Source organism: Cytobacillus sp., from assembly GCF_032154635.1.
In the GTDB taxonomy this organism is placed as follows: domain Bacteria; phylum Bacillota; class Bacilli; order Bacillales; family Cytobacillaceae; genus Cytobacillus.
This window is the reverse complement of sequence record NZ_JALDXW010000009.1, coordinates 57672-115342: the sequence shown is the minus strand read 5'-3', so window position 1 is coordinate 115342 and position 57671 is coordinate 57672. Positions and strand designations below refer to the sequence as shown.

Sequence of the window (57671 nt, the reverse complement as noted above, 5' to 3'; positions counted from 1 at the left end):
ACCGAAGGAAGAGAAAAAGGTGCATGGACACATATTATTTACGGAAAAAATGGTTGCCTTGCTGCCGAACAGGCATAAACTTGCAGATAAGAAATCGTTAAATTTAAGCCAGCTGCGCGACGATTCCTTCGTCCTATTTCCTAACGGATATATTTTGCGTGAAATTATTATGAATGCCTGCCAGCAGCAAGGATACCAGCCGAATGTTTCATTTGAAGGAGAAGATATCGATGCCATTAAAGGGTTGGTTTCAGCGGGACTAGGCGTGACGGTTATTCCTGAAATTACATTAATTGATAGCTTGCCACGACAAACAGTTAAAATTCCCATTATTGATCCTCAAGTCACCCGAACAGTCGGCGTTATTATCCCGACTGACAGGGAAATGCTGCCAACGGCTAAGCTTTTCCACGCATTTATCATAGAATTTTTCCATATGCTAGGCAGCTTCCAAAACTAACCGAGTGCCTGGCACCGTTCGTGGACAAAATGAGGGTGAATGTCTTTTCCAAATGGACATTAAAAAACACGATGAGTGCTCAAATAAAGCATCATCGTGTTTTGTTTAATGTGTTATTCTAATCCTTCAATTACTAATTCTTTTGCAGGCAAGAAAGATTCACCTGTATCCAAGTATTTAACCTTTACCGGATCACCCTCCTGCAAGTAAATGGCCATTGGGCTATTTTCAGAGGAAATCACAAAGCTTTGGCGAGTATTTAATAGGAAGGAAATTGTCGTAAAATCACCATTTTTTTCTTTATACACTCTTACGACTGTTCCGCTTATTTGTTTTTCCTCCGCCTTAGAGCTGCCATCAACCGTTCCTCCGCCTCTTTGCAATGCCGTTTTATACAGCTTTAATGCTTCATTTGGAGTCGAGGCATAAACAGAAATTTCCGGATTGGCAGCAGAAACGATAAAGTAATTTTGCAGAAATCCATTCGCATCCAATACGGGTGTTAGCCAGCTAGCTTCTCCATAGAAATTATAGAGAACAGGCATTTCACCGCTCCATTTCTTTTCAATAAACTTTTTCTCGATAATCTGCAGTGCCCCTTGTGAATCCATGTAGGACTCTTCAAGATTTCCTGTATAGTAGGTGGCTTCCCCTGTTCTTGAGTTTGTTAATGAATACCCAAGCATCGAGTCTACCCCTTCTTTCGGGCTAGTAAAATCTGTGAAGTAGAACATTTCTCCGTTTTCATCAAAAATAGGACTAACATTTGCTTCTGTTCCTTCATCAGAAGGAAGCTTTACATCCTTTTTACCAAACTTACTATTCCAGAATCCGTGAATATAATTACCGAAGTAGCTATTTTGCAAGCTGACCACTTCTGGTGAAACGGCCCCGTCAATGAAGGATGGTATATCCTTTAATGGATAGTCTTTTGTATTCCCCGTTTTCGGATCGACAGCAACGATTCCTTTCACATCAAATCCATTTCGGGCAGAAACAAAATTGCCGTATGAACGAATATAATGAGGTTTCCCTTCATCATCAATCTCTAATTGGACATCCCCATAAAAAATATATTGCGGATACTGCATCCGAATATGGCGTTCAATATTTTTACTAAAATAGGAGGAAGGTGTATAAACCATCTCTGCTTTTATGAATTTAGGATTTGCAGAGGAATCTGTAGCACTAATTGTAAAATAGCCTGGTGTTTCATCTCCGTTCAGCCATTTAAAAAAGCCGGAAAATTCAACAGGTGCTATATAGACATACTCTCCATTTACTTTTTGAATCTGCAGATTTCCTAACTCATAATAGCTTGTGTTTGGAACTTGCCCAAAGGCCTTCTTCATTTTATTCCGCGCAAATTGTGGAGGAACACTTGCTGGTGTTTCATTTTCGTCAAATGTTTCAATTTCTGTTTTTATATCCATTTTAGCAATTTCATATTTTTTATCCGCATTGAATAGAAAAGCAGAAAGGAAAAAAATTGCAACGGCAAGGCTTGCTAAAAATAAGATGGCTTTAATCATTCTTTCTTTCCCAGTTGAAAGTACTGTGCCAGCGGCTGTAATAATAACAGCTAATATCCATAGCGAAGATAAATTGCGGTCTAGATTTGTAACATAGTAGAAAATAAATACGCTAAGGATCAACAGGAGAATGAATGCGATAAGAAATTTTGATTTTGGCTGTTTTTTTTCTTCACCTTTATTTTTGGAAAAAGGGATTAACACTAGCGCTGAGGCTAATCCGATAATAAGTGAGAATAATAATATGTGTCCCATTTGATCACCCTTTCGAGAATTTCACTTCTTTCCATACGGATAGGATACTAGTAAAGTTTCATCGCTAAATTGAAAGTGATATGACTTTAGATGTAAAAAGCAAATAAAAATTGACAGTTGTCCTATATTTTATTAAATTTTATTTATATTCTAATTATTTAGAATATAATTGAAACAAAGGGGATGAAATAATGGGGAAAACGGGTCAAAAAGGCAATTCGAAAAAGGGGGAGAATTTTGAAAAGATTGTTCAATCAAGCCAATTTCGCGAACTGATGGCTGCTAAGAAAAAATTTTTAGTGCCATCAATTATTGTATTTCTAGGACTGTATTTATTATTTCCAATTTTAATTTCCTATACAAATGCATTGGACAACGCTGCAATTGGGGACATTTCATGGGCCTGGGTATACGCTTTGTTGTTGTTCGTTATGACCTGGATAATGGCAACCATATATATGAAAAAATCAGCTTTGTTTGATCGAATGGCGGAAAAGGTCTGGAAGGAAGATGAGTCAGAAAGGAGAGAAGCTAAGTGAATATGACTGTAGTCGTTTTATTTCTACTAATAGTCGCCATGACACTGGCCATTACTTACTATGCTGCGAAAAGAACAAATACAGCAAATGAATTTTATACGGCTGGGGGAGGATTAACGGGTTGGCAAAATGGTCTGGCGATAGCAGGAGACTATTTATCTGCAGCCTCTTTCCTTGGAATTGCTGGTGCGATTGCTTTAAGTGGATTTGATGGGTTCTTATTTAGTATTGGCTATCTCGTTGCATATTTAGTCGTTTTATTTATTGTAGCCGAACCACTTCGAAATCTTGGGAAATATACATTGGCAGATATGATTAACTCTCGTTTTGATGCAAAAAAGGTAAGAGGGACAGCTGCTTTGAACACGATTACGATTGTTATTTTTTACATGATCGCCCAATTAGTTGGTGCAGGTGCCTTAATCAAACTATTGTTCGGGATTGATTATTGGTTGGCAGTGTTAATTGTTGGAATCATGATGACGATCTATGTTTTGTTCGGAGGGATGACAGCAACAAGCTGGGTGCAAATTATTAAGGCCGTTCTGTTAATGCTCGGTACAATTATTATTTCTTTTTTAGTACTTTCTCGCTTCAACTTCAATATTTTCGAAATGTTTACCACCATGAAAACAGCGACACCTTTAGGCGAAGCCTACTTAAATCCAGGTGTAAAATACAAGGTGCCACTAGATACACTTTCCCTCATGATCGCGCTTGTGTTTGGTACAGCGGGACTCCCACATATATTAATGAGATTTTTCACTGTAAGAGATGCAAAAACGGCAAGAAGTTCAGTTATTTGGGCGACTTGGATCGTTGGAATATTTTATGTGATGACAATATTCCTTGGCTTCGGAGCGGCAGCATTTGTTGGTGCAGATATCATTCAAGCAAGTAATGCAGCTGGGAATATGGCTGCTCCATTACTTGCGAAAGTGTTGGGCGGAGATATCTTAATGTCATTTGTGTCCGCAGTAGCCTTTGCAACGATTTTAGCTGTAGTTGCAGGTCTAGTTTTATCAGGTGCTTCTGCATTTGCCCATGATATTTATGGACAAATCATTAAAAAAGGAAAAGCAACTGAGAAGGAGCAGATGCTTGCAGCTAAATATGCTTCATTAGGTGTTTCCGTATTCTCTATTTTATTAGCGCTTTTTGCTCAAAATTTAAATGTAGCTTTTCTCGTCTCTCTAGCATTCTGTGTCGCAGCTAGTGCAAATCTGCCTGTTATTGTTTTCACAATTTATTGGAAGCGTTTTAATACTACTGGGGCAATGACAGGAATGATTGCTGGACTTGTCTCTTCTCTTATACTTGTAGCGATTAGTCCAAGTGTCATCTCACCAGTTGAGGGGGCGGCATTGTTTACTGGCAATCCAATTTTCCCATTAACGAATCCGGCCTTGCTGTCTGTTCCAATCGGCTTTATCGGGTCAATTATTGGTACGCTTGTTTCCAGTAAGCAAGATGCCAAACGGTATGCAGAGGTTAAGGTTAAAGCAAATACTGGTTACCGTGCACCATTGTCTTAAAAAAAAGAGGGGAAAGTACATTATTTTTTGTGCTTCTCCCTTTTTTAATTTCAAAAAATGTATCCTTCCAAGAAGGAAAAAGGGCAGAAGGAAGAGAAATGAGACTACTAGACTCGTTAAAGTTTTTTAATGAAAGGATGATTTATATGAAGTCTAGACCAGAGGCAAATGAATATGCCCCTTATTATTCTGGATATATTGATTTAGTGCCGGATGGAGACATTGTACATATATTAATAGAGCAAGTGGAGGAAACGATTCAGCTTCTGCAAGGCATCTCTGAAGAACAGAGCCTTTTTCGATATGCTTCTGGAAAATGGAGTGTAAAGGAAGTCATTGGCCATGTAGCAGATACAGAGCGGATTATGGCATATCGTCTACTTTGCATTGCTCGTGGGGAAACGATATCGCTGCCTGGTTTTGATGAAAATCCCTATGTACTGAATGCGTCCTTTGATCGCTTGCCTATTCAAGCGCATATTGAAAATTTAAGGGCTGTGCGGCAATCAACGGTTCAATTGTTAAAGGGGCTGGAATCTAAAGGATGGACTAGAATTGGCAGTGCAAACGATGTAGATGTTTCAGTCCGTGCACTTGCATATATTATAGCAGGACATGAGTTACATCATTGTCAATTGTTAAAAGAACGCTATTTAATATAATAGCCATGAACCGAAAAACTGCCAACTTGTTTTGGCAGTTTTTTATTTTTCTGGAAAAAGTGTCACAAAAATGCGAACTGAACGACTAATCGGTATGAATGTTAAAAAGTAGGTGAGTGGGATTTGGATAATGAGAGAAGGCATCTTGTGATGGAATGGTATGAATCCTATTATGATGATGTTTATCGTTTTATCTTATATATGCTTGGAGACAAACAGATTTGTGAGGATTTCGTACATGATACATTTGTTCGGGCATATACAGCGGTAGAGCGATTTGATCACCGCTCCGGTGTAAAAACATGGCTAATTAGTATTGCTAAGCATTTAGTTTTAGATGAAATCCGTAAACGAAAGCGGAGAAAGCTATTTCCAATTGAAAAGGATATCCCATCAACCTTAAATGTGGAGCGGCTGTTTGAGAATAAAGAAGCTGTACTTGAGCTGATGAGTGATATTCAAAAATTAAAGCTGAACTACCGAATGGTACTCATTTTAAAAATGGTTGAAGATTGCTCTACAAAGGAAATTGCGGATATTCTAGATTGGTCTGAACCAAAAGTGCGCAAAACATTCTCAAGAGCACTGCATTCACTTAGAAAAATAAGTCAGAAGGAAGAAGGAGATGGACAGTTTGAGCAAACATTATGATGATCAATGGAAGCAGCTTCAACAACTTCAACCTTCAAGTCATGAAAAAGATCAAATAAAGCGAAGAATTTTGAAAACAATTCAAGAGGAACCTGTAAAAAAATCACCCAATATACTATTTCCATTGAAAGGAATCGTTACTGCTTGTCTTCTTGTTCTTATTTGTGGAAGCTTCCTCTGGCTTATTCTTCAACATAGTGGAGAACCTCAAACAGCAGACAAACCGTCTATTGATTATGAGAGATTTAGTTGGGCGCTCGAGGATGTCTATAGTAAAAAAGCGGACGAAGGCTTGGAACTTTTTCAAGAGAAGCAATCAGTACCCGTTGGAACAGTTAAGGAAGTAACTGAAGAAGAAATGATAACAATTACTTCACAATTGCCGATGTTTGTTGAGAAGGAGCTTGAACATTTTCCCTATCCAACAACGATGTATATTGAGCATGTGAAAATGGTGGATACGGCACTGAGATACCATTTCTTTATTCCAAACAAGGAGAAGTGGATTCATTTCACTTTTGATTATCCGAAACTTGAATATGCGGAAATTTTCCAGGCGATGTCAACATTGGCATTTGATGATACGAAGCCATATCATCATGGTGAGCAGCTCTATGTCAATCATGGTTATGGAAGAATGTTATTTCCAGTTGGATTGAAGCCATACTCGATTACCCTATATAAGGAAATTTATTATTGGGATGAAGGCTCTGACAAGGCGTATTCGAAATATATAGAAACGATTCTTTCGTCTGGGGGGTGGAAGAGAAAAGCCTTTGGTGGAAGAAGTCATACATTTGTTTCAATAGATGGGAATGAGGTAGTTAGCATCACATGGAATGGAAAAGATTTAACTTTTGAGTTTGGTTATCCGAATAGGGATGAATAATATGGTGAAAAATCAGACCTTTTTTTGAGGTCTGATTTTTTGTGGAAAGAATCTTTTTGGAGGTGTTTGAATGATTATAGCAAATAAATCCAACAAATTAATATATTTTTTTAAATCATTCTAATATTTTATTGTGTTCTAATAAGTTAGAATGTAAAATGTAACTAGATCGACAAGATAAATTTAAGAGGTGATCATCATGGATCTTGAAAATATAATGGACATTAATTTAGAGCAGCAGAAACTTATTTCTAGCCCGATAAGGGTGAAAATTATTTATTTATTAGATACTAAGGCGATGACAGCCAAACAGGTGGCAGATGAAATGGGGAAGACAGCTGGAAGTGTTCATTATCATATCCAGCAGCTATTTAATGGGGGGATATTAGAAATTGAGGAAACGAAGGAAAACAAAGGAATTATTGAAAAGTATTATCGTTCGAAAGCGACACAGTTTAGATTAAGAGATGAAAATACACCCAATCAAGAAAAGAAACGATCACGGCGCTGCAGTCTGTCATTAACAGATGATGAATTGAAGGAATTTGAAACAGAATTTGATAATCTTTTATTGAAATATGTAAAGAGAACAGTTAAAGAAGATACCACTCGTACGTCTTATCATGTTTCCCTGCAGTTTGATAAGCTTCATAAAGAGGAGGAAGAATAGATGCCGATTGCAGTAAAGAGGAACATGATTTTGTTTCTGATTGGAAAAATGACTGCTGTTCTTGGCGCATCTATATATGGCTTTGCGATAGGGTTATATATTTTAGCTGAAACAGGCTCAAGTCTTAATTTTGCTGTTACTTTAATCTTAAGTATCTTGCCTAGAATTTTGCTTTCACCGATTGCGGGTACTCTTAGTGATCGGTGGGATAGGAAGAAAATGATTATTACATCAGACTTTGCTTGCGCGATTTGGTTAATTATTGTTTTATTATTATTTACCTACGTTTATCCAGAAATTTGGCTTCTATACACAGCAACAGCAGTTTTAAGCATCTTCAATACTTTTTATTCTTCAGCGGTCACATCATCCATCTATAACATGGTCGGCCCGGATTTTCTGCAAAAAGCGATGTCACTGAATCAGGCGGCTGCTTCACTTTCAACCATATTAGGCCCTGTTCTTGGCGGCATGTTTTTCGGCCTTTTTCAAATAACAACCTTCATGATCATCAACATCATCGCATTTACGATTTCAGGATTTGCCAGCATTTTTATCCAGTATGATTTATTCGCTGAAAAAAAGGTAAAAGAAAAAGAGAGCACCATATTTACAGATTTAAAATCAGGTTTTTCCTTCGTTAAAAATCAGGTCTTTATTAAGAATTTAATTTTTTTAAGTGTCTTTCTCAATTTTTGGTTTGCTGTATTTCCTGTTGCACTGCCATATTTAGTCCTAACCATCAGGAAAATGGAACCAGCACAATTAGGAATTATTGAAGGAACCTTCTCCGTCGGTATGATGCTAATGGCAATCGTGCTATCAGCAAAAACTGAAATAAAAAGAAAAGATCTAAGTATCTTCGGCGGCTTAATAGCTATGTCTACTGTCCTCATTTTGCTAGGACTGCCGAATTTTCCAGGGATGATGAGTGTTTCAAATGCTGTTTTCTTTCCTTATTTAATTTTTATGGTCCTATTGCTTTCATCGTTCATAATGATTATAAATATGCCAATCATGGTCCTTTTGCAGAAGAGTACCCCAGATGAGTATCGAGGGAGAGTGATGTCCTTATTGGAAACAGGAGCAAGTGCAATGGCACCGCTAGGTTATATTATATTTGGTTTCCTCCTCGAAAAAATGCCAGTTTGGATATTGATGTCCATTTGTGGATTGAACATCATTTTATTAATCCTCTATCATATTAAAAGGAGAGTACTAGTTGAAGCCTTACGGGAGGCAGACAGACCAAAAGCAATTACGGCAGAAATATAAGAAAAATCGACAGGCATTTAGCACCTGTCGATTTTACTCTGCATGTTCTGACTGATCAGTAAAAACAGCTTGCAGCAAGTATAAGATCATCCAAATGGTAATAACAAGGAATCCCCAGCCTAATGCTTTTTGTTGGGTCTCTAAATAGTTATTGCAAATTTGAATTGGTGAATCGATATATAGCCATGCCATTAAAGCAAACATAGATAAATAATTTAAGAAGATAAAGCCTTTACCTAACGTTTGCATCTTTTTCCAGCTGTCTCTCAAAAATAATCCTACTAATGGAAGGCTAATAAACTTAAATAGTTCGATATAGTAAATGGTTACTGCTTCATCCAAAGCACGCGGCAGCATCCAATACATTGTAATAAAGACAATTAGGATCATACCAGGGACGCCATCTGTATTCCATGCTGTGAAAAAAGAATTAAATTTCTTTATTAGCCAATCACCCACGAGCCAGCCTGCAAGAATAAGAAGTGGGAGTTGGACAAGCATATGGAGCAGCATGATCGACTCTGTAAAGACTTTAACATGAGGAATGACTAATATCCAGTACAAGATAATACCTAATCCTGCTTGTTTCATAAGTTACTCCCCCGTATCATTCTTAAGTGTCGTTATTACAGTATTTGCTGCTTCATCAATTTTTGTAAAATCCATTACTTCAGCCAAATAGCCTTTTCTGTCGACTAAATAAAAGGCCTGAAGCAGTTTATAGGTCCGGGCACTTTCAGCTGTAAATGCCCGAAACCCATCTGTACCAGCATAAAATATTACAAAGCCTAATAGAACAGTCAAAAAAATTGCTATTGATTTACGCCAATTTTTGCTCATTTATATCGCTTCCTGTAGTCCTTCTAACCTTTACGTAGCGAATAAAATGGATAATAAAGATGGTAACTGCCAGAACAGCCAAAACACCCCCAATTGCGCCAAATACTGCAGGAGCCATCCATTCAGGAAAATGGGTTGCCCATCTTCTCGGTGTGCTGATTGCGCCAGATAGTAAGAAGCCAACACTTACACTGATAATTCCGAGCGTATAGCTGATAAAGCCAATCTTATCCAAACCATTTGTTTGTAAGCCGCTATCAACTTTTGACAGGTAATAAATGAATCCAAAGATCATGACGACAGCACCAAGTCCCATATACATGTGGAAGTGGCCAGGTACCCACTTCGTATTATGCATCACATGATTGACTACAATTGTTGCATCGACGATGGCGGGAACGACACCTACAACCCATCCAAACATGGACATAAAGATTAAGCCAGATGCCATGTCCCATTGTATGCCTGATTTATAAATGATCATTAATGCGCCATAAGCTGTAATAACAAGAACTGGCAAGCCGTTTGCATAGGATAATACTTGTCCCATGATGAGCATCCATTTTGGCATCACCGAATCCATTAGCATATGGTGAGTATAGATCACTAAAGTAAATGCTGTTGACATCGTCCATGCAATTAGGAATGGACGATTCGATTTCCATGGACGATTTGTGTAGCGCGGCAGAATTTCATAAACCGCGATTACACCCATATAAATAATCGAGTTAGCAAAAATATGACCGAAAGCATAGGTTAAATTTTTTGCTAATAGCGGATCAAATGTAAAAGCTGGGTTCACAACATTAATAATATTCATAATCAAAACCGTTGCTCCAGCAGTTAATGCTGTGACATTAACTATTGTTACCATCGTACTTGCAACAACTGTTGGTGATGGTGCGTCTTTTTCTGCTCTTTTACCAGAAATCACATCCCATCCTAATCCTTTTCCTAAACTTCCATGTTTTTTAATAATCGCTCTGCCTGTATCAATATAGAGAAGTAAGAAACCAACACCAAGAATGAGCATCCCTGCAAGATATAAAAGAGCGCCAGTAACACCCCAGGCTCCTCCAGACAATGCTGGAAGCGGATACAGGAATGTCCAGGCACTTGCGTATTTAAATGAAAATACCCCAATGATAACCATAACTACGCCAATTAGAGATAAAATAAGATTTAATTTGAAAACTTTTTTAGATAACTCAACATAGTTTGATAGGAAATACCACATAACTGCTGAAGCTGCTAATGCTGCCCCGCCAACCATACCAGTTCCATGAATGGTTAAGAATTGATAAAATGCTGCAGGAGGAAGATCCAGCACACCGCCTTGAGCCAAAAGCATTAAAATCCCAAAAATCATCATCGCAGCAATCACTATTCCACCTATGATTAAATAAGTTGCTATCAGATTATTTTTTGCTTTCCATTCACCTTTATTTATAGCTGTAACCATTGTTCAACACCTCCATCTTTTTATTCAGTCACTATGATTTTGCTGATCATTAAATGGTGGGCTAATCCGCAATATTCAAGACAAAGAACTTCATACGTACCAGGTTTATCAAAAGTAATATAAACTTTGTTTGTGTATTCTGGCATCGCTTGTGTTTGAGCGAGTAAGTTCAACTCTGAATCATAAATACCAAACCCATGAGTGACATCTGTGCTTGTGACATGAAATTCGATCGGTTCGCCCACTTTAAATTCCGTTTCATTCATTTTCCAGCCAAATTGAATTGCTTCGACATCAACAAGTGTCGGATCATTACCTGCACTATATGCAGGCTGATTATAAGGCAATTCACGAAGGGTATAAATTGTGATGACTAGCATAACTACAACTAATGTTGCCCCATAAAAAGTTCGTGCCTTATACCACTTCTTTTTAATAGGCTCATAATCACGTTTTTCTTTTGATTTGAAGGCAACAAAACCAAAAACGGCAGCGATCATGAGCATAAAAATTAAACTAACCATCCATGCAACGGTTTGAACCATATCTAAAACCTCCCCCAATATACCAACTTTATTAAATATAAAAAGTACCATATCCCCATTTATGGCCATCTAAGAATACAAAATTTAGACACAATTAAGCGTGACCCTAGTCACAGAATAGCCATAATTTAATTTATTTTATTTTGTATCGTTTTAACCTTAAAAACAGTGGGGGTAAGTTTTTAATCCTATTTTTTTAAAAGGAAGCTGATATGGTATAATTATCATTATGAATATTCTGTAACTTAAGGGAGAGGAGGAAATCTTTGCGCAGTTTTAATAAAATATATTTTCCTTTACTCACTTATTGTGTGCTTCTATTTGTTCATTTGTTTTTTACAATGAAAACTGAATATAATCTGACAGGCTATAGTTATTATGTGGACAATTATTCAAATATCGTGATTTTTGAAGTGGGAGTATGGGAGAAGGAAAGCTATCCTATTGAGGTTGCAGAGGACAATGCAGTTCACGTTTTGCAGGCAGTATTGCCGATTAGCCAAGCAAATAATTTATGGAAGGTGAATCTTTTTCTAATTTCACTATTTGTTGCAGGATTTTTTGTTTTGTTTAATAAACTTTTGATGTCGAAAAAATTATTAAAATGGTATGCTGCGATTTATTTTCTCTGTCTTATTGTCTTTATCGTTTGGGATTGTATCTCATACAAAGAAATAATGAATGATATTGCCCAGTATACAACTAAGTTACTAGGGGATAAATGTAAAATGCAGATCACTTTATTGACCTGCATTTTTTTATTATAAATTATTTATCTTTACTTGGTATCGCACAATTTCCGTCTACACAGCTTGCATCCTCTGCCCTTGCACCTGATAGGTCTTGGAATTTAGGTGCTGCAGCTGATTCTTCTTCCCAGACTTTTCGCAGTGCATTAGCAAAGGTTTCAGGTGGCTGTGCGCCTGAAATCGCATACTTCTGATTGATAATAAAATATGGAACTCCACTAATGCCATATTGCTGGGCAATCGCTTCATCAATGCGAACATCATTAGCAAAAGCATTTGTATCTTGAAGTGTGTTTAAAGCAGCTTGACGATCTAAACCAGCATCTTCTGCAATATCTGCCAATGTATGATGATCGCTAATTTCCTTTGATTCTGTGAAATAAGCATGAAGAAGCTTTTCTGAAAGAATAGCCTCTTTGCCGTTTGCTTTTGCAAACTTTGCTAAGCGGTGTGCATCAAAGGTATTTGTTGGCTTCATATCATTAAAGTTAAATGTTAAGCCAACACTTGCTGCATGCTGCCCAATTCCTTCATTCGTCTTCTTCGCTTGTTCCACACTCATCCCATACTTCGCAGCAAGTGCCTCGTGAATATTTTTGCCGCTGTACTTAGGAGAATTAGGATCAAGCTCAAAGCTTTTGAATTCAACTTCAACTTGATCTTTATAAGGAAATTGAGCGAGTGCGTTTTCTAATCTGCGCTTCCCAATATAACAAAACGGGCAAACATAATCTGACCAAACCTCTATTTTCATATGACCCCTTCTTTCATCATCTGTTCACTTAATAGTAGCATACCCAAAGTTAAATCAAATGAAAAATGCTTACAGTGAAAAATACATTTTAAGAAGAAGTAAAAAAAGTAAACAACATGAACGGTTTGGCTCAATATACTAATTGTACCAGTAGGTAATTTACTGAATTTGCAGGACATCTTTAGCTGCTAATCCTATCCAATCAAATCATAATGTGGTGATATCAGGTGAAAACTGATCAAAATCATACGTATTTGTTTCAAAACTTACAAGAGAGGTATTTGACATTTGAACATGTCTTTGATCGAATACTTAAGTTCATGAACAGAAATCCCCGGGGAAATTACCGGTTAATGGTTGGAACAGATTCTCAAGTTCATTGTAATCGCACAGTTTTTATTACAGGGATTGTTATTCAAAATGAAGGGAAGGGAGCGTGGGCCTGTATACGGAAAAATATCATTCCACGGAAAATGCTTCATTTACATGAACGTATTTCTTATGAAACTTCATTAACAGAAGAGGTTGTCTCATTGTTTACGACAGAGCGAAAAAACGAGATGATAAATATTGTGCTCCCATATATTTATCAAGGTGCAACATTTACGATGGAAGGACATTTAGATATCGGCGCAGGAAAAAGAAATAAGACAAGGGAGTTTGTAAATGAGATGGTGACAAGAATAGAGTCAATCGGAGTAGAACCGAAAATTAAACCGGATGCGTTTGTAGCATCCAGTTACGCAAACCGATATACAAAATAAGGTGAGTAAGCAGCAAAAAGCACAATGAAAAGTTTTTCATTGTGCTAGCAGGCTTTATTTTTTTGCTTGAATCAGGTACGTTTCTTGAATTTTGTCTGCGACAGCTGCTGTTAAATCGGTTGTCGTTTCGGGGAGTGATGACTGTAAAATAGCATTTGCCATTTTCGCCATCATTCCTTCTGCCTTGATATCAAGATGCCCAGTCATGAGACTTTTCTGTTGATTAATCGCTTCAACAGTGAAAAAACCACGTCCTGAAAACTTTTCATTTAATCCAGTCAAGTCAAAGGTTACCTTTGAAGGCTCTTGCCAACTAGTTATATCAACTTTTAATTCAATTTTCTTTTTCATAATTCCGATATCGCTCTTAAAGCTCCAAGTGGATTCTTTTTCACTTAAAATATGATGATCAATGTAACCTGGTACAAGTGGTGCCCAATGATCAATGTCACTAACGAATTCCCAAACATACTGTACCGGTACATTTACTACTACTTGATGGCTAAAACTTGTCATTCATTCCCGCTCCTTTTGAACATTTTCTTGAGATGCTTTCCATGAAAATCTATTCTTAATTCTGCGGGAGTATTCCATTTTCAAGTGGAGGGAAATTCCGATTATTAGTTGCGAACAATAATATATATCAAGTAGCCTATATATGCGGCAGCGAGTATGATTCCTTCAAACTTTCCAATTTTAAAATTAGTTCGCGAAAAGACTAATAGTAAAAGGGTTAAAACAATCATTAAAGTTATATCAATGGATATTTTAGGATCGGCACCAAGCGGTGAGATAGTTGCTGCGGCACCAAGAACGAATAAGATATTGAAAATATTACTTCCAACAATATTGCCAAGAGCGATTTCGCTTTCCTTCTTGATTGCCGCTGTGATAGCAGTGACTAGCTCAGGAAGGGAGGTTCCAACTGCAACAATGGTTAAACCGACTAGTGTTTTGCTCATTCCAAATGATAATGCGATTTCTGTGGCACTATCTACAACTAAATCTCCGCCAAAAATAATTGCCCCGAGTCCTAGGATAGTAAAGAGGATCTGCTTTCCCCATACGGCAGCAGTTGGTTGAGCCGTTTTCTCCTCCTTCGCATTGCTGCGGCCTTTTCTTGCCACTTCAAATAAATAGTATAAAAAAACAAAAAACAATAGTAATAATATTAATCCATCACTCCGTGTAACAACATGATGGCTGGCAGACTCTAATACTTTGTCACTAATAAAAATCATAAGGGCAACACTTGCTAGCAATGTAAATGGTATTTCTTTGCGAATGGTTTCATTTTCGACTTGCAGTGGATGGATGATGGCAGTTAAACCAACAACAAGTGTGATATTAAAGATATTGCTACCAACGACATTTCCTATTGCAACATCAGCGTTTCCACCCAATGCTGCAAGGATACTAACAGTTGCCTCAGGTGAACTTGTACCAAAGGCTACGATCGTTAAACCGATTAATAATCGAGAAATATGAAGATAGGAGGCAATCTTAGATGCTCCATCAACAAAAAAATTAGCGCCAATTATTAATAAGACGAATCCAATCATTAAAAGAATAATGGACATTAGTGATACAGCACCTCACAAAAAGTTTATTTTATCTTTTATTCTCCACTGTTTTTTTGCAAATCTTCATACCATTTAATCGTTTGTTCTGAATCCTTATCATTAATAAATATTTTCCTGTTATTCATTTCGATGTAAATACATGGAGAAGAGCCTTTCTGAATAAATAGCAAACTTTTTCCATAATCCTTTACTTTAAAATGTCCTATAGATCGTGTAGGCAGCCCAATACCATTTGTTCTTGTCAAAACCTCGGGCATATCATCTAATAATTCAATTCGTTTAATCTCTTTGAGATCCCATTCATCCCCATACATACCTGTAATTTCAAAGCGATTATTTTTAAGAATTAGTTCATAACCTTGATAGCTTGAAATAGTTAGAGCAGATATTGATCCTATAATGACAACAAAAAGAATAATACTTATTGTAAAACTTCGTTTTCGTTTACTTGGAATTTCAAATTTAGATAAATATACGAGTCCCCCTAGTAAATAAAAGAGCATAAATCCGTATTGAAGTTCAACTGCATATTTAAATGATGTGAAAAGAAGCGGCAGTAAAATAAGCATTCCGATACCTGCTGACATTAGCAGTATCCCTGTTTTTTGCGGAGATCCGTTGGCAATTAGCTGCTCCTTCTCATGTTCGGCCCGAGAGGCAAATCCAGAGATGAGCCAATAGGCTTTTTTATAACGAATCGCCCAACCTAAAAGAATGAAAAGAACGGAAATAATGATTTGCATACTAATAAGTCCTAACATATAAAAAAACGCCCTTTAACGAATAGTCTATACATTTAATTATATTTGATAAGCAATCATCTTAGTAAGAGTGAATGGGTGAAATGGTAGATAAAAAAATACAGGCAAAAGGAATATCGCAATAGATTCTATTCGAACTGGTTAACCCATAAAATCCCATAAAATTATGCAATTGGGCATACACCCCATAAATAAAAAAGTTCTTTCTACCTATTCAGAAAATACTGAAAATTAATTAATATTTAGGTTGTACTAATAATTATTCTAAAGGGGTGTTGCAATTGTTAAAGGTCCTTTCTAGTTCTGCATTAGCGTTAGCTTTAACAGGCAGTACGATTTTTGCTGGTGTTTATTCGGCAGATTCTTCTGTTAAAGAAAAGGGTAGTACATATGATATTAGTTTAGCTCACCATGTTGGAGTATCACCAGAACTGGCTGAGCAAGCTAAACGGCTAGGAGTTGATCTTTCAAAAGTAGACCCTGCCGAAAAAGTAGCCAGCCATGGAAAAAAGTTTAAACAGGCTGGCGATAACCATGTTGCGTATAAAAAAGCACAAGGTGACGTCCCTGTTCTCGTTATTTTAGCTAAGTATAAGGAAGGGGATGAGCCAATAGGCGATATGGAGGGGCAAGTTCCTGCCCATTATTACGAAGATTTAATTTTCGGTACGGAGTATAATCCGTATGAGTTAGATGAATTTAAGCAATATGCTGAGTATAACGGGGTTAAGGCTCCGACAGATCGTACCATGCAGAATGCATACAAAGAATCGAGCAATGGCCAGATCAATCTCGTACGAAAGGAAAATACAGAATTCGTTTGGGTAGAACTTCCTCATGGTGCTTCCTACTACTTGGATCAAGAGGGGAAATATGCGGAAAATGGCAAGTATGTAAATGGAAACGTAAATGGTGATGCTCACACAGGTGAATTTATTCGAGATTTGTTAAAAGCTGCTGATGATCAAGTAGATTTTTCTAAGTATGCAGAGAATGGGGAAGTTCCAAATGTTTTCGTTGTACATGAAGGAACAGGGGCAGAATTCAGCCGTGACCCAGCTCAATTCTGGTCACATAAATGGAATATATTGAGTGCTTTATACTATGGAAAATACTATGAGACTGGTAAAACAGCACCAGAATATTTAGGTATGAGTGAAGAAGAGTGGATTAACAAAACGATTGCTGAAGAGATGACTTATGATGGAGTAGTAGTGAATAACTACAATATCCAGCCTGGGATTGGAGGGAACGTAGCTGGTTATGATGCTGCCACAGATTCCTATAATGAAGCCTTAAAAACAGGGCCATTCCCAGCACAGACAGGTGTCTATGCTCATGAATTCGGACATGCCCTAGGACTGCCTGATTTTTACGATACAGCTTACAGTTCAGAAGGTGTTGGGAACTATTCAATGATGGCAGGCGGTTCATGGATGCGTTATCCGGATCATGCGGCTTATTCTGGAAATTCACCCACACATTTCGATCCATTCTCAAAGATTTTCTTAGGATGGGTAGAGCCAATAGAAGTTACACAGGAAGATGGAGTACAGACCATTACGCTTCCGCCTATTAATCAAGCAAATAGCCAAAATGGCATTGTGAAAATGGAAGTGCCTGGATCAAATGGAACAGAATATTTCTTATTCGAAAATATTCAGCAAGACGGATTTAATAAAGGGCTGATTCGTCAAGGAAAGGACGCACACGGATTAGTTGCTTGGCATGTCGATGAAAATATAATCAACCTTTATCAAACAGCAGGCTTCCGTCCAAACAATGTGGAAAATTGGCAAAACAAGCGCTTTCAATATAATCAAACAGAAACGGCAGCAGATGGAACAGTCGTTACTCATTATGGATTATCCGTTCTTCAGGCGGACGGCAAGTACGACCTTGAGAAAAATGTGAATCGTGGAGATGCAGGAGATTTCTTCAAAACTGGCAGTAAGTTGACACCTGTTTCTGGAAAAGTTCATACTGGTTCTTATTACTTCTGGAAAGGCCAAAACTCAACACCTGCTGACTCTGGCATCCATGTAACAGACATTGTTGAAAATAAGGACGGATCAATTACAGCAAAATTCTATTATCAATCTAATCAAGGGAATGGAAAAGGAAATAAATAAATCATCTGAGCAAAAGGCCTGATCTCCAAAAGGGATCAGGCTTTATTGTGGAGGAGGAATGACTGCAGGAATACCTTGACCAGAGCCATTATAATATTGAGGAACTTTTCCAGGATGAAATAAATCACCAATGCGCACTTGATTAGAAACTTCAATCGGACTTTCGATAAGGGGAATAATGACATTCATATGGACCTTTACATTGATATAGACTTCCAGAAATGTATTGTTTATACCTGATTCAGCGATTTTTGCCTCTACGTCAGATGTTACATCTCCAATAATTTCTAATCGTACCGGGATCTTGGGGCCTAGGTTGGAAAGCAGGGTCATTTTTGTGGCCATGCCAAGAGGGATATAATAAACGATCCCAGTTTCTTTTTTTGTCTTGTTAACATCAATTTCAATATCGTTTTTAAAGTTTTCTAACTGTTCAAGATCTCCGGCCTCTACTAAGTTTAAATACTTTTGAACTCTTTTCTGAGATTCGGAGATGGCTTTATTATAAATTTGTGGGTTAAAGCTATAGCTCGGTTCCCCTGCATTTTCATGTTTAACAATTAATTCATTAATATCAATGCTTTCGGAAATATCCTTGTCAATGGCATCATTAATTGCCTGTGCAGCAAATTGACGGGCCCTAGATTCTGCAATGCCAATTAAGGTTGGTTCAATATTCTTATTAATAATAATTAAACTTCCAAATGTCATTAAGAGAAAAATGATAAATGAAATAAATAAAACATATTTAAATGGCAAGGGGCCTTTAAATCTGCGTCTCTTTCGTGTTTTTACTTTTCTAAGCAAAGAATAACCTCCCATTTCAAGTGATGTAATCACTCATTTCTTTTTAGCCATTATATTGAATATGAATGTATTTATGTCCATCGGGTCATTTGTACAAATATATGTCCATAACGTAAAAATAAACATAAGCTTTTTGTCTCTTTTTGCAAAATGGGCAATATAAAAAAGAAAATTTAGTGATTTGCATTCCTTTCCTATATTTGGTATTATCTAGAGAATTATTTTTGTTCGGTATGAAAGGAAAGAATAAGTTTGATACTTTTCGCCTGAATATGACTTTGAGCAAGAATAGTAAAAACAAAATGTGTTTCAATACACAAGGAGGAAACAGTAATGGCATCAGGTAAAGTAAAATGGTTTAACGCAGAAAAAGGATTTGGATTCATCGAAACTTCAGAAGGTCAAGATGTCTTTGTTCATTTTTCAGCGATTCAAGGGGAAGGCTTTAAATCACTTGATGAAGGGCAAGAGGTTACTTTTGATATCGAAGAAGGTGCCCGTGGTCCACAAGCGGCTAATGTCGTAAAACAATAAGAGAAACAAAAAAACCAGATTCCAAAAAAAATTAGGAATCTGGTTTTTTGTCAATTATATTGTTCCTATTGAGCTTTTAGGTGTTTCCATTAAGTCTTTTTCAGTTAGCAATTCCTTTAAATAGCCATTTAAAAATAATCCATATGGATCCAGTTCATTTCTAATAGTCAAAAAATCTGCAAACATAGGATAAAGACTATACAGGTCAATATGGCTGCGATTATGCATTTTTCCCCAATGCGGCCTGCCATCGTATTTTTTCATTATTTGCTCCATATCATGAAAATATTCTTCATATGGCATGCCCTTATACATATGGAAAGCAATATAGGCAGAATCTCTTTTATAGGATGGACTTAGCCATAAATCATCAGCTTTAACCATGCGGCATTCAATTGGAAAATGTACCTTGTGTTTATTCTCTTCGATGCATTTACGAATTTCTTGGATAGCTGGCAGCAGCTGTGATAGCGGGATACAATATTCAATTTCTCTGAATTTAACGATTCGTGGTGTTGCAAACAGTTGATAACTATGTGCTGAGATAGAGGTGCGCCCAACACTTTTTGAAGAAAGTCTGCTGATAAAACGACATGTGTTCGGAAACAATCGGCAAACCTCTGAAAGAATGAAGAATAAATAATTTTCCAGCAGAAGATTTTTAAAATGGTGAAGACGCAGTCTTTTCGGTTTTTGATCAGAAACATTCATTGTTTTTATCTGAACTGTATCGGAATAGGGGAAAAGATAAAATTCAAAGTGACGATTTGATTCTATTAATTGGGTAAGATTCTTCTTGAGGATTGAAAACTCTATTTGATCACTTTTATATTCGTAAATAGGGCATTTGATTATTTTTAAGGTGACTTTTACAATGATTCCTAACGTTCCTAACGATACAAGGCATGCATGAAAATATTGAGCATTTTCTGTCTTGGATATAGGAAGGATCTCGCCAGCTGCAGTAATTAGCCATACCTTCACTACTTGAGTAGAGATATTGCCAAATTGAAGCCCAGTTCCATGTGTTCCAGTAGAAATCGCGCCAGCAATGCTTTGGACATTAATGTCACCCAGATTTTCTTGGGAATACCCTTCTCTTCCAAGTTCTTCGCCTACATAATAAAGTCGTGTACCTCCAAAGATAGTAACAGTGTCATTTTCCTTATCGATCGATTCAATCCCTGATAAAGAATCAAGTGAAATAAGCCATTCGTCTGATTCAACAAGTCTTGTAAACGAATGACCAGCTCCGATAACCCGAATCGACTTTCCTTCTATTGCAGCTTCTTTGACAATGGTACGAACCTCATCAATAGAGGAGGGATAATAAATTTTTTCAGGATGGCTCTCAAATGTATGTGCCCAATTTTTCCATGTACGGCCTTGCTCTGTTTTCATAGAAAGCATGCTCCTTCCCCACGATAAGTATCAAAGCGGCAAACAATTTGCTGATTGGATATACAAATAATTTCCTTAAAACGCTCACATATCTCTCCTGCTTTTGCAGCCCGAAAGACGATTGCATCCCCTATTTTCAAAGTTGTGTCTTCAAAATATACTGGGGTTTGCACCTCTCCGGCACCTTCTAATGGTATGAGTTTTCCACCAATGGGATAGACCGGCTTTGGCACTTTGTCTTTTCCGGTTGCTCCTGATGCAATATATCCACCGCCAAGACATGTATATATATTGGGGGCTGGTTTTCTTACAATAGGCAAGGCAAAGAAGAGGGAAGGCTTATAGCTAAAGCTTTGATAGTAATCAAATAATAGCGGGGAATAAAAGCCGGATCCGACCGTTACTTCAGTTATGCAGTCCTCCAATGTAGTTGTATGCAGACTGCCTGTTCCGCCGCCATTAACAATTGACAGGCGGATGCCTTCATTCATTAGTTTTTTGATCGCCTTCGTTCTCCGTGCAGCAACTTCAGGGATTGATTTCTTTTTCAAATAAGAAATGAATGTGTTCTTTAGATACTGCGAAGGCATGAAGTCACCAACACCTGCTATTTGTGCCTCATATCCCATCATGCCTATAAGCTCAAGCTTGGTAGATTGTTTAATTTTTTTGGCAAGCTGTAAGACCGCTTCTTCATGATTTAGCGGGGATCGTCTGACGCCGAAGTGCAAATTGGCAAAAGTAGTACTCATGTCCACATCAATACACAGGTAGAATGTTCCTTCTGTCTTCAAAGCGATTCTTTGTAAATGATCGATGTGCTCATGAGAATCTACCATTAAAATAATTTTCTTTTCTGTTTGATTAATTTTAGCAATTTTAATAAGAGCATCCATGTCCCAGCAAGGGTAGCCGAGCAAAATATCATCAAATCCTTTTTCTGAAAGAAAAATGGATTCTTGCGGGGTAAAGGCCATCAATCCTTTGAATACTTGGTTTGACTGGAGTATTCTTCTTAGAAGAGAAACAGAGCGTATGGACTTAGTGGCAATTCGAATGGTTTTTCCATTTGCTTTTCCAGCAATATTCTTGCAGTTTTCATCAAATGCATCTAAGTCTAAAAGTAAGGCAGGCAGAGAAATTTCTTTAAGCAGCTCTTTTGAAAGCAAGGCAATCCCTCACATTTCGTCCTTAATTATGTAGCTTATTTTCATTATAATTGATAAGGTAATAAAAGTGTTGGATAATTATTAAAAAATTCAGTTTATTTGACAGGAGTATAGAAGGAAATCGTTCATTCATATGGTAAAATAATTTTGGGACATATTTAAAGATTTAAATTCGGTTGAGGAGTGATTGGATGAAAGCAATAATACATGAAGGAAAAGCAGGATTTAGCGGACTATCCTATGGAGAAATAGCTGAAAGGGAGCCCGGAGCGGGAGAAGTAAGCGTTCGGCTGAAAACAGCAGGTCTCAACCATCGCGACCTTTTTGTACTGAATCGCCATTTGCCATCTGATCCGCCTCTTATTATTGGGTCTGATGGTGCGGGAATTATTGATGCTGTAGGTGAAGGGGTACATACTGTTCAAGCTGGGGATGAAATAATCATTAATCCCGGACTTGGGTGGAATGAAAAAAGCGACGCACCACCAGCAGGCTTTGAGATCGTTGGGCTTCCGGATCATGGAACATTTGCTGAGAAGATTATCTTACCTGCAGCAAATACTGTTCCAAAGCCAGCGTATTTAACATGGGAGGAAGCAGGAGTTCTTTCTCTAGCAGCGCTTACAGCCTACCGTGCATTATTTACTCGAGGAAAAGTAACTTCCGGCATGAAGGTGTTTATTCCGGGAATTGGCAGTGGAGTCGCCACTTTTCTATTACAATTTGCAAAAGCTGCTGGTGCAGAAGTATATGTAAGCTCACGTTCAAAGAAAAAATGTGATCGCGCATTAGAACTCGGTGCATATAAAGCGATTGACAGCAATGAGGATTGGAGGAAGGCGTTACAAGGAGTTAAAATGGATTTGATCATCGAATCTGTCGGCGCTGCCACATTCAATAAGTCACTAGAACAACTTCGCAGCGGGGGAACAATCGTTATATTTGGTGCTTCAGCAGGAGACGATGTCACATTTAATCTGCGCACATTTTTTTATGCGCAGCAAAATCTTCTAGGATCCACCCTAGGAAGTGCTGAAGAATATAAAGAAATGCTCCAGTTTATGGAAATTCATCAGTTGAAGCCAGTTATTGATAAAGTTTTTGAATTAAGCGAATATGAACAGGCTTTTCAAAGATTAGAGGATGCTGAGCAAATGGGAAAAATAGGCTTTTTTATTCGCCCTGAAACGCTTTAAGTTCAATTCAATAAGAATTAGAATATAATAGAAGAGACAATATATAGTAAAAGGCAGGAAATCAAAATGATTGTAAAAACAGAAGAAGATTTAAATGGCTTAAAGGAGATTGGCAAAATTGTTGCGCTTATTAGGGATGAATTAATTGCCATGACAAAGCCAGGCATAACAACGAAGGAATTAGATGAATATGCTGGGGAGCTTTTTGAAAAGCATGGTGCATTATCTGGTCCGAAGGGAGAATATGATTTCCCAGGATATACATGTATAAGCGTGAATGAAGAGGTTGCCCATGGAATACCAGGAAAACGTGTCATTCAAGAAGGCGATCTCGTGAATATAGATGTTTCTGGATCAAAGAATGGGTATTTTGCCGATACAGGCTTATCCATTGTCGTTGGAGACGATCAACGTTTAGAGAAGCTTTGCGAAACAGCACAACTGGCGTTTGAAGAAGGGCTGAAAAAAATAAAGGCTGGTGCGAAGCTGAGCATGATTGGGAAAGTAGTCAACAGAACAGCCAATCAGCATGGCTATACGGTCATTAAAAACTTAACAGGCCACGGAATTGGGCGTTCCTTGCATGAAAAGCCTGATCATATTTTAAATTATTTTGAGCCATGGGATTCTCAATTATTAAAGGATGGAATGGTGCTAGCGTTTGAACCGTTCGTTTCAACTGGAGCGGAAGAAGTGATTGAGCTTGATGATGGCTGGACCTTTGTCACAAGAGACAAGAGCTATGTTGCACAATGTGAACATACATTAATTGTTACAAAAGGCGAACCGATTATTCTCACACGTTAATAATTAATATTTACGAAAGACTGCTTAGAGGCAGTCTTTTTTTTCGGCAACAGTAATGTAGAAGATGGATTTATTTTCAAACATTTCTAACAATATATTGTTGCAGTTCTTTAGTAATGGTAATATCAACCTATAAGTTGTTTGACTTTTCAAAAAAAGGAGCTGTTACTCGATGAGATTTTTCCATTCATTACGGTTTAAATTAAGTTTAATCATGATTGTTTTACTGCTGGTTCCTTTAACGATCATTGGAGTGATTTCTTATAAACAAACGGAACTATTTGAGTATGCGGTTATTCAAAAAAGTGATATGGAAAAAATCAGTCCAAAATATAAAGAGCTTTTTTACGAATACGAAAGTTTTTTGGATAAACTAGTAGCTTTGGATGAGATGCAGTTTCGAACGTTCACTTTCCCTAATGAAAAATCAAATGAATTTTCCAATATGCCATTAAGTAATGATCCAATTAAGACTGCATTTTATCAGGAATATTTGTTAGAACATGCTCGTGAAAAGGAGTATACTTTAAATTTATATTTTGCAACAGAGGATAAAGGAGAATTCTATCTATCAAATATTCCGCCAAAAGAAGTGAATCTGAATGAATTTGATCCTAGGCAACGTGAATGGTATACCTCCGCAAAGGAAGCGAAGGGGGAGATAGTATGGGCTGCACCATACATAGATACAGGTACAGGGAAGTCAACCATTACACTTTCAAAAGCCTTTACTGATAAAAACGGCAATTTTATTGGTGTTATAGGTTTAGATTTTGATATGTATGAGCTCTCCTTATTACTTCGTAAGAGCATTTTGAATACAATACTCATAGTAGCCGGACTTTCTATAATAATCGGATTCGTTATTGTCTACATTTTTATGAAGAGATTTAATAGAAGTATTTTTACTATTCAACGTGGTTTATTAAAGGCATCAGAAGGAGATATAACCATCGAAAATATTTCAGTAAAAAGTAAAGATGAAATTAGCCAGCTGGCTGATAGTTTTAACACGATGATAGGAAATTTCAAAGCATTAATTTCTAAAGTTATTGAATCATCACAGCTAGTAGCTGCCTCTACAGAACAGTTACATGCAAATGCAGATGAGACATCGAAAGCAACGGAGCTGATATCAAGTTCAATGGAGGAAGTCTCCGTCGGAACTAAGGATCAAGTCGTAATGGTCACTCAATCAAAAGAATATGTATCTCAGATCTCTAAAGATATCGAGGAAATATCTATAAGGGCAGAAGGTGTATCTGATTCTTCTAGGAAAACATCTAAACAGGCGGAAGATGGACTAGCCATTGTAAAAAAGGCTGTTGAACAAATGGAAAGGATCAATCAAAATACGGATGAAATTGCTGCCATCATCCATGAGCTTAATGGGAAATCTGAACAAATTGAAAATATCCTTACAATAATTAGTGGAATTGCAGACCAAACAAATTTATTGGCACTGAATGCTGCTATAGAGGCAGCAAGAGCAGGTGAACATGGAAAGGGATTTGCTGTTGTAGCAGATGAAGTACGGAAATTGGCTGAACAATCAAGTAATTCTGCGAAGCAAATTTCAATTTTGATTCATGATATTCAAGAAAGCACAAGGTTTGCTGTTGAATCAATCAATAAAGGGGAGTTAGCTGTAAAGGATGGAACAAACTATGTAAATGAAGGAGGCCATTCATTTAATGAAATTTCAGAGTCGGTCATCGGAACAACTAAAAAAATGGAAGAGGTTTTATTTTCAATTAACAAAATAAAGAAAAGCGCATTCCATTTAATCTCCTCGATGGATCGTGTGAATGACTCTACAAAACAGGCATCTGCTTACTCACAAGAAGTTCAAAGTGCAACAGAGGAACAAAGTGCATCTATTAAAGAGGTTTCCAATGCTACAAAGGTATTAGCGGAAATGGCACAAGCATTACTAGAATCAGCCAGTAAATTTAAAATATAAAAAAACAGGAAAGGGGCTAGAGCTCCTTTTCTGTTTTTTTTGTGGGATCGTTCATTATTTTTCAATACTTTTTAAAAATTTTACACAGACAGGTTCAGGAACAGAAATATCTGACTGCAGCAATGTGAGTTTTCCAGTTATTTGATCACGTGAAAACAAAGCAAGATTATTGGAATTTTGATTAGAGGCAACTATAAATTTTTCAGTTGGGTCCAATGCGAAATCTCTTGGCCAATTCCCTTCAGTTGAAGTATGCTCAACGAACTTCAGCTCACCTGAATCCGGCACTACTCCAAATACAGCAATGCTATTATGCCCACGATTTCCAGCATAAACATATCGCCCATCCGATGAGATATGAATAGCGCTGCCTTGATTATTTTCGTGAAAATCGTTCGGGATGGTAGAGATAGTTTGTAATGGCGTTAGGTTCGCTGCTTTAGAATCATACCTAAATGTGATTACTTCTGAGCTAAATTCAGTCATAACGTAGATGTAATTTCCGTTCGGATGGAATACTAGATGTCTTGGACCACTGCCAGATTTAACAGAAAAACGATTTTTCTCCTTTAATAATCCTTCGTTTATATCATAAATCATCATTTGATCTAGTCCGAGGTCAACAGCGATAATATATTTCCCATCTGGCGTAGGGGCAGCATAATGCGTATGAGGAATTTTATCTGCCTCTGAACTTTGGTGTTTGATAACTGAGCTGGCAGGACTTATTGATCGATCTTTTCTGTCAATTAAAAAGGATTCAACTGTGCCTTTATGGTAGTTTGCACTATAGATGGTAGATATTTTAGGGTCCAAGCTTACATGACAAGGGGGTGCCCCTATGGAAACTCGTTTATTAATACCCTCTAGATGATCTTCAAGGATTTTAAATGATGCGACGCCACCAGCTTCTCCTTCTTTTATAACAGAATACAAATGTTGATTATCGCTGCTAATAGCTAAATAAGTTGGATTGTCTATTTTAGCAGCAAGTTTAATATCCGTAATTTTTCCTGTTTCCGTATTCAATGAAAATGCATAAATGCCCTCACTTTCGCTCTTTGTGTACGTACCGATATACCCTATCTGCTTTTTGCTTTCCATCACATACTCTCCTTAAAAAATGTCGATTCTTTCTTTAATGTATCATAGATAGACATGTTAATAAAAAAATTGCACGTAATAAAAAGGATATTTCACTTTATGGAGAGAAAGTACCAACATAGATTTTGGGGAGGATGAAGAGATGCAAGCACCGATGGAAATTTTAACGACGTGGCGGAAATTTAGTGAGTTTCCAATGGAGACATTAACGAAAGCATGGTTTTATCAAAAATCAAGCAAGAGAAAACAACGATCTGTTTCTTTGATGAAAGAACATAGAGAACAATATGGAATTTCGGGTAATTGCTTTGATCTTGCTATTTGGCTCCTTGAGGAGTTTAATAAGGATGGAATTGTAGCCTATCCAATCGGCAGCCATCTACATACAGAAAAAGCTCATACTGCTGTAATTGCATTAGATGAACGGGGAAGGAGGTATTTATGTGATCTAGGGGATCAATGGCTAGAGCCAATTTTAATCGATCTAGCTGACGATGCCTTTTCCGCAGAAAAAATGAATGGTTTTTTTCCTGCAGCACAAATACAAATTAAGGATGCAGCGGGTGGAATAGAGGTTATTTATCATCATCCAAATGGAAAAATATCTCGCCAATTCTATCCTACTGGTCCACTAGATATGAATTTATTTATGGACGCAGCTGAATATTCCCAAAACCAGATTCGTCCGAAGCCGCTACTAGAAGTAAGAACACTGTATAAAAGTGAAACAGCCCACTGGGAATTCTATAATTGGGAAAGTTTTTTAAGTACGAGTGAAGGATTATATAAAGAAGAGAGATTGTTTACATTAAAAGAATGGGTGGAAAAAATACATTTAAAAACAGGATATGAAAGAAAGTTCTTGGCTGAAGCTTTGGAACTCTATCAAATGAGCGATAGGAAAGGGAGATACATCTAGGGTAACTGTGTTTTAAGACAGCTAATGTATGAAATCAAGAAGAAGCACGTTTTTGCGGGAACTAAGGACCGTTGATACTTGAAATCGAGGAAAAACGTGTGTCCTGGTAACCAAATGGGTTAGATGATCTTTTATTTCCAAATTCCTTACTAGTAAAGGATGATTAGTAAATAGCATAGTTTCTCCTTTCAGCTAATTAATAAATAGTTTGGTTATTATATTCGCTAGCTTCGTATGCAACTCCTTTTAGGAGAATATCGGAGGGGTTTAATGAAATTATTAGAGGGGTTTCAAAAAAGGATTCCATTCCTTCAAACATCAACAATGATGGAACAAATCAATAAAGGTTTCTCGAATGATAATAAATATGTAGTTAAAATGGCAGATGGTAAAAAGTACTTGCTTCGGACAGCAGCAATTAACGAGTATGACAGGAAAAAGTCAGAGTTTGATCTACTAGCGGATTTGCAAAATTATTGTATCCGGTCACCGGATCCGATTGAAGTAGGAAGAATAGAAGAATTAGGTCTTTCCTATTACCTGCTCACGTATATTGAGGGGGAAGATGCCCGTGATGTACTGCCATTGTTTAGCACACAGGAACAATATGAAATTGGCCTAGCCGCTGGAAAGGACCTGGCAAAAATACATACTGTTCGAGCTCCAGCTTCGATTGAACCTTGGCACAGCAGAATAATCAAAAAACATCAGAAGTATGTAGAAGCCTATCAGACATGCGGAGTGAAAATTCAAGGTGATGATAAAGTGGTCCAATTTATCGATAAAAATGAACAATCCTTAACAAAACGTCCCAATCGGTTTCAGCATGACGATTTCCATGTAGGCAATATTATTGTGGAAAACAGGAATTATGCTGGAATCATCGACTTCAACCGTTATGATTGGGGAGACCCGTACCATGATTTTCAGAAAGTTGGCTTGTTCAGTAGGGAAGTTAGTATTCCTTTTTCAATTGGACAGATAAATGGCTATTTCAATGAAGAAATCCCCGAAAATTTTTGGACACTTTATTCCATTTACCTAGGCATGAGTATCTTTTCCGCTATTGTTTGGACAATAAAGGTTTCCCCTGAGACTTTAAATGAAATGATAGAGCGGTGTTATCAAATTTTAGAAGATCATAAAAACTTTGAAATAATAAAGCCGATATGGTTTAAGTAAAAGCATCACAGGTTCCCGCTGCTTAATTTAGCAGCGGGAACCTCCCACATTCCTGCTGATTTTCCTCATCTATTTTGTAGCCCTTTACTAAATTAAATATTTCTCCATATTTATGGAACCTTTTCTCATTAAAAAAAGTCTAATGCGCACAGGGAGGGGAGTAGTGATGCTTCATGAGAATGATGTGTTTTTGGCCCAAAGTGGAGATCAAGAAGCTTTTATCAGATTAATCAATAGTTGTGAATCTTCCCTTTATCGAGTGGCAAAGGGATTTTTAAAGAAAGATTCCGATTGTGCAGATGCGATTCAAGAGACAATTTTGAAAAGCTATAAATCAATAAGCAGGCTGAAAAATCCAGCTTATTTTAAAAGTTGGCTAATCCGGATCCTTATCAATGAATGCAATGATTTGCTGCGGGCTAATCAGAAAAGCTTTCCATTAGAAACGATTGAAAATATAGCTGATTCATCCGTGAATAATTTTGAGGAGTTGAGGGATGCACTAATCCAGCTTAACGAAAAATACCGAACTGTTGTGGGGCTATTTTACTTCGAAGGCTGCTCAATTAAAGAAATTGCTGAGATTTTAACTATTCGAGAGGGGACTGTTAAGTCAAGATTGAATCGTGCGCGTTCGATGCTCGCTTCTTTTATAAATCAAATGAAAGAGGAAAGGGGCTCTCAACATGGATAAAGAGATTAAGAAGATTATTCAAAATGAGGAATTAGTTGTTCCAGATATAGTCAAACAAAGAATGAATCAAACACTTTATAATCTCCCTAATAAGAAAAAGAGTAACCTTCTCTCTTTCCCATTTAAGTATTTAATTAGTGGAGCAGCCTGCATATTTATAACCATTGGAGCTATTTTCTACATGTTGACGAATGGAGGCGTTACCCCTTCTAATCAGCCAGAAGAAAACAAGGATAAAATCATTCATGATTATTTGTATTCAGGAGAAAGTGACCATTGGGAAGCATCGCTAGAGTTTTTTGGTAGAGGTGCTTTTTTCAAAGGAGAAAATGGGCGTACTGGCTATGAAAGTGAAACCGAAGAGTTTTTTCGATTGGAATATAAAGGGGATTTTAAAGAAATAGAAGGCAAACCGATTTCATACGAATATAAAACATCAGCAGGAGGTGGGGGAGGAACTTTAGCTGAAATGTACGACAAAACAGTTACAAACCGTTCAGGAGCAGGCAATGGGGCAATGATGAGAGAGGATGAAATAGTTGAAGTGACTGTAGAGTGGGCAGGAAGAACAGAAAGTTTTTCTTTGCAATCAAATAGCAGCAAGGATACAAACTGGGAGGTCACACCGACATTTCCAACTCCCGAAATACAGACAATGAGTGGAAAGCGTTCCTATCTGCTCAGAGGAGTTAAAGGAAAAGCAGTTTACGTAGATACAGGTGACATTAAAGCAGGAGAGCCTTATAAAACAAGATGGCTTTTTTATGGGGAAGAATTAGAGGGAAATACCGACCAAATGATTAAGCTGGTAGCAGTTCAAAAGGATACAGGTCAAAAGGAAATTCTTCATCATTCTGTTAACGGGGAGATTGGGGATCAGCGGTCGATAGATATTATGGATGCAATCCATGCACAAACCTCATTGCATGTAGTGATGAATATCCCTGCCCCAGGTATGTGGAGAATTGATGCCTATATTGAAAATAAATATATAACGAGTATTGTTGTTGAGGTTAAAAAGTAATTATTAACAAAACTGCCCCTAGGATGAACAGTGTCATCAAAAGGGCAGTTTTTAACCTTATTAGATGGTGCTTGCCAGAAGTCATAAACAAACAAATTATGCTGAGCCCCTCAGTAATTTTGGGTGCCGGTACATGGCTGCTAAAAGAATCACACCGCTTAGAATAAGGAGTAAGCTTGTCGAAATGAACACAGCTGTATAGCCGAAGTACCCAGATAGGAGTCCCCCCATTACCGGTCCAATAATATTACCTAAGAAACGTAAGCTTGTATTGTAGCCTAGCACCTCTCCTTGCATAGCAATTGGCGCCTCTTGTCGAATATAGGCGATACGAACTGGAATAATTCCGCCAATCGTTACACCAAGAGCAAATCGGACAAATACGAGCTGCCATAAGTTTGTTACAAATCCACCTGGGAAATAGAAGATACCGGCCATGAATAATAAAATGATGAGGATTTTTACATAACCGTACCGGTCTGCAATTTTCCCCCATTGTCTTGCCATCATTAAATTTCCAAGTCCCGCAGCAGAAAAAGCAATTCCTGCGAAAAAAGCAAGATTTTCAGGTCCATGCAATTCACTAACGTATAATGATAAAATCGGCTGAATGCTAAAATGGGCCATCTGGATAAGTGATGAAATAAGCAAGACAGTTAGGAGAACAGGGTGACGGATAATATGAAGGATGACTTCTTTACTTGTGTAATTAGTTTTCGATCCTTCCTTATATGCTAATTTTTTTTCAATTGTGAAAAAGACAAGAATTGCAGAGATAAATATGGAAATGGAAGTCCATTTAAAAGTGTCTGCATAGCCAAATGTATCGGCAAGAATTCCGCCAAGTAATGGCCCCATCAAAGAGCCGGTTATACTCCCGGTTTGAAGGGTACCCATGACTCTTCCGGCAATCTCCTTTGGAGTTTGCGTAGAGATAAAGGCTTGGGACATACCAACAAAGCCAGTAAATATCCCCATAACCAGCCTGAGCATAAATAGCTGCCAGACTGAAGTAACATATCCCATAAAAAAAATAGACATTCCCATACCTATTCCAGAAATAATAAGAATCTTCTTTCGACCGAATAAATCGCCGATTCTCCCCCATATCGGTGAAAAGATAAATGCGGTTACGAATGTAATCGCAAAGGTCCAGCCTGACCAATGCTGGACATACCCTGATGAAAAATTTCCGAACGTCTCGATATAGAGTGAGATAAATGGCAATACCATCGTCATGCTGCCGGCAATAAAGAAATTGGCGAACCACATGATGACTAAGTTACGACTTGAGTTATGTTTCATCAGTATTTCACACTTCTTTCCTGTCGACTATTTCGTTTCTCTAAATAGTATAACGGAAAATCAGTGAAAATTGAAGGCATTAGAAACAAATGGTTTGAAAATGGACAATCAATATAATTTTCAAAAAAGTAATATTGTATTAATACAGATGTTAAATTATAATTTTATGATATAACAATGATTTAATGAAAGCGGTTTAAAAATAAAGATTGTTTTCTTTAAATGCTTGTTTTATAATTCTTAATAGGTAAAAGATTCAGAATATATAAAAAGAGGGGGATTTTTTTTGGAGGACTTTGTAAATGGTTTAAATAGTATTCTATGGAGTACACCAGTTATTTACATCTGTCTTGCAGTTGGATTATTATTTTCCATTTTAACTCGTTTCCTGCAGGTAAGACATATTAAAGACATGTTCAAGCTAATGTTTAAAGGCAAAAGTTCCGAAGCGGGTGTTTCATCTTTTCAGGCATTATCTATTTCTCTTTCTGGCCGTGTAGGAACAGGGAACATTGCTGGTACAGCAACAGCAATCGCAATGGGTGGACCAGGAGCAGTATTCTGGATGTGGGCGATTGCATTTATTGGAGCAGGTACATCATTTGTTGAGTCCACGCTAGCACAAATCTATAAAGTGAAAAAAGAAGGTATATACCGTGGAGGACCTGCATTCTACATAGAAAAAGGTATAGGCATTAAATGGTTTGCTATCCTTTTTGCTATTTCTGCGTTATTGGCAATGGCGTTGCTTATGCCAGGAATTCAATCAAACTCTATTGCACTTGCTATGGATAATGCATTCGGAATAGATACAAGAATAACAGGATTTGTGGTTATCTTCTTATTAGCATTAATCATTTTTGGTGGAGTAAAAAGAATTGCTACAGTTGCTCAGTACGCAGTACCTTTTATGGCAGTTGGATATATGTTAGTTGCGCTTATTATTATTGGATTTAATATTGCAGAATTACCAAGTGTAATTGGATTAATCGTTAGTAGTGCTTTCGGTGCGGATGCCGCGTTTGGAGGAATCATTGGTAGTGCTATTGCTTGGGGAGTTAAACGTGGAATCTACTCTAATGAAGCAGGTCAAGGAACAGGTCCACATGCTGCAGCAGCTGCGGAAGTATCCCACCCGGCAAAACAAGGGTTAGTTCAAGCGGCAGCAGTCTATATTGATACACTATTAGTATGTTCTGCTACTGCCTTTATGATTTTATTTACAGGTATGTTTAATACGGTTGGTGCTGATGGAAAAACGATGATTAAAGAAGGATTGCCTGGAGTTGAAGCAGGACCTGGATTTACACAGGCAGCAGTAGAAACTGTGTTGCCAGGATTTGGAGCTGGATTTGTTGCAATTTCATTATTCTTCTTTGCATTCACAACGATCATGGCCTACTATTATATGGCTGAAACGAATGTTGCTTACTTATTTAAAAATGCTAAATGGCCGACATTTATTTTGAAGTTTGTCTTGCTTGGTTCAACGTTCTACGGCGCAGTTAAAACGGCGACTCTTGCATGGGCACTAGGAGACGTTGGATTAGGGCTAATGGTTTGGCTGAATATTATAGCGATCTTAATTCTTGCCAAACCTGCATTAATTGCATTAAAGGATTATGAGGCTCAAAAGAAGCAAGGACTTGATCCTGTATTTAATTCAACAAAGCTTGGTATTAAGAATGCAGATTATTGGGCAGACGGATACCAAGAGGAAAAAGAAAAAGTTTCCTAAAAGGGAAAAGGTACTCGGCTTGGCTGAGTACCTTTTTTTAATGAGAAAATAATAATACGAATAAATGTTCCGCAATAACTTTACTATCAACTGAAAAAAAATATGTGTTATTTTCATCATCATACACTAAGATGAAGGGCTCTTCCTCCTCAGGGTAAAAAATAATCAATTCATCCACTAATGCATTCATCCATTGATTTTTCACTTGAATAGCTGGATCCAATGGAATTTTCACTAGTAGGCCCTTATCTGGAAGAGGGTTAAATTTCTTATATATATCATTAACTCCTTGAAGTATTATTTCTGAATCTTTTCGGATCATGGCGTTCATCGTAATGGTTTTTATCACTTTTTCCTGATCGATATCATAAAGCTGAATGGCTTCATTCATTTGAGCAGGAGTGTGTGAAGTGTAAATAAAAAAAGCGATTAAAACAGCAAAAGCAATCTTTTTTATCAAAACACCACCTCATCCATAATATGACCAAAATGAATCTTATTATGAAATGGAATTGAAGGAATAAGCTACTAGACATCTATTCATTCATAAGATAGTATCAATAACGAAACTCGTTTTTGAGGATACTAGTAACTAATACATAGATGCATGATTCAATCATTTAGATGAAATAAAGGAGATACTTATGACACATTCATTAATTAGCGAACTGCAGCCATTTATTCAAGCGGTTTGGGAAAAGTCAGAGTTTACACAGCCAACAACTATACAGACAAAGGCCATTCCTGCCGCAATAGAAGGCAATGACCTGATTGCAGAATCACCAACTGGTACAGGAAAGACACTTGCTTATCTGCTTCCTTTACTAGAAAAGCTTGAGGTGGAAAAAAGGGCCGTTCAGGCTGTTATTATTGCGCCTTCACAAGAGCTTGTGATGCAAATTTTGCAGGAAATTCAGAAATGGGGGGAGGGCAGTGGGATCAGAGCTGCTTCTTTTATTGGCGGAGCAAACGTAAAAAGACAGCTAGAGAAATTAAAAAAACATCCGCATATTGCATTAGGTACCCCAGGCCGAATGCTTGAACTAATCAAACAAAAGAAGCTTAAAATGCATGAGGTAAGAACGGTTATCCTTGATGAAGGGGATCAGCTGCTAGTACCAGAGCATGTAGATACAATTAGAAGCATTATTAAATCTACATTAAGTGAGCGTCAAGTTGTTCTTTTCTCAGCCACACTTCCAAAGGAAACAGAAAAGCTGGCTAAGGGATTAATGAGCGATCCAAAAGTGATTCGTGTTGAAAAGGATGAGACAATTGATGCCGCTGCAGTTGACCACATCTACTTTGTGGCAGAGCAGAGAGACAAAATTAAGATGCTTGAGAAGATTTCAAGACTTCCTGATTTAAAAGCGCTTGTTTTTGTTAAAGATATTGGAAATTTAACAGTCATGTCTGAAAAGCTTACTTTTAATAAAATTCCTTCTAGTTCTTTACACAGTGACTTAAATAAAATTGAACGCCAACATTCTTTAAAGGACTTTCGATCGGGAAAAACGAATATGCTGCTTGCAACGGATGTTGCTGCTCGAGGGTTAGATATCCAAGGGGTGACACATGTTGTCCATATGGATTTCCCAAGAGATCTAAAGCAATATGTTCACCGTTCTGGAAGAACTGGCAGATTTGGGGCAAAAGGGACGGTCATTTCTCTTGTTACTGAAAGGGAAGAAAGAGACTTGAAGAAATTTACGAATGAGATCGGCATTCAAGCAGCAAAAAAGGTTATGCGGGGCGGAAAGATTGTTGATCCAGGTCAAAAATAATTTCTAATGAATAAGGAGCCATTTAGCCGCTCATACTACCTTTGATCATGTGAAAAAGGAGAGGTACAATGGGCAGACAAAAACAAGGCAATGCCAATGCTGAACGCAATAAAAATGTGAAAAAAGGCAATCGAACAAGCGCTGAATTAGTGGAGTTTACAACCGGCAGCGATGATAAACAAAAAAATCGACGACAAGAATAGTATTATGAAATAAGAAAAATCCTCTGTTATACAAAAGAGGATTTTTCTATTTATTTTTCCGTATCAGAAGTTTATAACTTTTGAATAAGAGAATAGACTTCCAGTTTGTACGGCGATGACCAAGGCGCATCCGCTTTTCCTATTCTAAATCAATCTTTTTTAATGGTTTTTTTGCAGGGCCATTAAATACTTTGCCGTCATATGAAAAACGTGATCCGTGGCAAGGACAGTCCCATGTTCTCTCGCCAGCATTCCATTCGGTTTCACAGCCCATATGGGTGCATGTTGTATCAATCAAATAAAGCTTGCCTTCTTTATCCTTATATGCACCGGCCCGTTTTCCATTTATCATGACAACCGAGCCTTCATCGTTTTTCAAGTCGCTAGGTTCTTTAGATACTGTTTCAAGTTTGCCTTTTATTAAATGCTTGGCAACATCGGTATTTATAGAAATAACTTTCTTTAAACTAGGGTCTGTTTGAAATCTCGCTGGGTCAAATAACTCCGTATACGGGTTGTCAGCCCCGATAATCAGATCTCTTAATAGCAAAGCAGCTGTAGTTCCATTCGTCATTCCCCATTTTCTATAGCCAGTAGCGACATAGATGCCAGACTTTTGTTTTGTGATTTGACCAATATATGGAAGCTTATCAAGGGTGATTAAATCCTGTGTTGACCAACGGTATGGAAAATCAGTAATACCAAGCGTTTCTTTGGCAAAGGTCTCTAGTGTTTCGTAGTGTTTCATCATGTCGATTCCTTGCCCTGTTTTATGGCTTTCCCCGCCGACAAGAATTAACTTACCATCTTTGTATGGTGTATATCTTAAGGAGCGGGTTGGGTTATCTGCACTAATATACATGCCGCCGGGAAATTCCTCTTGGACCTTAACACCAAGAACATACGAACGTTCTTGATACATACGAGCAAAATAAAACCCCATCATATCAACAAAAGGAAAATGAGAAGCAGCAATAATGTTCTTACATTTTATTCGGTGTCCATCTCGAGTAATGACTACAGGTTGGTCGCCTTCCCCAATATCTGTTGCTGTTGTGCCCTCGTAAATAATCCCTCCTGCTTTTACGAAATCCTGTACTAAACGCTCTAAATATTTAAGCGGATGAAACTGGGCTTGATCCCTCATGCTTAATGTAGCTTTTGTTTTAATATTAAAAGGAATTCCGTCTACTAATGCTCCGTTAATGCCAATCGTTTCATATGCCTCTAATTCTGTTTCTATTTTTTGTACATACTCATCAGATGTAGCATATATAAAGGCATCCTCCTGGCTAAAATCACAATCAATTTCTTTTTCTTTCACCGTATTTCGAATAAATTCTAAAGATTCATTTGCAGAGTTATAGTATAAAGCTGCCTTTTCTAGCCCGAAATGCTTGATTAATTCATCATATATCAAGCCATGCTGTGCAGTAATTTTTGCTGTTGTATGACCTGTTGTTCCGCTAAGAATACTTCCAGCTTCTAAAATAGCAACCTTGAATCCCTCATTAATTAGTAAATATCCGGCAGTGATTCCTGTAATCCCCCCACCAACAATGACAATATCAACAGATGTGTGTTCGGTTAGTTTTTCAAATGATGGCAGGTTTATTTCTCTCCAGTAAGACTCTGGATATTGAGGCATTTCGTGAGTAGATGTCATTTTTTTCCTCCTTTAATAAAAGCATTTTATCCTTAATTTTCCCTATCCAAAACGTTTGTATACAAATACAAAGGAAAGGAGGAAATCTTGTTGAACGTTTCCTTATCACTTTGTATTTCTTGATGAGGAGCTTTTTTGGTACTTGGTACTAGACGTGGTTCGTAATCAATCTCGTCTGAGGAATAAATTTGTATAATCATTTGTCCACCTAAGACTTTTGAGCGGATGAGTATAGGTAAACTATATTCATTAACAAAACTAAAGTCAGGACCGTACCAGCTGACAGTTGCATCTCTTCCTGGCGGTACGTAAGGGACCTTTTTTGAATGTGAGTAACGTTCTACCATTTTCAATCCCGCTCGATCAGCGGCATTGAAAAGAGTAGAGGATACTTGGCATATCCCTCCCCCAATGTCTTCTGATAATTCCCCTCTTACAATTACGGGTGCACGCATATATCCTCGTTCCTTCGTTCTTTTTCCAACTACTTGATTGAAGGAAAACTTTTCACCTGGGAAGATTACATAATTATTAATGGCATCAGATGCAAGGATAATATTATGGCTGCGCGCTGTATTATTACGATTGAAATAAGTCACGTATTGGCCAATTTGCTTTACATTGATACGCAATAATAGGTCGCGGTCTATTTTCGGGTAAATGGGAAGCATGGGAACCTCAATTCTTAAAGCGTTTGTTTTATAAAAATAGGAATAGAACAAGTCATTAAATGCTTTACGATATAATTTTCTGCCCGGTTCTCCCTCAATTACTTTTCCAACATTATTTATATAAGCATTTTTGGGCGGTTTGTAGGTTTGTTCATCCAACTCCTCGATAAACGCATTGTATTTTTTAAGATCAATTAATGGGATACCTGGAAAAGACAAAGTGTAGTCACTCCGGTTTATGCTTGTAATCATTTCGCCTTGATTCTCAATCATTAAACGTTCAGGAGGATTGATAGGCTGAATCATTAGCAATAACCCAAAAAACCAAGCTGAATTCATCTGTTCTTACACCTCCAAAGTTAGTATGGATTGGGTCTGTTGTTTTCATGTGGTTGATTGGTATATTAATCAATTCCTTCTATAAAAAAGTTAGTCTTATATGTGATACGTCTCAGGTCCTAGATGAAAATAAAGCTCTGGCTCGTTATAAGGAGATAGGAATCAAGGTAAGATGAAATCAAGAAAGGAGGAATCGAAAATGAAAAAACTCGGATTACTAATTGCAGGAGGAATAGCAGCAATCGTGCTGTTGTCGAATCTAGGCCCAATGATTGGGCTAGCGATTAGCGTAGCAATCCTATACGTTGTGTTCAAACAGTTTATAAAAGAAAAGTCAACTTTAGGTAAGATTGGCTGGGGAATCATCGGATTTATTGCACTGATGGCTTCCGCTTCAAATATCCCAGCAATCTTAGGGATCGCAGCTGCATACGTACTTTACCTTGTATATAAAAAATGGAATACCTCTAAATCAGTCATAGTTGAAGAAAGGGATCCATTTGTCAACTTTGAAAAGCAATGGGCAGAAATGAACAAATACTAATATAATCAGTAAGGAGAGAAAAAGAATGGCAAACTTATTCACACGCATTAAAAATACGGTATTAGCAGATTTAAATGAAGTATTAGATCAAAAGGAGAAAAAGAATCCAATAGCGTTATTAAACCAATACTTACGTGAATGTGAAGCAGAGACTGAAAAGGTGAGAAAGCTGTTAGAGCGCCAATATCAGCTTAAAGAGGAATTTACTCGCGAATACAATCATGCACATGAGGTAGCAAGCAAACGCAAACGTCAAGCTGAAATTGCGACGAAGGCCGGAGAAACGGAACTTTATGTTTTTGCAGCCAATGAGCAAGCGCAATACGAGGAGCGAGCGTCTCGTTTAAAAGCGACTTTAGACCAAACGGTGCAGCAGCTTGCTGAGCTGGAAAGAAAATATGAAGAAATGAAACATAAATTGAAGGATATGCATATTCGCCGCATGGAATTAATGGGCAGAGAAAATGTAACCCGTGCGAACAATCGAATGAACAAGGTGCTTGATAATCATTCATATTCGAATGAATCGGTCTCCCGATTCCAGGAAATTGAGTCTTATCTTGACCGCCTTGAGCATCAAGTAAACAGTTCCTATTATCGAAATACAATTGATGCCCGAATCGCTCAATTAGAAAAAGAAATGAAAAAAGAAGAAACTCATTCTATTTCATAAGGAAAACATGTTATTCTAAAAAGGCGTAGGAAAGCTGCGCCTTTTTGGCATCAAGTAAGGTTTCGTAGAAGGGAGGAAGTCCGATGTTAAACAAAGTAAAAAGTGAGTATGTTAGTTGGATTGTTTTACTAGGGATTATCGTTCTACTTTTGGAATTTTTCTTTTTTAACCGGGGCTTGATTTTCTCCCTTCTCGTGTCGATCGGTATGATTTACGTCGGGAGAAAGAGGATGCCAAAAACATCTGGAAAGCTCCTGTTTTGGTTCGGACTTATCTTTTTAATTATTAATATTTTTAACATGATGACTTTAAAGTTTTTTCTGTTGGCGATTCTATTGCATTTCTTCATACAATTTGTGCAATCGAAACGGAATCCCGCCCATTTGAAACCTATAATCAAGGAGCCTAGTCCGTCAATTGAAAAAGAACCAGTGATTAAAAAGGAATCCCTATTCTCCAATCAATTATTTGGACAGCAAAAAACACCTGAACACGGATATGAGTGGAGCGATATAAATATTCAAGCTGGAATTGGAGATACGATCATCGACTTTAGCTATACGGTATTGCCAAAAGGTGAAACAGTCATTTTTATTCGGAACTTTGTTGGTAATATCCATGTTCTCGTTCCATATGATGTGGAAGTGAGTGTCAACCATTCTGTTATTGCAGGTGCAACAGAAATTTTTGATTTTCAAGAAACAAAAATATTTAATCAATCTGTTCATATTCAGACACCAGGATTTAATCAGGCTGAACAGCGAATCAAAATCTTTACCTCATTGCTTGTTGGTGATTTAGAGGTGAAGCGGGTATGAGTACAGTTCAGCGTCAAATGATTTGGGGAGCGGGACTTTCTATCTTGATTTGTGTGTCGTTCACCATCTTCTTTTTTATTCGATTTCCGCTCGCTGACTGGCGTTCATTATGGGAAACGGACGTCATGGATATTCCGTTTATCATATTTGTTCCAAGTTTAAGCATAGTCATTGGTATTCTCTTTGGATTAACATCAGGTATTCGCTGGAAAAAACAAATTCAATCTATCGACAGCTGGCTTCATCAGATTGAAGAAGGAAGGCAGCTTGAATTAGGTGAAATAAATACAGGTTCTGAAATTCAAACAATTGCAACAAGGGTAGAGAAAATTCATAAACAAATTGCTGAGCAGGCAAAGCTTTCGCAGAAGCTAGCAACGGAAAAGGCGGAGGACATCGAGAACCGAATGCAGGAGATCATTTCTCAGGAAAGAAACCGCTTAGCTCGAGAACTGCATGATTCCGTTAGCCAACAGCTCTTTGCCGCATCCATGATGATGTCCGCGATCAATGAAGCAAAGTCTAGGACAGACGACAGAGAAACAAAGCAGTTGAAAATGGTAGAGGAAATGATTCATCAATCCCAGCTGGAAATGCGAGCACTCTTACTTCATTTAAGACCAGTAGCATTAAAGGGAAAGACGATACAGGAAGGAATTGAAGAGTTATTAATTGAATTATCACAGAAAGTGACGATGGAGATAAAATGGAAGATAGAGGATTTCCCTTTAGATAAAGGGATTGAGGACCATCTCTTTCGAATTCTACAGGAATCAGTATCCAATACACTTCGACATGCTAAATCAACAACACTTGAGGTACTCCTCATTAAGAGAGACGAGTTTGTAATTTTGAGAGTGGTCGATGATGGCATTGGCTTTGATGTAGAGGAAGCAAAAGCAGGCTCATATGGAATGCAAAATATGTATGAGCGAGCTGTTGAGGTTGGCGGTACGCTGAAAATTATTAGTTTGAAAAATAATGGCACACGTCTTGAGGTAAAGGTGCCTATCATCTAGGAATGAATGTCTAAACACGATAATATACAAGAGGAGAGGGTGAGGCTAATTGATTAAAGTATTGTTTGTGGATGATCATGAAATGGTGAGAATTGGCGTTTCTTCTTATTTGTCTGCTCAACCGGATATAGAAGTCATAGGGGAAGCGGATAATGGGAAGACGGCTATTGAAATGGCTCTTGAATTACGTCCCGACATTATCCTTATGGATCTAGTAATGAAGGAAATGGATGGAATCGAGGCAACAAGAAATATTATTGAGCAGTGGCCAGAAGCAAAGATCATTATTGTCACAAGCTTTTTAGATGATGAAAAGGTCTATCCTGCCCTTGAAGCAGGAGCGACCAGCTACATGCTAAAAACATCGAAAGCTAGTGAAATAGCCGATGCGGTCCGTTCCACTTATCATGGCCAATCTGTACTTGAGCCAGAGGTAACAGGAAAAATGATGGTGAAAATGAGACAGAAAACACAGCAGCTCCCGCATGAAGAGCTGACAAGCCGGGAGATGGAAATCCTTTTGTTAATGACTGAAGGAAAGACTAATCAAGAGATAGCGGATGAGCTATTTATTGCGTTAAAAACAGTTAAAACACATGTTAGTAACATTCTTAGTAAACTACAAGTACAGGATCGCACCCAGGCAGTAATTTATGCATTTAAACATTCACTGGCTGAATAGGAAAAGTAAATAATTGAAGGGTGAAAGGGCTAAAATAAATTGTAGCTCTTTTTTATTTTGGACAAACTTAAAAAGTGCATTTTAATTCATGTTCAAACATAGCTAGAAGAGTGTCCACGGACGGTGCCTGGCACCGTCCGTGGACACTTTGGTGGGTCTTGTTCGTGTGGGATAGACAGTTATAATTAGGTGAAGAAATAGTTTGGATAAAAATACCATCACTTTTGCTAGGAACACGTCTTTGTAATTAGTTATTTTATAGTAGGAGAGCTGCTGATTTAACCAATTTTAATCTACCTGCTGAAAATATGAATAGATCGATAAAAATTATTAATTGCACTGATAATTGGAAATTTGTTGATTTTGAATGGCAGAAATATTAAAATATACGTAACTAATTTGAAATGGAGGTGGAGAAGGGATGAGTCAAGCTGTTTTTGCACGTGAAGAAATGAAACATTTATATCTTTGCCGTGCAATTTTTCATGATGCTGCTTTTAACGGGATACGTGTGCCCTTTTTTAGCAATAGCATAATGAAAACAAAACAGTGAGAACATCTCTTTACCCACTTATGTTGTACATGAGGGAGAATAAACTTCCTTTATGACAATCTTACTATAAGGAATGGGAGAAGGAGGGCTTCTTTATGCTCTCCTTTTCTATTCCTCTGGGCCATAGGATGATGCATTCCTATGGTCTTTTTTTGTTTCAATTAAATGAATAAACGGAGGAATAAATAATGATAGCATGCAGCGGACAAAAGCTTGGAAAAATGTACGGTGGAAATTCTGTATTTGAGGATCTTTCCTTTGAAATACATGAAAAGGATATAATTGGTTTAGTAGGCAGGAACGGCACCGGGAAAACAACGCTATTCAAGCTATTAGCAGGTATTGAAACGCCTGATTCAGGTCAGGTTCATTGGCGAAAAGGGTGTGAAATTGGGTTTTTACAACAAATACCCAGCTATCCTCAAGGGATGAAAGTGATAGACGTATTAAAAATGTCATTCTTACTTTTGGTGGAAATGGAAGAAGAAATGAAAAAGGTAGAGAAAGAGATGGCTAAGGAAAACAAACCTGAAAAATTGCGTAAGTTAGTCAATAAATATGGTGAGCTTCAAGAGCAGTTTACTCTCCAAAATGGATATGAAATGGATGCTTTTATCGACCGAATCAGCAATGGGCTAAATATCGCCGAGTTATTAAATAAGGATTTTAACATGTTAAGCGGCGGGGAGAAAACTAAAATTTGTCTTGGTCAAATGCTGCTTAAAAGTCCAAATCTTCTTTTGTTAGATGAGCCGACCAACCATCTTGATATAAAAGCTGTCGAATGGTTAGCTGGGTTTTTGAAAGAATATGATGGAACAGTAGTGATTATCTCACATGATCGGTATTTTTTAGACGAGACAGCTAATAAAATTCTTGATCTTGAGGATGGTGAATTAACGATTTACCATACCAATTATTCAGGATTTGTAAAGGAAAAAGAGGAAAGGCTTTTAAGAGAGTTCCAGCAGTATGAAGAACAGCAGAAAAAAATAAAAAAGATGAAAGAAACGATTAAACGGTTAAAAGAGTGGGCCAATCAGGCAAATCCGCCAAATGCAGGCCTTCATCGAAGAGCACGCAGCATGGAGAAGGCGCTTGAACGGATGGAGAAACTAAACCGCCCAATCATCAATCGTAAAAAGATGAATATGGATTTAGATTCGACCGATCGAAGCGGGAAAGATGTTGTCTATATGAAGGGAGTGTCCAAGTCCTTTGGCAGCCATCAGCTTTTTGAGGATGTGAATATGCATGTCCAGTTTCAAGATAGAACGGTCATTGTTGGCGATAATGGGACAGGTAAATCAACCTTGATAAAAATGATTCTTGATGAGATTAAAGCGGATAAAGGAGAGGTAAGGCGAGGAAGCAATGTGAAGGTGGGCTATCTTTCTCAGCATGTTTTTGCTGAAGCAAGGGATCAATCTGTCATCGAGACGTTCCGTGATGAGGTACCAGTGACTGAAGGGGAAGCTCGCCATATTCTTGCACGTTTCTTATTTTACGGATATGCAGTTTTTAGGAAAGTTTCGCAATTAAGCGGCGGGGAAAGAATGAGGCTGCGCTTAGCACAGCTTATGTATCAAGATATTAACTTTCTTATTTTGGATGAGCCAACGAATCATTTAGATATCGAATCAAGAGAAGTCTTAGAAGAAGCACTTGAGGATTATCAAGGAACAATATTGGCAGTTTCTCATGACCGGTACTTTATTAATAGGATTTTTCGGAAAATTTATTGGATCGATGATAAAAAAGTTCACTTTTTTGCAGGGGATTATAACTGGGCTAAGAATAAGCTAAATGAACAAAGGAAAGTTATTGTTCCAGAAAGTCCTATAAAAAAGGTGTTTGAAGAACCAGAAATAAAAGAAAGAAGCAATGAAAAGAAAGTGATTGAATTGGAGAGTTTAATAGAAGAACTAGAAGCAGACCTGTTGTTAGTAGAGGCAGAAATGGAATCTGAAGAGACTTTAGAAAATCTGCAAAATTTATTTAAGAAAAAAGAGGATTTGGAGAATAGAAGAGAAGCACTGTATCAACAATTGGAGGAATGGCTGTAAATATATTTTTTTGAAAAATCCCACATTGTTTATGTTAAAATTTTTGATAAGTGTATTTTAAAGAGAAGCAGGTGGGGGCAAGTGGAAAAGAATAAGATATTGTCTATATTAGAAAAAGAATTAGTTGTCGCATTAGGCTGTACGGAGCCAGTAGCAATTGCTCTTGCTGCAGCAACTGCGAAAGGGCAGATTAAGGGAACGATAGAAAAAATCTGTGTGAAGGCCAGCGGAAACATTATTAAGAATGCTAAATCTGTCGGAATTCCAGGAATGACAGGAAAGGGCTTAGATTTTGCGGCTGCACTTGGGGCAGTTGCTGGTGACGCCTCAAAAAAACTTGAAGTGTTAGATGGGCTTACAAAAGAAGATGAACTGCGTGCCATCAAGCTAATTGAAGCGGGAAAGGTCACTGCAGGACAAGCGGAAACGCCTAAAAGGCTTTATATTGAGGTTATTGTTGAAACAGAGGAGCAGATTTGTAAGGTGGTTATTTCTGATAACCATAGCAATATTACTTTAATTGAAGTAGATGGAAAAGCGGTCTTCCTTGGCGGTTGTGAAAATATTGGCATCCAAACGGATGAAGAAGAACTTGAAGAGCTTACAATAGATGAAATATATGATTGGGTTCTTCATACAGATATAGATGATTTAACACTTGTAAAAAAGAGTATTGAATTAAATCAGGCTATTGGGAAGGAAGGACTATCCGGTAATTATGGTTTAAATGTTGGAAAAACCATTCAGGATAATGTGAAAAAGGAGATCTTGTCAGATGATTTGGCGACAGCAGCCATGTCACTTGCTGCAGCAGGGTCTGATGCAAGAATGGCAGGTTCTACCCTTCCAGTCATGGCAAATACGGGAAGCGGGAATCAAGGAATTGCCGTAACATTGCCTGTTGTTGCAGCTGCTTTAAAGCTGCAAGTATCAGAGGAAAAAATGATTCGCGCAGTTGCACTTAGCCATTTAATCACGATACACATTAAATCAAAATTTGGACGTTTATCTGCTTTATGCGGCGTAACAGCTGCTGGAATGGGAGCAAGTGCAGCGATTGTTTATTTGCTTGATGGGGGAATTCAGCAAGTGAAGGCAGCTGTTCAAAATACAATCGGAAATGTCTCGGGAATGATTTGTGATGGGGCAAAGGCAGGCTGTGCGATGAAGGTTTCAACCTGTTCGAATGTAGCAGTCCAATCAGCATTGCTAGCATTGAACCATCAAGAAATCAGCTCCACAGATGGATTCATTCATGATGATGTCGAGAAAAGCATTGAAAGCTTTTGTAAGCTCGGAAATGAAGGAACAAGACAAACAGATGAGATGATTTTGAAATTGATGTTAGAGAAATAAATACAGGTTGGTGGCCGGCATACTTGTCGGCTATTTTCAATGATTGGGAGAATGCTCCGCTCTACTAATTTTTCCATTCTTAGTAGTTATCATTAAATGAGCCCAAGGATTGCTGGACTCACTTAATGATTCTAACCGCATGTTGACCAGGAAGAAAAAAATATAGCTGCCCATTTTATTCATTCTTAAATATTTAGACAATTTTTCCGGTAGCGTCAACCCATACGCCAGCGCCATTATTATTTAATGATTTAAGCCATAGCGGTTTACCTAAAGTAGAATCATAAATCATCATACCGATTGTCCCATAAAAAGGGCGCTCATTTGAAGTAAAGACTCCTCCTGTTATATCAAGCATGCTTGCTCTGCCTAAATTAATAAAATATGGGAGCTCAGACGCTGTATTCACGGAACGTTGAATGATGCTATTATAACTTAAAACATTATTCCCATTTAAAATATTTTTCGCATCCCCTTTGCCGAATGAATTACCTATATACATAAATGAAGAAATTTGAAGGTTGTCATAAGCATAAAAGTTAGGAGCTTGGATCTCGACTACTGAAACAGTTGAAGTATCTACCTTATCCCCAGCAATTATTTTATAGTCCCCATAGTTATTTGTAATAGATAAAGAAAAAATATATCGGAAAACAGGTGAAGCAATGGCTTTAGCAAAAACAAACCCTAAATTGCAACCTTCAAAATAGTTATTATCAATACGAACGGCTTGAGCATGTGAATTCCCCTGAGCACTAATTGCTCCATCAATGACAATCCCATATTTTTTGCATGCCTGAATAGCGGAATTTTGGACAGTTATTGAATTCCCCCAAAGTTCAAGTCCATTTTCTCCAAATCTAGAAATATTGCAATTTTGAATGTTGATTGCATTAATTTGATTTGAATAATTTGATTGTATAAGATGAATGGCCCCCTTCTTTCCAAACTCTAATTCACAATTAATGATGTTTATATTATTCACATTTCCAAGACTATCCGCATAGAAAAACCAATCGCCATGTCCTCTCATCCATACATTTTCAAAAGTCCAGACTGCAGAATTATCACCGAAAACAATTCCTTTTCCACTTGTTGCATCCGTTCCGTACGGTTTTGTACCGTTTCCAAATATCCCGATATCTCTCATTGTTCCTCGCTCAATATTGGGATTTATTTTAATAGCAGGATTTGTTGGGCTGTTATTTACTAAGAGTGTTGAATATTTTCCGCCACCGATTATGTTTAGCGGCTTAGTAATGACAATTCCTTTATGCTCGTATCGCCCAATTGGAAAGAAAAGAATGCCTCCCCAATTCGAATCATCTATTGCTTTCTGAATGGCTATCGTCCAATCACTTCCAGATACCAAATCACTGTAATTAATAATATTGATGATCCCTGGAATTGATTGGTCGTTATAAGCAAATAACGAAGGTGTGGAATTTCCTGATGGGGTGGAAGGAAGTTGAATCGTTTGCTTGCTGCTAGACTTACCACTAAATAAATTTCTAAAGTTAAACAATTGAATATCGCTCCTTTCTAGCTGAAATAATTATATTTAAGACCTTTCTATATTAAATGCAAAGATTTCTAAATAGCTTGGACATATATAGATACTTGAATGATTTAATAAGTGAAGTGGGTGCGAATAATCACCTGTTTTTTGAGATAAATCTTTTAAAAGTAAAACAAAAAAAATATTTAAACAACTTGTCTCATATCTTATATAGAATGAGTACCGGAAAGCGAAGCCGGTCACACGAGTCAGATGTATAAGGGGAGAAAGGATGAATACATTTTTTAAAGGAACATTGTTGCTGGCGGTTGCTGCTTTTGCTGGAGAATGCATTGAATTTTTAGTAAATATGGTTTTAGCTAGAGAATTAGGAGAAAACGGGCTGGGCATGTATATGTCCATTCTGCCGACAATTTTTCTAATCGTTCTTCTGGCAAGCTTTGAACTGCCCATTTCCATTTCTAAATTTATTGCCGAAAAAGATAAAAAGTATCACCGAAGTATGCTGAATCATGTAATTAAATTGACGGTGATATTCACAGCGGTTCTCATGCCGCTTGCGATGCTAGTCATGCCATTTTTAACTGTTTTCGACCAGTACCATCCGTATCTTAGATGGGTCGTCATTGCGTTTATTCCGATCGTTTCTTTCTCTTCGATTACGAGAGGATTTTTCATGGGGAAGAACCAGATGGGGAAAATCGCTACGTATAATTTCTTAAGGAAGCTCGTTCAGCTTTTGTTTCTTGTATTTCTTTACCAATTTTTCCAATTTGACACGAAGACTTCCGTGTTTATTGCCTTTTGTACGCTAATTGGCAGTGAAGTGGTTGTATTTTTATACTTGCTTCATATGTTTATTATTCAGTTCCAGCAAGTTAAAAAGGAGCCGTATGAAGAGATGAGCGGAAAAACGGTACGACGCAGTTTAATGGCTGTATCGATTCCGACGACTGCAATGAGAGTTTTTCATGCGCTGACACATGCGATTGAACCATTCTTAATAAAGGCTGCTCTTTTACAAGCAGGAGTTAGCGGAGTGGTCGCTACTGAACATTTTGGCATGCTTGCAGGGATCGCAATGACAGTTGGCTTCTTCCCGGCATTCATCGCGCATTCATTTTTAATTATGTTAATACCGACTGTCTCAAAAGCTTATGCAGATAAAGATAATCAAAAATTACAAAGCCTTCTCCAGCAAGTGTTTAAAGTAACGATTTTTTATGGAGTTCCAGCAGTGACTCTCTTTTATATCTTTGCCGAGCCGATCACGAGGATATTTTTCCATTCACCTGATGCAGCCATATATTTACAAATGCTTTGGCCATTTTTCCTCTTACACTATTTCATCATACCGATGCAAGCCTTTTTAATTGGGATTGGTCTGATGAAGGAAGCTCTTTATCACTTTGTCTGGTCGACTGTTGTTTCATTTTCCGTCATTTATCTCCTCGGATCGATGCATGCCTTTCAAATGGATGGGGTAATCATAGGAATGAATGCAGGGGCAGCTGTCTTGTATCTGATGCATTACTTGACCATTTGCAAAAAAATTGGTGTAACGATTTTGCTTGCTCCTTTAAAAAGATTCCATTAATAGAATAGAAGATTTTTTTAAAAAAAGTGTAGGGATCTTGTCAGTAAAAATCGTCTATTAATGTGAGCGATGAAACTTTTAAGGAGAAATACAAAATGAAAATCTGTAATCATAAACAATCAATGGAGCAATACTTTGAAACTTGTATTTTAGAACATGGCAAATCTTTGTTTAATTATATTTATTCACTAGTACGGCATAAGGAGCTAGCTGAGGATTTGTATCAGGAAGTATTAATTTCGGCATATTTAGCATTGCCTTCTTTTGAAGAAAGAGCGAAGGTGAAAAATTGGTTATTTAAGATAGCGGTGAATAAATGCCGGGATTACTGGCGGAAGGAGAAATCAGCCAACCGTTTTTGGGAGGAAAAGGTTTACTTGTATGCAGAAGATAAAAACGTGATTGAACAGCCAGAGGAATTAATTCTCCATAAATGCAGTCAGGAGGAGATGGTTGATACGCTCCAAGAACTTCCGAAAATGTACCGGGATCCTCTGCTATTATTCTATTATCACAACCAAACATTAATGGAGATTAGCGATTTGACAAGTTTGCCCATATCTACAGTGAAAACTCGAATGAGACGTGCGAAGGATCGATTGCGTCCGAAGGTAAAGGAACTAGTGGCGAATGGGTAAGTGCTGGAGCAGCCGAAGGGCTGCTCCGTTAGATTTCTATATGGATTGGTTGATCCCGTATTTTTTGGCTCTATACTCGCTGTCTTTTCTTCTGTTTTTCCGGATGTCTGCACGTTCTTTTGCAGAATCATACAAGCTTTTTTCTTCTTCTGTTTCTGGAATGACAGAAGGAACGGGTGTAGGCTTTCCGTTTTCATCGATCGCCACCATTGTCAGGAATGACATCGCACAAATATTTCTATCTCCAGACAATAAATCCTCAGCAATGACTTTCACGAATATCTCCATGGATGATCTGCCTGTATAGGTTACAAATGCCTCTAAACAAACGGAGTTTCCTTGATAAATGGGGTGCAGGAAATCAACCGAGTCGGTAGAAGCAGTTACTACATTTTTTCTTGCATGACGCATAGCAGAAATTCCAGCGACATCGTCAATATAAGCCATCAGCTTTCCGCCAAATAATGTACCGTAAGCATTTGTATCTGGCGGCAAAACAATGCTTGTTTTTACCACAAAGGATTCTTTGCATTTTTTAGATTCGTTCATCGTACTCCTCCTTGAATTGAAAAATGTATTTTATTTCTCGTCAATATAACATATCAGAGATTTAGAAGGAAATTTATGCTGGAAAATTTACAAAAACAAAAAGTTACTCATACTTTTGAAATATAGGAAGTTATGATCAAAATAGTTTTTAAGAGGATAATGAGACATAACCATTTTTTCTCTTTCATAGGGTAGATAAGAACAAGTCTGCATAAGGAGGAAAAAAATGAGGAGATTGATAAGAGCATGCTCAGCAGTTTTATTTAGTATTCTGCTGATTGCAGGAACCTTGCCTGTAAGCAGTCACGCCAAGGGTAAAAATGTAAAAGGTAAGGAGTACAGTCAAGTTGATGTAGGGAAGGATGGAATGGTTGCAACTGCACATTCATTAGCTTCTGAAATTGGTGCAGATGTTTTGCGAAAAGGTGGAAATGCGATTGATGCCGCAGTAGCGATTCAATTTGCACTAAATGTCGTAGAGCCGATGATGTCAGGTATCGGCGGGGGCGGATTTATGATGGTCTATGATGGAAAAACAAAGGAAACGACAATTATCAACAGCCGTGAACGTGCCCCTGCAGGAGCGACTCCTGATATGTTTTTAGATAAAAACGGCAAGCCTATTCCATTTGCTGAACGGGCAACTGGAGGGAAGGCAGTTGGTGTGCCTGGTACTTTAAAAGGACTGGAAACAGCTTTAGAAAAATGGGGAACACGTCCGCTGCAGCAGCTGATACAACCGGCAATTAAGCTTGCTGATAAAGGGTTTCCAATTGATTCGGTACTAGCTAATGCAATCGCCGATAATAAGGAGGTCCTTGCTCGAACAGCCGCTAAGGATGTTTTTCTGCCAAACGGAAAACCGTTGCTTGAAGGTGAATTATTGGTCCAAAAAGATCTGGCCAAAACCTTTAAACTTATTCGTTCGAAAGGTTCGGATGATTTTTATAATGGCTCCACAGCAAAGGCCATTGCAAAAACTGTGCAAGCCTTCGGCGGTTCGATGACGTCTGAGGATTTGAAAAAATATCATGTAACCATCGACAAGCCTGTTTGGGGGGACTATCAAGGCTACGAAATTGCCAGTATGCCTCCTCCAAGCTCTGGAGGGATATTCCTTCTGCAAATGCTGAAAATTTTAGATGATTTTAATCTTCAACAATATGATGTTAAGTCATGGGAAAAATATCATCTGCTTTCTGAGGCCATGCATCTAGCTTATGCTGACCGTGCAGCGTATGCAGGTGATCCTGAGTTTGTTCATGTCCCTATAAATGGACTTTTACACCCAGAATACATTAAAGCACGTCAAAAGCTGATCAGCTTAAATAAAGTGAACAATAAACCAGCAGCGGGTGATCCATGGAAATATGAATCAAAATTAGCCAATTACGATCAAACAAAGCAGCCTAATGATCGTAAATATGGGGAAACAACTCACTTCTCTGTTACCGATAGATGGGGGAATGTCGTTTCCTATACAACGACCATTGAGCAAGTATTCGGAACGGGAATAATGGTTCCGGGCTATGGGTTTATGCTAAATAACGAGTTAACTGATTTCGACGCAGTTCCTGGCGGCGCAAATGAAGTACAGCCGAATAAACGGCCATTGAGCAGTATGACTCCTACTATTGTCTTTAAGGAGGAAAAACCGGTATTAACGGTTGGTTCACCAGGAGGAGCAACCATTATTACCTCTGTTCTTCAAACCATTATCCATGCGATTGAATATGACATGGAGCTGAAAGCAGCAGTTGAGGAACCAAGAATTTATACGAACAACTTGGATTCTTATCGATATGAAGAAGGGATATCAAAAGAGGTCATTAATAGGCTAAATCAAATGGGACATAAATTTGGCAAAACGCCTGTCACCATCGGCAATGTTCAAAGTATATTAATAGATCATCAGAATGGTATGTTTAAAGGTGTGGCAGACTCAAGCAGGAACGGAGCAGCCATTGGGGTCGATTTAAAAGGGAATAAGAAATAAAAAAATGAGTGAATATTCATTCAAATGGAGGAATCGATGCCCTCGTCGTTGAATTTTAAATAGAGAAACAAATAAAAGCATTAGGGGGAAAGCGAATGTCAGTTAGTACGGAACTTAAGGATTTAGCAGAAAAAATGAATGAGAATCCCGTGCATATTGAGGGTGAAAAAGATCGTGTATTTCAGGTGAATTTAGAAGAGGCCGGTACACTTCAAATTGTACTTAAGGACGGACGGATCGAAATTGCAGAAGGGACTCCATATGAACCAGAAGTAAAACTGATCCTGTCTGATAAGAACTTTTCAAAGCTGTTAAAGGATGAGTTAAATACAACAATGGCATTTATGACGGGCGGCTTGAAGGTAGAGGGGAAAATTGGACTTGCGTTGAAGCTTCAGGAGATTGTTAAGAGGTACCAATAATAAAATAGCAAAAGCCCCGGTCCATTTGACTGGGCCTTTTGCTATTTTTAAAGAAACAAAACCATATGGTCTTCATCATAATAGGTATCATCAATTCTCATCGCTCTTGTATCTTTACCAAACACCTTAAAGCCAAAGGAGGAATAAAGGTTCTTCGCCGGTTCATTTGTTGATTCGACAGCCAAGTAGATTTGTTCAATCCCATCAAGCTCTTTTGCTTTCTCAAGTGCAGCTGCAATTAATGCCTTCCCAACGCCATTTCTCCGGCATTCTTCTGAAACGTACATCGCTACAATCAGAGCACGATGCTTTAATTTTAGTTTTGTTTCTTTTAACAAGGTCACAGAACCGATAAGTTTTTCTCCCTCAAAAGCGCCAAAAGTAAAGGAATCTTCTGATTGGAATCTTTCTCCATAAAAGGCTGCTGATCGGTCCTTTTCCTCTTCGTAACTTGACGCAAAGGCAGAAGGGTGTTTATGCAAAGCCATTAACCTCAATGTTCGATATGCGTTAGAATCATTTGTTGATAAAAGTCTTATGTTCATTTGCGTTCCACTCCTTGCTAATTATTCTTCAATTCTATCATTTTTAAACCATTTTTAAACAAAGCCAATCAAAATTTTAACCTTCAAATTTTATGATTATATTAAAATTTCGATTGGGGTTGAGAATTTGATTATCCGAGATGGGAAAAAGCGAATGAAAAGGCTAGTTTTACTTTCACTTATGTCTTTAACAAGCTTTACTGGTGTGGCAGGATTAAATGTGGCATCGGCAGCAGAAGGAGAAGGAGAAGGAAGACAGCAATCATCGTATGTAGTTAATAATGAATCAGTACGTACTTCTACGGAAGCACTCCAGGATTGGAGAAAGTGGACAACAGATCATGCATACAGCCTTTCTGGCATACAGCCTGAAACAGCAGTGAATGGAAAGATTCCTGCAGAGCGATTCAAAGATTTAGACATGCTAAAGCCTTTACTACATGACAAACGCATTGTTTTCTTGGGAGAAAGCTCACATGGTGTGGCAGAGTTTAACTTGGCAAAGACAAGATTGATTCAATTTTTGCATGAAGAAATGGGATATAATGTCCTAGCCTTTGAAAGTGGAATAAGTAATTCGATGAATGTTCAAGGCAAAATCAGCCGTTTATCTGCCGAGCAGGCGATGAAGGGCTCCATTTTTGGTGTTTGGTGGGCACAAGAGACACTGCCGCTTTTTGATTACATAAAAACAACCCAGAACACGGATAAGCCGCTGCTATTAGCAGGATTTGATATTCAGCAGCAGGGACAATTTATCGATACAAGCTGGCTTAAGGATGAAAAATTGGCAAAACAGTTAGCTGATGCGGAAAAACAGCTTATGAATTGGGGAGGAAGCAAGGATTTAAAGGGATATCAGAAAGCAAAATTGGGTCTGATTCAAACGTATGAACAAGTACTATCACAGGTGAAACAAAAGGAAGAAGCGTTAAAAACAGCATATCCTGATGAACCTCAAATCCTAAAACTGATGGAACGGGCTTTAAAGGAACGGGTAAGAGTTGCAAAAGAATATGTGGAAATTAACATAAAATCTAATATTGAGATGGTAAACTATGATCCTACATCATTTCTGAAATCCATGGAGTGGCGTGATCAAGCCATGTTAGCCAATTTAATATGGCTGGCAACTGAAGTCTATCCGAACGAAAAATTTATTGTTTGGGGACATAATGATCATATTCGCAAGTCACATTCAGAAGTACAGGGATCGCCGTATCCAGTCAAGCTGATGGGAGAGCTTTTACCTGATGAGTTTAAAAAATATAGCTATGTGTTAGGATTGTACATGGCAAGTGGAGAAACGGCAGATAATATGCGCAATCCAATGAGTGTTCTCCCTGTAAAAAGCGGGTCAATTGAAGATATATTAGGAAGCAAGCTAAGTCCCAATACTTTTATTGATATGAGGTATCGCCAAAATGAGCGGGGGAGCTCTTGGATGTTTGAACCGCGTTTTGCATATAGCTGGGGGATTATCGAGGAAAGTTTTGTTCCTAGAGACCAATATGATGGACTTCTTTTAATTAATAAAGTAAAAGCGCCAACGTATATTAAATAAGTATAGAAGAATGGAAAAGCTCCTTGCGTTAAGGGGCTTTTTCTTAATGCAAAATGAACTCTTGCTGATAACTGCTTTTAAAGCTCTTCTTTACGGGTATGATATATACATTAGCCTCTAATTCTTATATATGGAGGAGAAAGAATGAAAAAACGGCGGGTTGAATTTTTTATTGCAATCATTTTAGCTTTTTCTCTTTGGCTGATTGTATTATCCAATGTAAGCCTGGCAGCAAAGGCATGGATTTCGTTCCTATATATGGCAGCGATTATGGTAAGTATTTACTCATTGATGCTGGAAAACCGTTCCCCGCAACATACACTCCTATGGATATATGTTCTTGTTTTTTTTCCTGTACTAGGATACTTGTTCTACCTGTTTTCAGGACAATTGTATTTAAAAGGTTATCTGTTTCGAAGCAAGAGGAAGAAGGATAGAGAGGAATGGAAAAGGCTCCTTCAACAGGATGAGTCTCCAGATTTATCTTTTCTACAAGATGGGCAGCATTCATTTGCAAAATTTGCAAACCATCGATCACCAACTCCAATAAGCACTGCCTCTCGATCGCATGTCTTAAAGAATGGAGAGGAGACTTTCTCTGAGATAAAAGAAAAGCTAAAAGAAGCTGAGCAATATATTCATATTGAGTACTATATTTTTCGAACGGATCGGCTAGGAAGAGAAATTATTAGCATCCTTATAGAAAAGGCAATGCAAGGTGTCGAAGTGTTATTTATTTTCGATGCAGCTGGCAGCCGTAAGATTGCAGTTGAAGATATTCAGTCGATGGAGCAGGCGGGTATTAAGGTACAAATATTTTCCCCATTGAAATACGGATTCTTTAACCAAAAATTAAACTTTCGCAACCATAGGAAAATTATTATTGTCGATGGGAAGATTGGCTTTGTTGGCGGATTGAATGTAGGAATTGAGTATCTTGGAGAGAACAATAAGATCGGATTTTGGCGTGACACACATATGAAGTTAACTGGTGAAGCTGTGTATTCGCTTCACACTGTTTTTTTGCTTGATTGGGAATATGTCAGTGGAGACAGCGTCTTAAAAAAGTATTCTAAAACGGAATCAATAATGGATGATTCTATTCTTGATGGAGCTGTACAAGTTGTGGCTAGCGGCCCTGATACTCAGCAAGGCCTCATGTGTGACTTTTACTTTGCGATGATTGCTAGTGCCGAAAAGTCTATATGGATTGCCACCCCCTATTTTATCCCGGATGAGCCCATCCGAACAGCTTTAAGAATAGCAGCTGCCAAAGGAGTAGAAGTAAGAATCATGGTGCCTGAAGTAAATGATGGCTTTTTGACTCAATATGCGAGCCGATCCTATTTTCCGGAACTGCTCCGAACAGGTGCAGAGATCTATTCCTATAAAAAGGGATTTCTTCATCAAAAGATTATTATTATTGATGGGAATTTAGCGTCACTTGGGACAGCGAATATGGACATGCGCAGCTTTCATTTGAATTTTGAAGTAAACGTCTTCTTATATGGGACAAGCTCCATTCGCGATCTTGTTGCTCATTACGAACAAGATATAGAGGATAGTGAAAAGATTAGTCCTGTTCAATATTATAAAAGAGGATTTGCAGAAAGATCCAAGGAATCCTTTGCCCGACTTTTCTCGGGTGTACTTTAAACAGCTCCATTAAAAGATGGAGCTGTTTTTATTAGTAAAAAAAGGAATTAACCTGTATAATTCGAATAGTTAGAAAAAATATACAATTATAAGGAGGCCCATAATGCTAGCAAAATCAGTGATTGAAGACGTTCTCACAGCGGCATTAGCAACTGGGGGAGATTTTTCCGAAGTGTTTCTTGAGGACCGCTATACGAATAATCTGAATCTGCAAGGAGGAAAAATTGAAAATAGCCTATCGGGAAGAGACTTCGGAATTGGCATTCGTGTATTTAAGGGGCTTCAAAGTGTGTACACTTACACAACTGATGGGTCAAAAGAGGGGTTGCTAAAGGCAGCAAGAAATGCAGCGCATGCGATTTCAGGAGAGACAATCATTCGTCCAGAGCCATTAAAAAAGGAAATAATAACTTGTGCCCATTCGATTGCAATAAACCCAAGAGAAACTGAGAAAACAAGAAAAGTGAATGTAATGAAGAAGGCATACGAGATTGCCAAAAACTATCATTCTAGCATTCAGCAAGTGCTTGTACGTTACTTAGACGAAGAGCAAAATGTTCTAATTGCGAATAGTGAAGGCAAATTTATTGAGGATAAAAGAGTTAGAAGCAGGTTAGTTATTCAATCAATCGCTTCTGATGGCAAACAAATGCAGCCAGGTGTCTATGGTCCGGGCGCTCATAAGGGATTTGAGTTTTTTGAGAACTTAAACCTCGAGCATTATGCAAATGAAGCTTCAAGGATAGCGGTAACGATGCTTGGAGCCGATCCTTGTCCGAGCGGAAAATTCCCTGTCATTATAGATAATGAGTTTGGTGGAGTTATATTTCATGAAGCGTGTGGCCACGGACTTGAAGCAACATTTGTTGCTAAGAATAATTCTGTTTTTGCGAATCGAATGGGTGAAAAA

At 37.8% G+C, this 57671-nt stretch carries 57 protein-coding genes (2 of these 57 cut by a window edge); 37 read left to right on the top strand and 20 right to left on the bottom strand.

The genetic code is table 11. From position 1 onward, the window contains the following. A protein-coding gene (gltC, locus tag RUH74_RS08860; RefSeq protein ID WP_313799934.1) for a glutamate biosynthesis transcriptional regulator GltC crosses the window boundary here: on the top strand, positions 1-460 show its 3' portion. Its footprint begins 446 nt before the window's first position; 460 of the gene's 906 nt are visible here — the last part of the coding sequence; its start codon lies off the left edge, out of view; the stop codon is at positions 458-460. Between the two features lie 113 nt (positions 461-573). On the opposite strand, the gene RUH74_RS08855 is transcribed toward gltC, so the two are convergent. Then, on the bottom strand, positions 574-2247 hold the full coding sequence (locus RUH74_RS08855) for a hypothetical protein (protein WP_313799933.1): 1674 nt from the start codon (positions 2245-2247) through the stop codon (positions 574-576). Positions 2248-2438: 191 nt separating this feature from the next. On the opposite strand from RUH74_RS08855, the gene RUH74_RS08850 reads away from it, so the two are divergent. From RUH74_RS08850 to RUH74_RS08820, 7 genes are all read left to right on the top strand, one after another. Further along, positions 2439-2786 carry a DUF485 domain-containing protein gene (locus RUH74_RS08850; RefSeq protein ID WP_313799932.1) on the top strand — a complete coding sequence of 116 codons (348 nt, stop codon included), beginning with the start codon at positions 2439-2441 and terminating at the stop codon, positions 2784-2786. Next, positions 2783-4321 carry a solute symporter family protein gene (locus tag RUH74_RS08845; protein WP_313799931.1) on the top strand — a complete coding sequence of 513 codons (1539 nt, stop codon included), beginning with the start codon at positions 2783-2785 and terminating at the stop codon, positions 4319-4321. The genes RUH74_RS08850 and RUH74_RS08845 overlap by 4 nt, the downstream gene beginning before the upstream one ends. 146 nt (positions 4322-4467) lie before the next feature. Then, positions 4468-4983, top strand: a complete 516-nt coding sequence (locus RUH74_RS08840; RefSeq protein ID WP_313799954.1) for a DinB family protein — start codon at positions 4468-4470, stop codon at positions 4981-4983. Between the two features lie 123 nt (positions 4984-5106). Next, positions 5107-5634 (top strand): RNA polymerase sigma factor, encoded by a 528-nt coding sequence (locus RUH74_RS08835; protein WP_313799930.1) that lies wholly within the window; start codon positions 5107-5109, stop codon positions 5632-5634. Beyond that, the gene (locus tag RUH74_RS08830) at positions 5618-6523 is read left to right on the top strand and encodes a hypothetical protein (RefSeq protein ID WP_313799929.1); all 906 of its coding nucleotides are present in this window, start codon (positions 5618-5620) and stop codon (positions 6521-6523) included. Before RUH74_RS08835 ends, RUH74_RS08830 begins: the two co-directional genes overlap by 17 nt. A gap of 199 nt (positions 6524-6722) precedes the next feature. Beyond that, positions 6723-7193 carry an ArsR/SmtB family transcription factor gene (locus RUH74_RS08825; RefSeq protein WP_313799928.1) on the top strand — a complete coding sequence of 157 codons (471 nt, stop codon included), beginning with the start codon at positions 6723-6725 and terminating at the stop codon, positions 7191-7193. Continuing rightward, a complete protein-coding gene (locus RUH74_RS08820) occupies positions 7194-8468 on the top strand; it encodes an MFS transporter (protein WP_313799927.1) in 1275 nt (424 codons plus the stop codon). Positions 8469-8501: 33 nt separating this feature from the next. On the opposite strand, the gene RUH74_RS08815 is transcribed toward RUH74_RS08820, so the two are convergent. The 4 genes from RUH74_RS08815 to RUH74_RS08800 are packed head-to-tail and all read right to left on the bottom strand — an operon-like array spanning position 8502 to position 11315. Beyond that, positions 8502-9059: a hypothetical protein gene (locus RUH74_RS08815; protein ID WP_313799926.1), complete on the bottom strand. Its 558-nt coding sequence runs from the start codon at positions 9057-9059 to the stop codon at positions 8502-8504. A 3-nt stretch (positions 9060-9062) separates the two neighbouring features. Further along, the gene (locus tag RUH74_RS08810) at positions 9063-9308 is read right to left on the bottom strand and encodes a hypothetical protein (protein ID WP_313799925.1); all 246 of its coding nucleotides are present in this window, start codon (positions 9306-9308) and stop codon (positions 9063-9065) included. Continuing rightward, positions 9289-10770, bottom strand: a complete 1482-nt coding sequence (locus tag RUH74_RS08805) for a cbb3-type cytochrome c oxidase subunit I (protein ID WP_313799924.1) — start codon at positions 10768-10770, stop codon at positions 9289-9291. Before RUH74_RS08805 ends, RUH74_RS08810 begins: the two co-directional genes overlap by 20 nt. Positions 10771-10790: 20 nt before the next feature. Then, on the bottom strand, positions 10791-11315 hold the full coding sequence (locus tag RUH74_RS08800) for a cupredoxin domain-containing protein (protein ID WP_313799923.1): 525 nt from the start codon (positions 11313-11315) through the stop codon (positions 10791-10793). 266 nt (positions 11316-11581) lie between these two features. Between RUH74_RS08800 and RUH74_RS08795 the strand changes: the two genes are divergently transcribed. Beyond that, positions 11582-12082 (top strand): hypothetical protein, encoded by a 501-nt coding sequence (locus RUH74_RS08795; RefSeq protein ID WP_313799922.1) that lies wholly within the window; start codon positions 11582-11584, stop codon positions 12080-12082. Between the two features lies 1 nt (position 12083). On the opposite strand, the gene RUH74_RS08790 is transcribed toward RUH74_RS08795, so the two are convergent. Beyond that, the gene (locus RUH74_RS08790) at positions 12084-12818 is read right to left on the bottom strand and encodes a DsbA family oxidoreductase (RefSeq protein ID WP_313799921.1); all 735 of its coding nucleotides are present in this window, start codon (positions 12816-12818) and stop codon (positions 12084-12086) included. A 227-nt stretch (positions 12819-13045) separates the two neighbouring features. On the opposite strand from RUH74_RS08790, the gene RUH74_RS08785 reads away from it, so the two are divergent. After that, positions 13046-13582, top strand: a complete 537-nt coding sequence (locus RUH74_RS08785) for a ribonuclease H-like YkuK family protein (protein ID WP_313799919.1) — start codon at positions 13046-13048, stop codon at positions 13580-13582. A gap of 54 nt (positions 13583-13636) precedes the next feature. Here the strand turns inward: RUH74_RS08785 and RUH74_RS08780 are convergent, their stop codons facing one another. The 3 genes from RUH74_RS08780 to RUH74_RS08770 all read right to left on the bottom strand — a co-directional run bounded on the left by RUH74_RS08780 (position 13637) and on the right by RUH74_RS08770 (position 15926). Continuing rightward, entirely contained in the window at positions 13637-14098 is a 462-nt protein-coding gene (locus tag RUH74_RS08780; RefSeq protein ID WP_313799918.1) for an SRPBCC family protein, read from the bottom strand. Positions 14099-14202: 104 nt separating this feature from the next. Continuing rightward, positions 14203-15162 carry a calcium/sodium antiporter gene (locus tag RUH74_RS08775; protein WP_313799917.1) on the bottom strand — a complete coding sequence of 320 codons (960 nt, stop codon included), beginning with the start codon at positions 15160-15162 and terminating at the stop codon, positions 14203-14205. A 38-nt stretch (positions 15163-15200) separates the two neighbouring features. Beyond that, the gene (locus RUH74_RS08770; RefSeq protein WP_313799916.1) at positions 15201-15926 is read right to left on the bottom strand and encodes a DUF3784 domain-containing protein; all 726 of its coding nucleotides are present in this window, start codon (positions 15924-15926) and stop codon (positions 15201-15203) included. Between the two features lie 281 nt (positions 15927-16207). Between RUH74_RS08770 and RUH74_RS08765 the strand changes: the two genes are divergently transcribed. Continuing rightward, a complete protein-coding gene (locus RUH74_RS08765; RefSeq protein ID WP_313799915.1) occupies positions 16208-18058 on the top strand; it encodes a M6 family metalloprotease domain-containing protein in 1851 nt (616 codons plus the stop codon). 42 nt (positions 18059-18100) lie between these two features. Here RUH74_RS08765 and yunB read toward each other — a convergent pair whose 3' ends face one another. After that, positions 18101-18865 (bottom strand): sporulation protein YunB, encoded by a 765-nt coding sequence (gene yunB / locus RUH74_RS08760; protein WP_313799914.1) that lies wholly within the window; start codon positions 18863-18865, stop codon positions 18101-18103. Positions 18866-19198: 333 nt separating this feature from the next. Between yunB and RUH74_RS08755 the strand changes: the two genes are divergently transcribed. Beyond that, complete coding sequence (locus RUH74_RS08755; RefSeq protein WP_313799913.1) at positions 19199-19399, top strand: cold-shock protein; 201 nt, start codon at positions 19199-19201, stop codon at positions 19397-19399. 54 nt (positions 19400-19453) lie between these two features. Here the strand turns inward: RUH74_RS08755 and RUH74_RS08750 are convergent, their stop codons facing one another. Both RUH74_RS08750 and RUH74_RS08745 read right to left on the bottom strand, forming a co-directional pair. Next, entirely contained in the window at positions 19454-20800 is a 1347-nt protein-coding gene (locus RUH74_RS08750) for a D-arabinono-1,4-lactone oxidase (protein ID WP_313799912.1), read from the bottom strand. Further along, entirely contained in the window at positions 20797-21969 is a 1173-nt protein-coding gene (locus RUH74_RS08745) for an alanine racemase (RefSeq protein ID WP_313799911.1), read from the bottom strand. The genes RUH74_RS08750 and RUH74_RS08745 overlap by 4 nt, the downstream gene beginning before the upstream one ends. A gap of 191 nt (positions 21970-22160) precedes the next feature. Between RUH74_RS08745 and RUH74_RS08740 the strand changes: the two genes are divergently transcribed. From RUH74_RS08740 to RUH74_RS08730, 3 genes are all read left to right on the top strand, one after another. Then, positions 22161-23165, top strand: coding sequence for a zinc-binding dehydrogenase (locus RUH74_RS08740; RefSeq protein ID WP_313799910.1), 1005 nt, complete (start codon positions 22161-22163; stop codon positions 23163-23165). A gap of 66 nt (positions 23166-23231) precedes the next feature. Continuing rightward, positions 23232-23972 carry a type I methionyl aminopeptidase gene (gene map / locus RUH74_RS08735; protein WP_313799909.1) on the top strand — a complete coding sequence of 247 codons (741 nt, stop codon included), beginning with the start codon at positions 23232-23234 and terminating at the stop codon, positions 23970-23972. Between the two features lie 172 nt (positions 23973-24144). After that, positions 24145-25935 (top strand): methyl-accepting chemotaxis protein, encoded by a 1791-nt coding sequence (locus tag RUH74_RS08730; RefSeq protein WP_313799908.1) that lies wholly within the window; start codon positions 24145-24147, stop codon positions 25933-25935. A 54-nt stretch (positions 25936-25989) separates the two neighbouring features. Here the strand turns inward: RUH74_RS08730 and RUH74_RS08725 are convergent, their stop codons facing one another. Beyond that, complete coding sequence (locus tag RUH74_RS08725) at positions 25990-27042, bottom strand: lactonase family protein (RefSeq protein ID WP_313799907.1); 1053 nt, start codon at positions 27040-27042, stop codon at positions 25990-25992. A gap of 139 nt (positions 27043-27181) precedes the next feature. Here RUH74_RS08725 and RUH74_RS08720 point away from each other — a divergent pair, with 139 nt between their 5' ends. The 4 genes from RUH74_RS08720 to RUH74_RS08705 all read left to right on the top strand — a co-directional run bounded on the left by RUH74_RS08720 (position 27182) and on the right by RUH74_RS08705 (position 30858). Next, entirely contained in the window at positions 27182-27958 is a 777-nt protein-coding gene (locus RUH74_RS08720; RefSeq protein WP_313799906.1) for a hypothetical protein, read from the top strand. 270 nt (positions 27959-28228) lie between these two features. Further along, positions 28229-29140 (top strand): aminoglycoside phosphotransferase family protein, encoded by a 912-nt coding sequence (locus RUH74_RS08715; RefSeq protein ID WP_313799905.1) that lies wholly within the window; start codon positions 28229-28231, stop codon positions 29138-29140. A 166-nt stretch (positions 29141-29306) separates the two neighbouring features. Continuing rightward, the gene (locus RUH74_RS08710) at positions 29307-29834 is read left to right on the top strand and encodes an RNA polymerase sigma factor (RefSeq protein WP_313799903.1); all 528 of its coding nucleotides are present in this window, start codon (positions 29307-29309) and stop codon (positions 29832-29834) included. Continuing rightward, positions 29827-30858, top strand: coding sequence for a hypothetical protein (locus tag RUH74_RS08705; RefSeq protein WP_313799902.1), 1032 nt, complete (start codon positions 29827-29829; stop codon positions 30856-30858). Before RUH74_RS08710 ends, RUH74_RS08705 begins: the two co-directional genes overlap by 8 nt. Positions 30859-30954: 96 nt before the next feature. On the opposite strand, the gene RUH74_RS08700 is transcribed toward RUH74_RS08705, so the two are convergent. After that, positions 30955-32163: an MFS transporter gene (locus RUH74_RS08700; protein ID WP_313799901.1), complete on the bottom strand. Its 1209-nt coding sequence runs from the start codon at positions 32161-32163 to the stop codon at positions 30955-30957. Positions 32164-32449: 286 nt separating this feature from the next. Between RUH74_RS08700 and RUH74_RS08695 the strand changes: the two genes are divergently transcribed. Then, the gene (locus RUH74_RS08695; RefSeq protein ID WP_313799900.1) at positions 32450-33901 is read left to right on the top strand and encodes an alanine/glycine:cation symporter family protein; all 1452 of its coding nucleotides are present in this window, start codon (positions 32450-32452) and stop codon (positions 33899-33901) included. Between the two features lie 37 nt (positions 33902-33938). Here the strand turns inward: RUH74_RS08695 and RUH74_RS08690 are convergent, their stop codons facing one another. Next, positions 33939-34361 carry a hypothetical protein gene (locus RUH74_RS08690; RefSeq protein WP_313799899.1) on the bottom strand — a complete coding sequence of 141 codons (423 nt, stop codon included), beginning with the start codon at positions 34359-34361 and terminating at the stop codon, positions 33939-33941. 184 nt (positions 34362-34545) lie between these two features. Between RUH74_RS08690 and RUH74_RS08685 the strand changes: the two genes are divergently transcribed. After that, positions 34546-35685, top strand: a complete 1140-nt coding sequence (locus tag RUH74_RS08685) for a DEAD/DEAH box helicase (protein WP_313799898.1) — start codon at positions 34546-34548, stop codon at positions 35683-35685. Positions 35686-35753: 68 nt separating this feature from the next. Beyond that, positions 35754-35888: a hypothetical protein gene (locus tag RUH74_RS08680; RefSeq protein ID WP_313799897.1), complete on the top strand. Its 135-nt coding sequence runs from the start codon at positions 35754-35756 to the stop codon at positions 35886-35888. Positions 35889-36027: 139 nt separating this feature from the next. Here the strand turns inward: RUH74_RS08680 and RUH74_RS08675 are convergent, their stop codons facing one another. Together RUH74_RS08675 and RUH74_RS08670 are read right to left on the bottom strand one after the other, a co-directional pair. After that, on the bottom strand, positions 36028-37554 hold the full coding sequence (locus RUH74_RS08675) for an FAD-dependent oxidoreductase (RefSeq protein WP_313799896.1): 1527 nt from the start codon (positions 37552-37554) through the stop codon (positions 36028-36030). A 32-nt stretch (positions 37555-37586) separates the two neighbouring features. After that, positions 37587-38564 carry a VanW family protein gene (locus tag RUH74_RS08670; protein WP_313799895.1) on the bottom strand — a complete coding sequence of 326 codons (978 nt, stop codon included), beginning with the start codon at positions 38562-38564 and terminating at the stop codon, positions 37587-37589. A 199-nt stretch (positions 38565-38763) separates the two neighbouring features. Here RUH74_RS08670 and RUH74_RS08665 point away from each other — a divergent pair, with 199 nt between their 5' ends. The 8 genes from RUH74_RS08665 to RUH74_RS08630 all read left to right on the top strand — a co-directional run bounded on the left by RUH74_RS08665 (position 38764) and on the right by RUH74_RS08630 (position 46275). Next, positions 38764-39108 carry a lmo0954 family membrane protein gene (locus tag RUH74_RS08665; RefSeq protein ID WP_313799894.1) on the top strand — a complete coding sequence of 115 codons (345 nt, stop codon included), beginning with the start codon at positions 38764-38766 and terminating at the stop codon, positions 39106-39108. 25 nt (positions 39109-39133) lie between these two features. Then, positions 39134-39781, top strand: a complete 648-nt coding sequence (locus RUH74_RS08660) for a PspA/IM30 family protein (protein WP_313799893.1) — start codon at positions 39134-39136, stop codon at positions 39779-39781. Positions 39782-39864: 83 nt separating this feature from the next. Further along, a complete protein-coding gene (liaF, locus tag RUH74_RS08655) occupies positions 39865-40599 on the top strand; it encodes a cell wall-active antibiotics response protein LiaF (protein ID WP_313799892.1) in 735 nt (244 codons plus the stop codon). Then, a complete protein-coding gene (locus RUH74_RS08650) occupies positions 40596-41618 on the top strand; it encodes a sensor histidine kinase (protein ID WP_313799891.1) in 1023 nt (340 codons plus the stop codon). Before liaF ends, RUH74_RS08650 begins: the two co-directional genes overlap by 4 nt. 49 nt (positions 41619-41667) lie before the next feature. Next, a complete protein-coding gene (locus RUH74_RS08645; protein WP_313799890.1) occupies positions 41668-42300 on the top strand; it encodes a response regulator transcription factor in 633 nt (210 codons plus the stop codon). Positions 42301-42721: 421 nt separating this feature from the next. Next, a complete protein-coding gene (locus tag RUH74_RS08640; RefSeq protein WP_313799889.1) occupies positions 42722-42853 on the top strand; it encodes an RAxF-45 family protein in 132 nt (43 codons plus the stop codon). Between the two features lie 188 nt (positions 42854-43041). Continuing rightward, complete coding sequence (gene abc-f, locus RUH74_RS08635; protein WP_313799888.1) at positions 43042-44919, top strand: ribosomal protection-like ABC-F family protein; 1878 nt, start codon at positions 43042-43044, stop codon at positions 44917-44919. An 81-nt stretch (positions 44920-45000) separates the two neighbouring features. Further along, positions 45001-46275 (top strand): L-cysteine desulfidase family protein, encoded by a 1275-nt coding sequence (locus RUH74_RS08630; RefSeq protein ID WP_313799887.1) that lies wholly within the window; start codon positions 45001-45003, stop codon positions 46273-46275. Between the two features lie 193 nt (positions 46276-46468). Here RUH74_RS08630 and RUH74_RS08625 read toward each other — a convergent pair whose 3' ends face one another. Then, entirely contained in the window at positions 46469-47800 is a 1332-nt protein-coding gene (locus tag RUH74_RS08625) for a hypothetical protein (RefSeq protein ID WP_313799886.1), read from the bottom strand. A 265-nt stretch (positions 47801-48065) separates the two neighbouring features. Here RUH74_RS08625 and RUH74_RS08620 point away from each other — a divergent pair, with 265 nt between their 5' ends. Next, entirely contained in the window at positions 48066-49391 is a 1326-nt protein-coding gene (locus RUH74_RS08620; RefSeq protein ID WP_313799885.1) for a polysaccharide biosynthesis protein, read from the top strand. A gap of 95 nt (positions 49392-49486) precedes the next feature. Further along, the gene (locus RUH74_RS08615; RefSeq protein ID WP_313799883.1) at positions 49487-50029 is read left to right on the top strand and encodes an RNA polymerase sigma factor; all 543 of its coding nucleotides are present in this window, start codon (positions 49487-49489) and stop codon (positions 50027-50029) included. 36 nt (positions 50030-50065) lie between these two features. Here the strand turns inward: RUH74_RS08615 and RUH74_RS08610 are convergent, their stop codons facing one another. Next, positions 50066-50578, bottom strand: a complete 513-nt coding sequence (locus RUH74_RS08610) for an acyl-CoA thioesterase (protein WP_313799882.1) — start codon at positions 50576-50578, stop codon at positions 50066-50068. A gap of 226 nt (positions 50579-50804) precedes the next feature. Between RUH74_RS08610 and ggt the strand changes: the two genes are divergently transcribed. Then, positions 50805-52574: a gamma-glutamyltransferase gene (gene ggt / locus RUH74_RS08605; RefSeq protein ID WP_313799880.1), complete on the top strand. Its 1770-nt coding sequence runs from the start codon at positions 50805-50807 to the stop codon at positions 52572-52574. A 95-nt stretch (positions 52575-52669) separates the two neighbouring features. Then, positions 52670-52996 carry an SCP2 sterol-binding domain-containing protein gene (locus tag RUH74_RS08600; protein WP_313799879.1) on the top strand — a complete coding sequence of 109 codons (327 nt, stop codon included), beginning with the start codon at positions 52670-52672 and terminating at the stop codon, positions 52994-52996. A gap of 47 nt (positions 52997-53043) precedes the next feature. On the opposite strand, the gene RUH74_RS08595 is transcribed toward RUH74_RS08600, so the two are convergent. Beyond that, positions 53044-53541, bottom strand: coding sequence for a GNAT family N-acetyltransferase (locus tag RUH74_RS08595; RefSeq protein WP_313799878.1), 498 nt, complete (start codon positions 53539-53541; stop codon positions 53044-53046). A gap of 154 nt (positions 53542-53695) precedes the next feature. Between RUH74_RS08595 and RUH74_RS08590 the strand changes: the two genes are divergently transcribed. The 3 genes from RUH74_RS08590 to RUH74_RS08580 form a co-directional block, all read left to right on the top strand. Next, on the top strand, positions 53696-55105 hold the full coding sequence (locus tag RUH74_RS08590) for an erythromycin esterase family protein (RefSeq protein ID WP_313799953.1): 1410 nt from the start codon (positions 53696-53698) through the stop codon (positions 55103-55105). A gap of 144 nt (positions 55106-55249) precedes the next feature. Then, on the top strand, positions 55250-56761 hold the full coding sequence (cls, locus tag RUH74_RS08585; protein WP_313799877.1) for a cardiolipin synthase: 1512 nt from the start codon (positions 55250-55252) through the stop codon (positions 56759-56761). Between the two features lie 103 nt (positions 56762-56864). Then, positions 56865-57671, top strand: partial view of a TldD/PmbA family protein gene (locus RUH74_RS08580; RefSeq protein WP_313799876.1) — the 5' portion only. It continues 585 nt past the right edge of the window; only the first 807 of its 1392 coding nucleotides appear in the window; its start codon is at positions 56865-56867; its stop codon lies beyond the right edge, outside the window.

What these genes read in the sequence shown, in the direction of transcription:
- RUH74_RS08855 (WP_313799933.1), bottom strand. Translation starts at nt 2,247, where the DNA reads ATGGGACACATATTATTATTCTCACTTATTATCGGATTAGCCTCAGCG.
- RUH74_RS08850 (WP_313799932.1), top strand. Translation starts at nt 2,439, where the DNA reads ATGGGGAAAACGGGTCAAAAAGGCAATTCGAAAAAGGGGGAGAATTTT.
- RUH74_RS08840 (WP_313799954.1), top strand. Translation starts at nt 4,468, where the DNA reads ATGAAGTCTAGACCAGAGGCAAATGAATATGCCCCTTATTATTCTGGA.
- RUH74_RS08825 (WP_313799928.1), top strand. Translation starts at nt 6,723, where the DNA reads ATGGATCTTGAAAATATAATGGACATTAATTTAGAGCAGCAGAAACTT.
- RUH74_RS08820 (WP_313799927.1), top strand. Translation starts at nt 7,194, where the DNA reads ATGCCGATTGCAGTAAAGAGGAACATGATTTTGTTTCTGATTGGAAAA.
- RUH74_RS08815 (WP_313799926.1), bottom strand. Translation starts at nt 9,059, where the DNA reads ATGAAACAAGCAGGATTAGGTATTATCTTGTACTGGATATTAGTCATT.
- RUH74_RS08810 (WP_313799925.1), bottom strand. Translation starts at nt 9,308, where the DNA reads ATGAGCAAAAATTGGCGTAAATCAATAGCAATTTTTTTGACTGTTCTA.
- RUH74_RS08805 (WP_313799924.1), bottom strand. Translation starts at nt 10,770, where the DNA reads ATGGTTACAGCTATAAATAAAGGTGAATGGAAAGCAAAAAATAATCTG.
- RUH74_RS08800 (WP_313799923.1), bottom strand. Translation starts at nt 11,315, where the DNA reads ATGGTTCAAACCGTTGCATGGATGGTTAGTTTAATTTTTATGCTCATG.
- RUH74_RS08790 (WP_313799921.1), bottom strand. Translation starts at nt 12,818, where the DNA reads ATGAAAATAGAGGTTTGGTCAGATTATGTTTGCCCGTTTTGTTATATT.
- RUH74_RS08780 (WP_313799918.1), bottom strand. Translation starts at nt 14,098, where the DNA reads ATGACAAGTTTTAGCCATCAAGTAGTAGTAAATGTACCGGTACAGTAT.
- RUH74_RS08775 (WP_313799917.1), bottom strand. Translation starts at nt 15,162, where the DNA reads ATGTCCATTATTCTTTTAATGATTGGATTCGTCTTATTAATAATTGGC.
- RUH74_RS08770 (WP_313799916.1), bottom strand. Translation starts at nt 15,926, where the DNA reads ATGTTAGGACTTATTAGTATGCAAATCATTATTTCCGTTCTTTTCATT.
- RUH74_RS08755 (WP_313799913.1), top strand. Translation starts at nt 19,199, where the DNA reads ATGGCATCAGGTAAAGTAAAATGGTTTAACGCAGAAAAAGGATTTGGA.
- RUH74_RS08750 (WP_313799912.1), bottom strand. Translation starts at nt 20,800, where the DNA reads ATGAAAACAGAGCAAGGCCGTACATGGAAAAATTGGGCACATACATTT.
- RUH74_RS08740 (WP_313799910.1), top strand. Translation starts at nt 22,161, where the DNA reads ATGAAAGCAATAATACATGAAGGAAAAGCAGGATTTAGCGGACTATCC.
- map (WP_313799909.1), top strand. Translation starts at nt 23,232, where the DNA reads ATGATTGTAAAAACAGAAGAAGATTTAAATGGCTTAAAGGAGATTGGC.
- RUH74_RS08730 (WP_313799908.1), top strand. Translation starts at nt 24,145, where the DNA reads ATGAGATTTTTCCATTCATTACGGTTTAAATTAAGTTTAATCATGATT.
- RUH74_RS08720 (WP_313799906.1), top strand. Translation starts at nt 27,182, where the DNA reads ATGCAAGCACCGATGGAAATTTTAACGACGTGGCGGAAATTTAGTGAG.
- RUH74_RS08715 (WP_313799905.1), top strand. Translation starts at nt 28,229, where the DNA reads ATGAAATTATTAGAGGGGTTTCAAAAAAGGATTCCATTCCTTCAAACA.
- RUH74_RS08710 (WP_313799903.1), top strand. Translation starts at nt 29,307, where the DNA reads ATGCTTCATGAGAATGATGTGTTTTTGGCCCAAAGTGGAGATCAAGAA.
- RUH74_RS08705 (WP_313799902.1), top strand. Translation starts at nt 29,827, where the DNA reads ATGGATAAAGAGATTAAGAAGATTATTCAAAATGAGGAATTAGTTGTT.
- RUH74_RS08700 (WP_313799901.1), bottom strand. Translation starts at nt 32,163, where the DNA reads ATGAAACATAACTCAAGTCGTAACTTAGTCATCATGTGGTTCGCCAAT.
- RUH74_RS08685 (WP_313799898.1), top strand. Translation starts at nt 34,546, where the DNA reads ATGACACATTCATTAATTAGCGAACTGCAGCCATTTATTCAAGCGGTT.
- RUH74_RS08680 (WP_313799897.1), top strand. Translation starts at nt 35,754, where the DNA reads ATGGGCAGACAAAAACAAGGCAATGCCAATGCTGAACGCAATAAAAAT.
- RUH74_RS08675 (WP_313799896.1), bottom strand. Translation starts at nt 37,554, where the DNA reads ATGACATCTACTCACGAAATGCCTCAATATCCAGAGTCTTACTGGAGA.
- RUH74_RS08670 (WP_313799895.1), bottom strand. Translation starts at nt 38,564, where the DNA reads ATGAATTCAGCTTGGTTTTTTGGGTTATTGCTAATGATTCAGCCTATC.
- RUH74_RS08665 (WP_313799894.1), top strand. Translation starts at nt 38,764, where the DNA reads ATGAAAAAACTCGGATTACTAATTGCAGGAGGAATAGCAGCAATCGTG.
- RUH74_RS08660 (WP_313799893.1), top strand. Translation starts at nt 39,134, where the DNA reads ATGGCAAACTTATTCACACGCATTAAAAATACGGTATTAGCAGATTTA.
- liaF (WP_313799892.1), top strand. Translation starts at nt 39,865, where the DNA reads ATGTTAAACAAAGTAAAAAGTGAGTATGTTAGTTGGATTGTTTTACTA.
- RUH74_RS08650 (WP_313799891.1), top strand. Translation starts at nt 40,596, where the DNA reads ATGAGTACAGTTCAGCGTCAAATGATTTGGGGAGCGGGACTTTCTATC.
- RUH74_RS08640 (WP_313799889.1), top strand. Translation starts at nt 42,722, where the DNA reads ATGAGTCAAGCTGTTTTTGCACGTGAAGAAATGAAACATTTATATCTT.
- abc-f (WP_313799888.1), top strand. Translation starts at nt 43,042, where the DNA reads ATGATAGCATGCAGCGGACAAAAGCTTGGAAAAATGTACGGTGGAAAT.
- RUH74_RS08620 (WP_313799885.1), top strand. Translation starts at nt 48,066, where the DNA reads ATGAATACATTTTTTAAAGGAACATTGTTGCTGGCGGTTGCTGCTTTT.
- RUH74_RS08615 (WP_313799883.1), top strand. Translation starts at nt 49,487, where the DNA reads ATGAAAATCTGTAATCATAAACAATCAATGGAGCAATACTTTGAAACT.
- RUH74_RS08610 (WP_313799882.1), bottom strand. Translation starts at nt 50,578, where the DNA reads ATGAACGAATCTAAAAAATGCAAAGAATCCTTTGTGGTAAAAACAAGC.
- ggt (WP_313799880.1), top strand. Translation starts at nt 50,805, where the DNA reads ATGAGGAGATTGATAAGAGCATGCTCAGCAGTTTTATTTAGTATTCTG.
- RUH74_RS08600 (WP_313799879.1), top strand. Translation starts at nt 52,670, where the DNA reads ATGTCAGTTAGTACGGAACTTAAGGATTTAGCAGAAAAAATGAATGAG.
- RUH74_RS08595 (WP_313799878.1), bottom strand. Translation starts at nt 53,541, where the DNA reads ATGAACATAAGACTTTTATCAACAAATGATTCTAACGCATATCGAACA.
- RUH74_RS08590 (WP_313799953.1), top strand. Translation starts at nt 53,696, where the DNA reads ATGAAAAGGCTAGTTTTACTTTCACTTATGTCTTTAACAAGCTTTACT.
- cls (WP_313799877.1), top strand. Translation starts at nt 55,250, where the DNA reads ATGAAAAAACGGCGGGTTGAATTTTTTATTGCAATCATTTTAGCTTTT.